General features: G+C 49.8%; 55 protein-coding genes (1 of these 55 only partly in view). 18 read left to right on the top strand and 37 right to left on the bottom strand.

Annotated elements, in window-relative coordinates:
- Positions 1–44 precede the first annotated feature (44 nt).
- Together ACCI51_RS02910 and ACCI51_RS02905 are read right to left on the bottom strand one after the other, a co-directional pair.
- Positions 45–1,205 carry a slipin family protein gene (locus tag ACCI51_RS02910; protein WP_371842532.1) on the bottom strand — a complete coding sequence of 387 codons (1,161 nt, stop codon included), beginning with the start codon at positions 1,203–1,205 and terminating at the stop codon, positions 45–47.
- 557 nt (positions 1,206–1,762) lie between these two features.
- On the bottom strand, positions 1,763–2,995 hold the full coding sequence (locus tag ACCI51_RS02905; protein ID WP_371842531.1) for an RtcB family protein: 1,233 nt from the start codon (positions 2,993–2,995) through the stop codon (positions 1,763–1,765).
- A 218-nt stretch (positions 2,996–3,213) separates the two neighbouring features.
- Here ACCI51_RS02905 and rtcR point away from each other — a divergent pair, with 218 nt between their 5' ends.
- The 3 genes from rtcR (at position 3,214) to ACCI51_RS02890 (ending at position 7,256) form a co-directional block, all read left to right on the top strand.
- The gene (rtcR, locus tag ACCI51_RS02900; RefSeq protein WP_371842530.1) at positions 3,214–4,800 is read left to right on the top strand and encodes an RNA repair transcriptional activator RtcR; all 1,587 of its coding nucleotides are present in this window, start codon (positions 3,214–3,216) and stop codon (positions 4,798–4,800) included.
- A 61-nt stretch (positions 4,801–4,861) separates the two neighbouring features.
- Positions 4,862–6,343, top strand: coding sequence for a C13 family peptidase (locus tag ACCI51_RS02895; protein ID WP_371842529.1), 1,482 nt, complete (start codon positions 4,862–4,864; stop codon positions 6,341–6,343).
- Between the two features lie 133 nt (positions 6,344–6,476).
- Positions 6,477–7,256, top strand: a complete 780-nt coding sequence (locus tag ACCI51_RS02890) for a TSUP family transporter (RefSeq protein ID WP_371842528.1) — start codon at positions 6,477–6,479, stop codon at positions 7,254–7,256.
- A 102-nt stretch (positions 7,257–7,358) separates the two neighbouring features.
- On the opposite strand, the gene ACCI51_RS02885 is transcribed toward ACCI51_RS02890, so the two are convergent.
- The 3 genes from ACCI51_RS02885 to ACCI51_RS02875 form a co-directional block, all read right to left on the bottom strand.
- Complete coding sequence (locus ACCI51_RS02885) at positions 7,359–9,143, bottom strand: DUF885 domain-containing protein (RefSeq protein WP_371842527.1); 1,785 nt, start codon at positions 9,141–9,143, stop codon at positions 7,359–7,361.
- Positions 9,144–9,353: 210 nt separating this feature from the next.
- A complete protein-coding gene (locus ACCI51_RS02880) occupies positions 9,354–9,779 on the bottom strand; it encodes a hypothetical protein (protein ID WP_371842526.1) in 426 nt (141 codons plus the stop codon).
- A gap of 261 nt (positions 9,780–10,040) precedes the next feature.
- Entirely contained in the window at positions 10,041–10,865 is an 825-nt protein-coding gene (locus ACCI51_RS02875) for a hypothetical protein (protein WP_299584852.1), read from the bottom strand.
- A gap of 784 nt (positions 10,866–11,649) precedes the next feature.
- On the opposite strand from ACCI51_RS02875, the gene ACCI51_RS02870 reads away from it, so the two are divergent.
- Positions 11,650–12,507, top strand: a complete 858-nt coding sequence (locus tag ACCI51_RS02870; protein WP_371842525.1) for a carbon-nitrogen hydrolase family protein — start codon at positions 11,650–11,652, stop codon at positions 12,505–12,507.
- Positions 12,508–12,570: 63 nt separating this feature from the next.
- Here ACCI51_RS02870 and ACCI51_RS02865 read toward each other — a convergent pair whose 3' ends face one another.
- The 4 genes from ACCI51_RS02865 to ACCI51_RS02850 all read right to left on the bottom strand — a co-directional run bounded on the left by ACCI51_RS02865 (position 12,571) and on the right by ACCI51_RS02850 (position 15,761).
- Positions 12,571–13,578 (bottom strand): fumarylacetoacetate hydrolase family protein, encoded by a 1,008-nt coding sequence (locus ACCI51_RS02865; RefSeq protein WP_371842524.1) that lies wholly within the window; start codon positions 13,576–13,578, stop codon positions 12,571–12,573.
- Positions 13,575–14,135 (bottom strand): VOC family protein, encoded by a 561-nt coding sequence (locus ACCI51_RS02860; protein ID WP_371842523.1) that lies wholly within the window; start codon positions 14,133–14,135, stop codon positions 13,575–13,577. The genes ACCI51_RS02865 and ACCI51_RS02860 overlap by 4 nt, the downstream gene beginning before the upstream one ends.
- Before the next feature lie 14 nt (positions 14,136–14,149).
- On the bottom strand, positions 14,150–15,229 hold the full coding sequence (gene hppD, locus ACCI51_RS02855; protein WP_371842522.1) for a 4-hydroxyphenylpyruvate dioxygenase: 1,080 nt from the start codon (positions 15,227–15,229) through the stop codon (positions 14,150–14,152).
- 277 nt (positions 15,230–15,506) lie between these two features.
- Positions 15,507–15,761, bottom strand: coding sequence for a hypothetical protein (locus ACCI51_RS02850; RefSeq protein WP_299584857.1), 255 nt, complete (start codon positions 15,759–15,761; stop codon positions 15,507–15,509).
- A gap of 347 nt (positions 15,762–16,108) precedes the next feature.
- Here ACCI51_RS02850 and ACCI51_RS02845 point away from each other — a divergent pair, with 347 nt between their 5' ends.
- Both ACCI51_RS02845 and ACCI51_RS02840 read left to right on the top strand, forming a co-directional pair.
- Positions 16,109–17,089, top strand: coding sequence for a calcium/sodium antiporter (locus ACCI51_RS02845; RefSeq protein ID WP_371842521.1), 981 nt, complete (start codon positions 16,109–16,111; stop codon positions 17,087–17,089).
- Between the two features lie 140 nt (positions 17,090–17,229).
- Positions 17,230–18,216, top strand: a complete 987-nt coding sequence (locus tag ACCI51_RS02840; RefSeq protein ID WP_371842520.1) for a glycerophosphodiester phosphodiesterase family protein — start codon at positions 17,230–17,232, stop codon at positions 18,214–18,216.
- A gap of 6 nt (positions 18,217–18,222) precedes the next feature.
- On the opposite strand, the gene ACCI51_RS02835 is transcribed toward ACCI51_RS02840, so the two are convergent.
- The 8 genes from ACCI51_RS02835 to ACCI51_RS02800 all read right to left on the bottom strand — a co-directional run bounded on the left by ACCI51_RS02835 (position 18,223) and on the right by ACCI51_RS02800 (position 24,378).
- Positions 18,223–18,546, bottom strand: a complete 324-nt coding sequence (locus tag ACCI51_RS02835; RefSeq protein WP_371842519.1) for a chaperone modulator CbpM — start codon at positions 18,544–18,546, stop codon at positions 18,223–18,225.
- Between the two features lie 2 nt (positions 18,547–18,548).
- Positions 18,549–19,502, bottom strand: coding sequence for a DnaJ C-terminal domain-containing protein (locus ACCI51_RS02830; RefSeq protein WP_371842518.1), 954 nt, complete (start codon positions 19,500–19,502; stop codon positions 18,549–18,551).
- 217 nt (positions 19,503–19,719) lie between these two features.
- Positions 19,720–20,088 carry a hypothetical protein gene (locus ACCI51_RS02825; protein ID WP_371842517.1) on the bottom strand — a complete coding sequence of 123 codons (369 nt, stop codon included), beginning with the start codon at positions 20,086–20,088 and terminating at the stop codon, positions 19,720–19,722.
- Between the two features lie 169 nt (positions 20,089–20,257).
- Entirely contained in the window at positions 20,258–20,656 is a 399-nt protein-coding gene (locus ACCI51_RS02820) for a DUF4019 domain-containing protein (protein ID WP_371842516.1), read from the bottom strand.
- A gap of 90 nt (positions 20,657–20,746) precedes the next feature.
- Complete coding sequence (locus ACCI51_RS02815; protein ID WP_371842515.1) at positions 20,747–22,456, bottom strand: flotillin family protein; 1,710 nt, start codon at positions 22,454–22,456, stop codon at positions 20,747–20,749.
- Complete coding sequence (locus ACCI51_RS02810) at positions 22,457–23,110, bottom strand: YqiJ family protein (protein WP_299584865.1); 654 nt, start codon at positions 23,108–23,110, stop codon at positions 22,457–22,459. It abuts the gene before it with no gap.
- Positions 23,110–23,772 carry a PspA/IM30 family protein gene (locus tag ACCI51_RS02805; protein ID WP_371842514.1) on the bottom strand — a complete coding sequence of 221 codons (663 nt, stop codon included), beginning with the start codon at positions 23,770–23,772 and terminating at the stop codon, positions 23,110–23,112. The genes ACCI51_RS02810 and ACCI51_RS02805 overlap by 1 nt, the downstream gene beginning before the upstream one ends.
- Before the next feature lie 147 nt (positions 23,773–23,919).
- Positions 23,920–24,378, bottom strand: coding sequence for a hypothetical protein (locus tag ACCI51_RS02800; RefSeq protein ID WP_299584867.1), 459 nt, complete (start codon positions 24,376–24,378; stop codon positions 23,920–23,922).
- A gap of 1,084 nt (positions 24,379–25,462) precedes the next feature.
- Here ACCI51_RS02800 and ACCI51_RS02795 point away from each other — a divergent pair.
- The 9 genes from ACCI51_RS02795 (at position 25,463) to ACCI51_RS02755 (ending at position 38,092) form a co-directional block, all read left to right on the top strand.
- Positions 25,463–27,094, top strand: coding sequence for a TldD/PmbA family protein (locus ACCI51_RS02795; RefSeq protein ID WP_371842513.1), 1,632 nt, complete (start codon positions 25,463–25,465; stop codon positions 27,092–27,094).
- Positions 27,095–27,132: 38 nt separating this feature from the next.
- Positions 27,133–28,464: a TldD/PmbA family protein gene (locus tag ACCI51_RS02790; RefSeq protein WP_299584869.1), complete on the top strand. Its 1,332-nt coding sequence runs from the start codon at positions 27,133–27,135 to the stop codon at positions 28,462–28,464.
- A 25-nt stretch (positions 28,465–28,489) separates the two neighbouring features.
- Entirely contained in the window at positions 28,490–30,121 is a 1,632-nt protein-coding gene (locus ACCI51_RS02785; protein WP_371842512.1) for a TldD/PmbA family protein, read from the top strand.
- 211 nt (positions 30,122–30,332) lie between these two features.
- On the top strand, positions 30,333–31,058 hold the full coding sequence (locus ACCI51_RS02780; protein WP_371842511.1) for a DUF4159 domain-containing protein: 726 nt from the start codon (positions 30,333–30,335) through the stop codon (positions 31,056–31,058).
- A 2-nt stretch (positions 31,059–31,060) separates the two neighbouring features.
- Positions 31,061–32,071 (top strand): AAA family ATPase, encoded by a 1,011-nt coding sequence (locus ACCI51_RS02775; RefSeq protein ID WP_371842509.1) that lies wholly within the window; start codon positions 31,061–31,063, stop codon positions 32,069–32,071.
- 5 nt (positions 32,072–32,076) lie between these two features.
- Entirely contained in the window at positions 32,077–32,979 is a 903-nt protein-coding gene (locus tag ACCI51_RS02770) for a DUF58 domain-containing protein (RefSeq protein ID WP_299584873.1), read from the top strand.
- A gap of 1 nt (position 32,980) precedes the next feature.
- Positions 32,981–34,171 (top strand): BatA domain-containing protein, encoded by a 1,191-nt coding sequence (locus ACCI51_RS02765; RefSeq protein WP_371842508.1) that lies wholly within the window; start codon positions 32,981–32,983, stop codon positions 34,169–34,171.
- Positions 34,164–36,398 (top strand): hypothetical protein, encoded by a 2,235-nt coding sequence (locus ACCI51_RS02760; RefSeq protein ID WP_371842507.1) that lies wholly within the window; start codon positions 34,164–34,166, stop codon positions 36,396–36,398. The genes ACCI51_RS02765 and ACCI51_RS02760 overlap by 8 nt, the downstream gene beginning before the upstream one ends.
- Positions 36,398–38,092, top strand: coding sequence for a hypothetical protein (locus ACCI51_RS02755; RefSeq protein ID WP_371842506.1), 1,695 nt, complete (start codon positions 36,398–36,400; stop codon positions 38,090–38,092). Before ACCI51_RS02760 ends, ACCI51_RS02755 begins: the two co-directional genes overlap by 1 nt.
- On the opposite strand, the gene ACCI51_RS02750 is transcribed toward ACCI51_RS02755, so the two are convergent.
- Both ACCI51_RS02750 and ACCI51_RS02745 read right to left on the bottom strand, forming a co-directional pair.
- The gene (locus ACCI51_RS02750) at positions 38,084–38,644 is read right to left on the bottom strand and encodes a lipocalin family protein (protein ID WP_299584877.1); all 561 of its coding nucleotides are present in this window, start codon (positions 38,642–38,644) and stop codon (positions 38,084–38,086) included. The genes ACCI51_RS02755 and ACCI51_RS02750 overlap by 9 nt on opposite strands.
- A gap of 183 nt (positions 38,645–38,827) precedes the next feature.
- A complete protein-coding gene (locus ACCI51_RS02745; protein WP_299584878.1) occupies positions 38,828–39,604 on the bottom strand; it encodes a ferredoxin--NADP reductase in 777 nt (258 codons plus the stop codon).
- A gap of 124 nt (positions 39,605–39,728) precedes the next feature.
- Between ACCI51_RS02745 and ACCI51_RS02740 the strand changes: the two genes are divergently transcribed.
- The 3 genes from ACCI51_RS02740 (at position 39,729) to ACCI51_RS02730 (ending at position 41,805) form a co-directional block, all read left to right on the top strand.
- A complete protein-coding gene (locus ACCI51_RS02740; protein WP_299584879.1) occupies positions 39,729–40,610 on the top strand; it encodes a LysR family transcriptional regulator in 882 nt (293 codons plus the stop codon).
- Positions 40,611–40,883: 273 nt separating this feature from the next.
- Complete coding sequence (locus ACCI51_RS02735) at positions 40,884–41,318, top strand: hypothetical protein (protein WP_299584880.1); 435 nt, start codon at positions 40,884–40,886, stop codon at positions 41,316–41,318.
- Positions 41,319–41,406: 88 nt separating this feature from the next.
- Entirely contained in the window at positions 41,407–41,805 is a 399-nt protein-coding gene (locus ACCI51_RS02730; RefSeq protein ID WP_299584881.1) for a hypothetical protein, read from the top strand.
- 62 nt (positions 41,806–41,867) lie between these two features.
- Here the strand turns inward: ACCI51_RS02730 and ACCI51_RS02725 are convergent, their stop codons facing one another.
- The 18 genes in view from ACCI51_RS02725 to ACCI51_RS02640 are tightly spaced (at most 36 nt apart) and all read right to left on the bottom strand, a layout consistent with a single transcriptional unit that may run on beyond the window.
- Positions 41,868–42,401: an acyloxyacyl hydrolase gene (locus ACCI51_RS02725; protein WP_299584883.1), complete on the bottom strand. Its 534-nt coding sequence runs from the start codon at positions 42,399–42,401 to the stop codon at positions 41,868–41,870.
- Positions 42,402–42,437: 36 nt separating this feature from the next.
- Entirely contained in the window at positions 42,438–43,664 is a 1,227-nt protein-coding gene (locus ACCI51_RS02720) for a beta-ketoacyl-ACP synthase (RefSeq protein ID WP_299584884.1), read from the bottom strand.
- Entirely contained in the window at positions 43,664–44,392 is a 729-nt protein-coding gene (gene fabG / locus ACCI51_RS02715; protein WP_299584886.1) for a 3-oxoacyl-ACP reductase FabG, read from the bottom strand. The genes ACCI51_RS02720 and fabG overlap by 1 nt, the downstream gene beginning before the upstream one ends.
- A complete protein-coding gene (locus tag ACCI51_RS02710; RefSeq protein ID WP_371842505.1) occupies positions 44,393–44,839 on the bottom strand; it encodes an ApeP family dehydratase in 447 nt (148 codons plus the stop codon). It lies immediately after the preceding gene.
- A gap of 5 nt (positions 44,840–44,844) precedes the next feature.
- On the bottom strand, positions 44,845–46,005 hold the full coding sequence (locus ACCI51_RS02705) for a beta-ketoacyl-[acyl-carrier-protein] synthase family protein (protein ID WP_299584890.1): 1,161 nt from the start codon (positions 46,003–46,005) through the stop codon (positions 44,845–44,847).
- A gap of 2 nt (positions 46,006–46,007) precedes the next feature.
- The gene (locus ACCI51_RS02700) at positions 46,008–46,508 is read right to left on the bottom strand and encodes a DUF3261 domain-containing protein (protein ID WP_299584892.1); all 501 of its coding nucleotides are present in this window, start codon (positions 46,506–46,508) and stop codon (positions 46,008–46,010) included.
- Positions 46,509–46,543: 35 nt separating this feature from the next.
- On the bottom strand, positions 46,544–47,773 hold the full coding sequence (locus ACCI51_RS02695; RefSeq protein WP_371842504.1) for an NAD(P)/FAD-dependent oxidoreductase: 1,230 nt from the start codon (positions 47,771–47,773) through the stop codon (positions 46,544–46,546).
- A 3-nt stretch (positions 47,774–47,776) separates the two neighbouring features.
- The gene (locus tag ACCI51_RS02690) at positions 47,777–50,041 is read right to left on the bottom strand and encodes an MMPL family transporter (protein ID WP_371842503.1); all 2,265 of its coding nucleotides are present in this window, start codon (positions 50,039–50,041) and stop codon (positions 47,777–47,779) included.
- A gap of 4 nt (positions 50,042–50,045) precedes the next feature.
- Positions 50,046–50,663, bottom strand: coding sequence for a LolA family protein (locus ACCI51_RS02685; protein WP_299584898.1), 618 nt, complete (start codon positions 50,661–50,663; stop codon positions 50,046–50,048).
- Positions 50,663–51,097, bottom strand: coding sequence for an acyl-CoA thioesterase (locus tag ACCI51_RS02680; protein WP_299584900.1), 435 nt, complete (start codon positions 51,095–51,097; stop codon positions 50,663–50,665). The genes ACCI51_RS02685 and ACCI51_RS02680 overlap by 1 nt, the downstream gene beginning before the upstream one ends.
- Positions 51,087–52,646 carry an HAL/PAL/TAL family ammonia-lyase gene (locus ACCI51_RS02675; RefSeq protein ID WP_299584902.1) on the bottom strand — a complete coding sequence of 520 codons (1,560 nt, stop codon included), beginning with the start codon at positions 52,644–52,646 and terminating at the stop codon, positions 51,087–51,089. Before ACCI51_RS02675 ends, ACCI51_RS02680 begins: the two co-directional genes overlap by 11 nt.
- Positions 52,643–53,566: an LpxL/LpxP family acyltransferase gene (locus tag ACCI51_RS02670; RefSeq protein WP_371842502.1), complete on the bottom strand. Its 924-nt coding sequence runs from the start codon at positions 53,564–53,566 to the stop codon at positions 52,643–52,645. The genes ACCI51_RS02675 and ACCI51_RS02670 overlap by 4 nt, the downstream gene beginning before the upstream one ends.
- Entirely contained in the window at positions 53,563–54,303 is a 741-nt protein-coding gene (locus tag ACCI51_RS02665) for a glycosyltransferase family 2 protein (protein ID WP_299584906.1), read from the bottom strand. Before ACCI51_RS02665 ends, ACCI51_RS02670 begins: the two co-directional genes overlap by 4 nt.
- Positions 54,296–56,002: an AMP-binding protein gene (locus ACCI51_RS02660; RefSeq protein ID WP_371842500.1), complete on the bottom strand. Its 1,707-nt coding sequence runs from the start codon at positions 56,000–56,002 to the stop codon at positions 54,296–54,298. The genes ACCI51_RS02665 and ACCI51_RS02660 overlap by 8 nt, the downstream gene beginning before the upstream one ends.
- A gap of 9 nt (positions 56,003–56,011) precedes the next feature.
- Complete coding sequence (locus tag ACCI51_RS02655; protein ID WP_299584910.1) at positions 56,012–56,563, bottom strand: COG4648 family protein; 552 nt, start codon at positions 56,561–56,563, stop codon at positions 56,012–56,014.
- Complete coding sequence (locus ACCI51_RS02650; RefSeq protein ID WP_299584912.1) at positions 56,560–56,814, bottom strand: acyl carrier protein; 255 nt, start codon at positions 56,812–56,814, stop codon at positions 56,560–56,562. Before ACCI51_RS02650 ends, ACCI51_RS02655 begins: the two co-directional genes overlap by 4 nt.
- A gap of 11 nt (positions 56,815–56,825) precedes the next feature.
- On the bottom strand, positions 56,826–57,083 hold the full coding sequence (locus ACCI51_RS02645) for a phosphopantetheine-binding protein (RefSeq protein ID WP_299584914.1): 258 nt from the start codon (positions 57,081–57,083) through the stop codon (positions 56,826–56,828).
- Positions 57,080–57,671: the 3' portion of a lysophospholipid acyltransferase family protein gene (locus ACCI51_RS02640; RefSeq protein ID WP_371842499.1), read on the bottom strand. 194 nt of this gene lie beyond the right edge of the window; only the last 592 of its 786 coding nucleotides appear in the window; its start codon lies off the right edge, out of view; the stop codon is at positions 57,080–57,082. Before ACCI51_RS02640 ends, ACCI51_RS02645 begins: the two co-directional genes overlap by 4 nt.

Genomic DNA, 57,671 nt, shown 5'->3' with positions numbered 1-57,671 from the left:
TTGGCGACGAATGAATACTTTTTTTGAATGCCTCCACTTTGGATTCACGCGGTGGGGCGAAGTTTTACTGAATCAATAAATTCACCATCAAGGCCGTCATGTACGGAAGCTTTATCGATACATGCACTGATTTTTTTCAAAGACTCCAATTCTTTCAAATGCGGTAAGACGGGGCCGCCATCCATCACCTTGGCTGTATTTTGCAAAGAACACACGGCCTTTGTCTCTTCGAGGGGCGTGAGTAAATTCGCCTCAGACTCCTTGTGCGTTTCCGCTACCTGGCTAAGAATCATCTTCATATCGCCGGGCAAAATAATATCTTTCACTCCAACACTAGCTATATCAATACCATTCTCCGCCAATCTTTCGCGGATATCGGTAGCAATAACAATGTTCAAACGATCTTTATCCGCCAACAGGCTGTCCAGCGTCTGAGTACCTACCGCTTCTCGTAGACTGAACTGTAATTCCCGATAAATGAAGTTCTTATAGTCATTGAGCTTCAATGCCACTTTTTGTGGCTGAGTAATTCTAAAGTTGCCACTCAGATTAATGCGCAAGCTTATTCGATCTTTGGTTAAAATTTCCTGAGCGCTGACCTGAATCGTCTGCAAGCGCATATCTAATAATTTCACCGCAATAGAACGGTTATATTTCCAAAAACCGTAACTACCCGGTTGCAGGATTTTTTTCAGCTTGCCATTAACAACCAACAGCCCAACATGCTCGTTGGGAATTTCGTTGTAGCTAATTGCCTGAGCGGCGATACGCATCTGACCTGCGCGAACACCACGACCGAGTAAAGTCAGTACTTTTTCATCGACAGTATACTCCTTCGCAATATCCACAATACCCACCCTTACAACTTTCCCGCCTTTCCAAACTGCGCGAAAAGTACCGGGGGGGAGGATATCGACTAGGTGACCGTCGCGATAAAAAAGACCTACCTGATGATCCGACAGCTCGTAGGATTTTACGTACTCGCCGAGAATTTCACCATAATTATCCAGGAGAAATTTCGCCTTGATCGCATCAAAATTGACTTCTGCAACATCGTAAGTTTCCACCCGAACATCTCCCGAGAGCAGGGATATACGATGTCGCCCAGGGGGCAATACCGCGTCAAAACGGCTGCGGCGAAATAGCAGCGCACGCTCACTGTCTGCTACATTCACAATCTTCCATAATTTAAAGAAAGATTTCATTTATTCGATCTCTTATCTTTTTATCTTTTTCGAGTGACTCATCCAGCCACAAAATGTGTCTAACACCTGCACATGGCGACAGCGAAAGACAGCGATTTTGCGCTATTCCTTTATGCCCATCCTAAACAGGTCAGCCATAATTTCTGGCCTAAGAATTAAGGCAAACTTGTCATTTACTCGTGCGCTGCAAACCGGCGCTGGCACCAGCGTACCTTCTTCCCTGGCAGTCAATGTGACGCCAAGTTACCAGAATTAAGGCGCTCTGTGGGCTCCGAGCAGGTTTCACTAAAGAGCGTCTCTTTGTGTGGGATTCGAATTCGCCACAAACCGATAGATTCCATTGCTCTCTCTTATTGAGCTACAACGCTGGCGTTTTAGGGTTGACCCAGTGGGTACACTTGTCAGCAGCGATGTTAGTGCCTGGCCGGCACTCAAGAGCGGACCCACCGACAAAGCAAAAAACACACAAATCCGCTTCCGAAAATGGGCCTCTTGGGGCCCATCTTGCGGCATGCCCTTCCTATTACCGGCCAAGCTGTCTCCAGATTGTTGCTGCATCATCCTTTAACACAGACTACCTGCTTGAGGGTGTAGACGATTTCCACCAGATCTTTCTGTGCTGCCATAACCTTTTCAATAGGTTTGTAGGCCGATGGGGTTTCATCGATTACACCTTCGTCTTTACGGCACTCCACGTCGGCGGTAGCCGCGCGGTGCTCCTCCAGGGAGACCAGTTTTTTTGCCTTGGTGCGCGACATCACCCGGCCGGCACCATGGCTACAGCTGCAGAAGCTTTCCTCATTACCCAGCCCCCTCACAATAAAAGACTTGGCCCCCATACTTCCGGGAATAATGCCCATTTCATCAACACGAGCGCTTACAGCGCCTTTCCGGGTCACCAGTACATCCTTGCCGTAGTGATGCTCGCGGGAGACATAATTGTGGTGGCAGTTAACCGCCTCCCTACGCGCCTCAAACTCCATACCCAGTGCCTGCTTAACCGCGCCGATGGTACGCGCCATCATTACCTCACGGTTGATACGGGCAAAATCCTGCGCCCATTCCACCGCCTGCACATAGTCCTTAAAATGCTCTGTGCCCTCAGGGAAGTACGCTAAGTCGCTGTCCGGCAGATGGATATGCCAACGCTCCATGTCTCGCTTGGCTTTCTCGATAAAATAGGTGCCTATACGGTTTCCTACACCACGGGACCCACTGTGTAGCATCAGCCATACACTCCCCTGCTCATCCAGGCACATCTCAATAAAGTGATTACCGGTGCCCAGTGTTCCCAAGTGATTGATATTATTGGTATTTTTCAATATCGGGTGCTTCTCCTGCAGTACGTCAAACTGGCTTGCCAGTGGCGTCCACCCAGCCAGCACATCACCCGGCGTATCTGCCCAAGCACCCTTATCGCGCGCCCTCTTGCCACGGAAACCGCCGGTACGGCCGTGGGGTACGGCACGCTCTATCGCGCTGCGTACGCCCGCCAGATTATCCGGCAACTGTGCCGCTGTGAGACTGGTACGCACCGCCATCATGCCGCAGCCGATGTCTACACCCACGGCGGCGGGGATGACCGCACCCAGGGTAGGCACCACACTGCCGATGGTGGCACCTTTACCGAGGTGTACATCGGGCATTGCCGCCACCCACTTATGAATAAATGGCATCTGCGCAATATTCTTGAGCTGTGTCTTGGCCTCCTCTTCAAAGGGCACACCCAGGGTCCAGGATTTGATGGGCACGCCGCCTTCCTGTATCACTTCATACGGCATTGATTTCATCTCGCACTCCTTTTTAAATCTTGTGAAATCGCGCAGTCGCTTCCTACGCGGTGCCAACCACTAACACAGCGAATAGGGTGCCAACTTTTACGCAAGTGCCTAACAATTCCGTAACCTATTGTTTTTAAAAGAAATATTTTTAAGGCTGGGGGTTTTAGAGATTCTCCGCATCTTGATAGACTTTTAATAACTATCTTTTTAGATAGATGAAGACAGTAGTGATCAGTATCCTCGGTACCACCAAGGACCGGCGCGGCAAGGGCGACAAGCGCTGGCGTAAGTGGCGGCCCAATATCTCCATGTGTCAGCACCACGACCTGCGGATCGACCGCCTGGAACTCCTGTTCGATAACCATTCAAAAAGTCTGGCCGATCAGGTGACCGCGGATATAGCGCGAGTCTCCCCGGAGACGAACGTCGCCCACCATCGGGCTAACTTCGGCGATCCCTGGGACTTCGAGAGTGTTTACAGTAACCTGCTGGACTTCGCCCGCGCCTACCCCTGCAGGCCCGATGAAGAGCAGTACCTGGTGCATATCACTACGGGTACCCATGTGGTACAGATCTGCCTCTACCTACTCACCGAGGCGGGATATTTCCCCGGACGCCTACTCCAGACCTCTCCCGCCCACAAAAACAGTGACCTAACTGGCCAATACCAAATTATTGATCTGGACCTATCCAAGTACGACCAGATCGCCTCGCGCTTCCAACGGGAACACCAAGAGGGCACGACTTACCTGAAAGGCGGTATTGAGACCAACAACCGGGCTTTTAACCAGATGATCGAGCAGCTGGAGCAGGTCTCCATCCGTTCCGATGCGCCCATCCTGATTACTGGGCCGACGGGTGCGGGCAAATCGCAGCTGGCACAGCGGGTCTTCGAGCTGCGCAAACAGCGCGGCAAGCTGGAGGGTAGCCTGGTAGTGGTGAATTGCGCCACGCTGCGGGGTGAAAACGCCATGTCCGCCCTGTTCGGCCATCGCAAAGGCGCCTATACCGGCGCCACCACCCACCGACCCGGACTGTTGAAGGAAGCCGATAAAGGTTTGCTCTTTCTGGACGAGATCGGCGAACTGGGGCTGGATGAGCAAGCGATGCTTTTACGCGCTATCGAGCACAAACGCTTTATGCCATTCGGCTCGGATAAAGAGGTAAGTAGTCACTTCCAGCTGATCGCCGGCACCAATCGAGACCTTATACAGCTCAGCCGTGAAGGTAAGTTTCGCGCGGACCTTTTGGCCCGTATCGATCTGTGGACCTACCACCTGCCCTCTCTGCGCGAACGAATTGAAGACCTGGAACCGAATATCGACTTTGAGCTGGAAGCCTTCTCAAGGCAGTCCGGCCACCTGATCCGTTTCAACAAAGCGGCGCGGGAGAATTACTTAAGCTTTGCACGCTCGGCGGAAGCCAGCTGGTCTGCCAACTTCCGCGACCTCAATGCCAGTATCCTACGCATGGGCACCCTTTCCGACGGTGGCCGCATCACTACACCGGTGGTAGAGGATGAAATCGAGCGACTGCGACGCAAATGGCGGGCCCCTCGAGATGAATCCGTACTCCCCCGCGCACGCATTGAGGCACTCCTCGGCCCCGGCAGCACCGAGCAGATGGATTTCTACGAACAGATCAAACTGACGGGACTGATTCAGGTGTGCGAGGCGTCCAGCTCCATGGCGGAGGCCGGGCGCAAACTCTTCCAGGTGAGCCGCGCTGCAAAGAAATCCAATAACGACTCCCACCGGGTGCGCCAACTACTGGAAAAATACGGGCTTAAATTCGAGCAACTGAGCAAGACCTAAGGCACCTTTGCTGGCACCAATTTGTTAATCTCAGCCCAGAACCTCAATGATGGATCACGGAATGAGATACGCCTGTCTAACCCCGCTTTTTCTTCTTCTCAGCGCCTGCGAGCCGACACAGTTCGCAGGCGGCACCGCCCTGCCAGATGGCTCCGTATACAAAGGCGATCTGCAAGACGGCCTATTCCACGGCCAGGGCCTGCTGCAGTGGCCCGATGGCAATCACTACCGCGGGGAGTTTCGCCTCGGCCGTATAAGTGGTCAGGGCCTCTTCACTGAGGCTGATGGCTGTGTTTACGAAGGCGAGTTTCTCAATGGAGTGCGTCATGGCGAAGGTCGATATACCTGTGGTGAAAACACATGGTCAGGTCGATTCAGTGAAGGTGAGCTGCAGAAAGGCAAAGTAAAGTGGGGTGACGGTGAACTTTATCGTGGCGAATTCCTGGGCTTGGAACCCCACGGTGAAGGCGCGCTGACCACCGAAGAGGGCAACCACTATAAAGGCACTTTTGAGCAGGGAATGTTACTGCACGGAAGCTACTCAGATAAGGAAGGCTACAGCTACACCGGTGACTTTGAGTACAATTTTTACTCCGGTACAGGTGAACTGACTCAACCAGACGGCACTATTATCCGGGCCAACTTCCGCTACGGAAAGGCGGACGGGGAAGGCCAGCGTGTGCGCATCGATACCGACGGAAATACTATTGAAGAGCCCGGCTATTTTGCCAAGGGTAACTACTTTCCCAATAAGGCCGCCTGGCGTGCGCAAAAAGAAATTCCCGCAGCCCAAGTGGAAACCCGCTTGTACAGCGAAAGCGAGCGCTTAACAAATGCCATTAATACACTAGCTTCGCAGAGACCCGGTGTGCGTGATGTATACACACTGCTGGTTGGCGGCGATGGTACCTCTCCAGTTTTCGCCAGGGAATTAAACTGGGTCGCAGAACGCCTTGATGAGGCCTTTGACATTGACGAGCGTGTGTTGCGCCTCAGTAACGGGGGTGGCTACCGTTTTCCTCTCGCCACCCGCACCAGTATCCAAGACGGTCTCAACGCCCTGGATCAGTTACTGGATCCACAAGAGGACTTACTTTTCGTTCATATTGTCAGCCACGGTGCCCGCAACGGCGATTTGACCATCGCCGAGGGTAAAATGCCGTTAATTGACCTCTCTGTAGCAGACGCTAAGAGATGGCTGGATAACCTCAATGCACAGTACCAATGGGTAGTAATTTCCGCCTGCTATTCGGGCCAGTGGATAGAGCCCTTGAGCACCCCAAACCGTATAGTATTCACTTCCGCCGCCGACGATAGAACCTCTTTCGGCTGCAGCGATGACTCCCAGCGAACCTGGTTCAGTTCCGCCCTTTATGGCCACGCTCTACTTCAGGGCATCAAAGATCCCGAAAACTGGTTTCGCGCAGCGAATAAAAAAGTCACTGAAATGGAAAAAGAGCAGGGCATTAAAGGAAACGCGCACTCCCTGCCCCAACATTCTGTGGGAGAAAACTTTCTGAGGTGGTGGAAGGGAAATGAATGAAGTTGAAATAGTCGCACTGCGCTTTCAAAGAGAAGCATGCCGTTGAAATTTATTTCAACGGTGGAGCCACTCTATAAAAGCCTTAAGCGCACCCGATCATCAATCTTAGAAACATACCAACGGGAGTACTTTTTTGGAGTTGACGAGCTTCTCATTAGAATTATTGTTCATTCTATTTTTTATTGCCGTAATTGCAGGCCTGCTTGATACATTGGCCGGTGGTGGCGGACTGATCACAGTGCCCGCCCTTATCCTCAGTGGTATACCTCCCTTAGCAGCATTAGGTACCAATAAATTACAAGGCAGTATTGGCACCGCAACAGCCACTTACATGATGATAAAGAGCAATAAAATAAGCTGGGATGGGATTAAAAGCTTAATGCTGTCGGCTTTTATTGGGGCAGCACTTGGAACAGGGGCAGTACAATTTATCAATACTGATATATTGTCATTTGTAATTCCATTAGTGCTTTTATTTATCGCCGTTTACTTTCTCATTTCACCCTCTCTGACTCAACATAATGATGAACCCAAGGTCTCAAGTCGAAAATACAAATATGGTGTTATTCCATTTATTGGGTACTATGACGGTATGTTCGGCCCAGGGACCGGTTCGTTTTTTACCTTGTCAGGGATTATCTGCCGGGGACATGATTTATTGACGTCCACCGCAATAGCAAAACCACTAAATTTTTCCACTAATGTAGCCTCTCTAATTGTATTTTTACTTGCCAGGCATGTGGTTTGGATAGTAGGTGTCCTAATGATGATCGGCCAAGTCATAGGCGCATGGTTAGGGTCACATTGCCTATTTAAAATACATCCTGGCTATCTGAGAGGATTAGTCGTTTTTATGAGTGGCGGAATGTTAGTAAAGTACGTCCATTCTATGGGGTGGATAGGATTTCTTTAAAAGCAGGCTTTCAAATCACTTGCCTGAGCCGTTTTCCGAGACAGTACCTGTTCACCCCTCGCAGCCTCGCCCCTTACAGGGAACGAGGCTATATATAAATTTTTAAGAAGCCTTCTGCGCTTCAATAAACCCCTGCATCTGTTCTTCCAGCATGGAAAGTGGCAAAGCGCCATTTTTTAACAATGCATCGTGGAAGGCGCGCAGATCAAAGTTATCCCCCAATTCCTTTTCCGCCTGAGCACGCAGCTGACGAATCTTAATCTCTCCCATCTTGTAAGAGAGGGCCTGGCCCGGCCAGGAGATATAACGATCCACTTCGGCACGCACATTCGCAGAGGATAGCGAAGTATTACTGGAGAGGAAGTCGAGAGCCTGTTGGCGAGTCCACCCCTGGGAGTGAATGCCGGTATCGATCACCAGGCGCGCGGCGCGCCACATCTCATAGCTGAGGCGGCCAAAGTGTTCGTAAGGGGTGGTATACAAGCCCATTTCTTTGCCGAGCCGTTCGGCGTACAGGGCCCAACCCTCACCAAACGCGCTCAAGTAGAGGTTGCGGCGGAACTGTGGCACATTCTTAAGCTCCTGGGACAGAGCACTCTGCAAATGATGTCCCGGTACGGCTTCGTGCAGTGTCAGTGCCGGCAGCTCATATAAGGGGCGCTGATTCAGATTGTGAGTATTCAACCAGTAGGCGCCGCCACGGGTGCCACCAATCGCCGCGGGATTGTAGGAGGCCGTGGTGTAGTTGGGGGCAATCTCGCTGGGTACCGGTACCACACCATAGGGAGTGCGTGGCAGCAGATTAAAAAATTCCGGCAACCGATAGTCGATACGCTTGGAGATATAGGCCGTTTCCTTCAGTAACTCCTCTGGGGTCCTTGCATAGAACTGCGGGTCGGTGCGCAAGAAATGTGTGAATTCTGCAAAGCTCCCCTCGAAGCCAGATTGCTTAATCAGCGCCTCCATTTCCGTACGGATACGCTTTACTTCCGCAAGGCCTGTACGGTGGATCTGCACCGGGTCCATATCCAGTGTTACGTAGTTGCGAATATTGTGGCGATAGTAGTCTCTACCGCCACGCATCTGCTCGGCACCAATAGTTGCACTAGCGGCTTTGAGGTAATCACCTTCAAGGAAGTCCGCCACGCGGGCAAAAGCTGGAATCGCTACCTGTTGAATGGCCTCTTTACCGGCATCGCGTAAGCGTTGCTGCTCTGCGGGCGGGATCGATGAAGGCATTTCCACGAAGGGTTTGTACAAACTGCTCTTGGTGGAATCTTTATAGACCTGCGCGCGCACCGTAGGCGCAATACCTTGCACAACGATCTTGGGTAGGACAAAGCCTGTACGAATCCCAGCTCGCATATTGGCAATATTCTCATCGAAGAAGCGACCAAACTCGCGGATACGGGCAATATAGTCCTCGTAATCGCCAACACGGGTCATCGCCAAGCCACTATTGGCATCCAGGGCCGCACTATAAAAACTGTAAAAGGTATTGAGAGGCACCCGCTCGAGGAATAGCTCATTAGCCTCGATGGAATTCTCCAATACCCAAGTGAGCAGTTCACGGTTGACCTGACCGGAATCATTCAACCCACTGGGGTCCACGGCCTGGAGACGCTCCAGCAGCTCCTGCTCGGCCTTCAAACGACGCGTTCTGTCCTCGCTAGTCACACCCGGCAACTGGCGATTGTAATCAGGCACACCCATACGACCGGCGGTAATCGGGTCCTCGCGCAAGCTGTATTGCCAGTGGTCTTCAATGACATCCTGAAGCTGCTCAGTTGCTGTTGCCGCCCAAGACATAGGGGCCAGTAACCAGCTGGCCAGAATATAGCCAGATGCCTGTTTAAGATGATTCACATGGGCCTTGCCGGATTTCACACTGCTCTCCACAAATTCTGCTCAATGGTGCTCGAAACGATTGGCCAACCTTAACACGGCTGGCACAGCGTAATACGGGTTTTAGCGACCAGCGGATCAGGCCAAATTGAAAGCCGGGCTGGGTATATAGATGGGGGTCTGGGGATGAGATGAGATGAGATAAAGATTCCGGGAACCACGCGGATATAGGTTCCCGGAATGACGGATCGCTTAGCTTCTATTAGCTCTGGGGACATAGGAGCGAACTGCGTAGCTGCCACTCAAACCCGCAGCGTACCAGAATGACTGGGAGAACCCGTTAAAGAAGGACGCGCGGGACTCAAACCAGAATTCGCCGACATTGGGATCAAAGAAGGCGATATTTTGTGTAACCCAGGCTGAATTTTTTGTCTCAGCATGCCCCGCCGGTTTGGTCCAAAATGAATTCCCGAGCCGGCGCATTCGGAGAGAAAATGCCACTTTGGCCGTTGACTCTGCGTGGGTTATTGATACCACGAATCGTATTGCCACCGCGCCCATTGGGGAAGACGCCACCAAAGACTTTTGCTTCACAGCATAGAAGTTCTGCACACCCAACCAGGCTTCGGAAATCCTATCCTGGTCATCATGCAGCGCCGCCCTCTGGAGATATTTCATCTAGAAAGCCGATAGGGATTTGCACACTCCGCCCGAATTATCTTCGTGTGTGTGATCAAACCTTTTACGGATCGAAGCACTAACTGAATCGCCCGACAAAAATCTCATTATTAATAAGCACAGACTGCTGGACAGCCCCCACGCGTGTTCCTGTCAGGTTAAGCCTATATCCCCACAACAACCGATACATTGGCGATAGCAACGAAGGCAACGTGCCCGAATATAATATTCAGGCAGGCATTGACCGGTTGAATTAAATTTTTAAAGTCCTATTTTTTCTTTCCTTCCCACACCAAGACCACTATATGGTTGGGGAAGCCTAAAGTTAACTGGATACCATTTCAAATTTACAGCTTGAGCTCTTTGGGCAAGATCTAAAAATGGCTTAGATTCAATCGCCTTCTTCTTCTCAATATTCTCAAGCGCTATTTGATACTCCATGGAATCTTTCGATATTCTTCTCAATCTCAATATTTTAAGTGCTGGATCCTCTTTTGGCTGAAGACCTCCCTCATCTATGCCACCAAATTCAATATCTTTTGATTTAATAGGTGTAAAATAGCTATATTCCACTCCATTTTTCACGACCATTGCCAACACTTTCATGTCAGGACTCATGGCAAATTTTACTTGATGCTGTCTAAAGAGATTGAAAGCGTGCTTAGTAGGTGCGTTGGGCATCTCGAGCCTTCTATAAACCTCTTTCAGTGCTTCATCACCATCTTCCCAGCCAAATATAGCCATATCAGGTGAAGTATATCGAGTTTGCTGACCGGCATAACTCTGATTACCCGGCCCAGCCCACGAAAGAAGACCAGCGGTATTAGATGCTGTATGAACGTGAAGTAAACCCGGATCTAAGGCAAAGCCACGCATCAAGGCTACGCCCCTGTAATAGAGCCAATTTTCATCCATATGTGGACATTTGCACCCCATTACACCGTCGACCTTATTATTACACTTGAGAAATCCACTGAACCCGCCCTTATGGACATTCAAGCCTAACTTGGGAACCAATCCTCCAGCTTTCAGAATGTCGGATTTTGAGCGGGTTAGCTCGCCTCTTTTACCTGTTAATATTGGCATGCTTTCTCTCCATAACTTCTATTAGATTTTTGAAAAATTATTAAAATATTTAGCTAAACTCTATTAGCCAATCCCACGTCAAAACCAAGAAAATTTAGCATTCACGAAAACCCACAAAAACCAAACAAAATCAATAAGTTATATCCCACCAACGCAAAACCTAAGAGGAATAGTTTTACCAATCCAAACTGGCACTTCTATCTCCAGGATTTTTTAGAAGGGATAGGCATTCGAAAATCCTTTTAAACAAACATCACAGAATTTTGTGGAAGCCATAGATTGGCTTATGGCTGGCATTGAAGCAGAAAAGTTTCGGAGCAAAAAGGCAAAGCCAGAACTTTTTAAATCGACTCTGACACTATTTTTATAGGCCGCATAAACTTTGAGTTTGGAAGAAAACTCGAAGAACAACTAGTCAAATTTAATCGATTAAACCAATGCTTTTTTGATCAGCATCTTGTAAATTTGGTCAATTTGCAGAAAGACTTGTTACGTCTTAACTATGAAATGAGATTTTAGTCGCGCAATAGAAACAGGGTAATTACTATTTACGCTAACTGTATATACAAAACCATCCAGTTTTATAATTGCTTAAAAGATATCAGCATAAAAGTGTTTTTAGCCTACACGATCAGGCCAACGCACAGTTCTCTTCGGCTTTATTGGCGAATGGATAGCTTTTCCTTGGTAGTGAACATGCGTTTTCCCCTGTCGGATCCTAGCTATCCTTGCAGTCTATAGAAACTGCAGAGGTAGTAACTGCAAAAAAATCGGGAAAGGCACTGTGATAGATTTTTCTGTCGGAGCGGTACAGATGACCAGCGGGGAGAATGTTTCTGACAATCTCGCACAAGCCCACAAGTTACTTAGGGAAGCAGCTAGTCGCGGCGCGCAATTGATACTGCTACCGGAGAATTTCGCCCATGTCTCAGATGGGAGCAGCTATATCGTAGCTGAGCCTCACTCCCCTAAAGATGAAATCAGCGCAGACAAACAGCCTATTCAGCACGCACTACAGCGCTGGGCTGCGGAGCTGGGTGTCTGGCTAGTGGCTGGTTCGGTGCCTTTATTGACGCGGGCCAATGGCACCGCAACCGAGGGCAGACGCAGTCGCTCGGCGTGTCTACTCTATGATGATCGCGGTGCGTTGCGGGCCCGTTACGATAAAATCCACCTATTCGATGCGGAAGTTGGGGACGCTACGGGAAGCTATCGCGAATCCGCCAGTATTGAACCCGGTGATGAACCCTGTGTAATAAGCTTGCCTTGGGGGCAGCTCGGGCTAAGTATCTGTTTTGACCTGCGCTTTCCCGAACTCTACCGGCAATTGGCAATAACTGGCGCGGAAATTTTTGTGGTGCCTGCGGCGTTCACTCACGCGACCGGACAGGCACACTGGATGGCATTATTGCGAGCGCGCGCCATCGAGAATGGCTGTTTTGTGATTGCGGCCAACCAGGGCGGCGTGCACTCAGAGAAAAGACGTACCTGGGGACATTCTATGATTATTGATCCCTGGGGAGATGTGCTCGCTGAAGCCTGCGAGGGGGAGGCTGTGATCACCGCCCGGCTGGATGCTGAAAGACTGGCCACGGTGCGACGTCAAATGCCGCTGCTCTCCATGCGCCGGCTCGGAGTCTAAATAAAAAAAGGACACCCAACGAGTGTCCTTTTCCAAGATCTCAGCCGTGACGAAATGGCGGGGTTAAATCTGCTCCACCGTCTGTTCGATACGCCCAAAAATAGATTGGCCCTCACCATCCAACATCTCAATGGCGATGGTATTGCCAAAATCCATAAATGGAGTGCTGGGCGAACCATTCTGGATAGTCTCGATCATGCGGATCTCGGCGATACAACTATAACCAACACCACCCTCCGTCACTGGTTTACCCGGCCCGTTATCTAACTTATTGGAAACAGTGCCGGAACCAATAATGGTACCCGCGCAGAGTGGACGGGTTCTGGCCGCGTGAGCGATCAACTGACCGAAATGGAAGGTCATATCCACACCCGCATTGGGCTCGCCGAACTTCTCCCCATTTAAGTGCGAAAGCAACGGCAAGTGCAATTTGCCCTCGCGCCAGTTTTCACCTAATTGCTCAGGTGTCACGCACACCGGCGAGAAGGCACTGGAGGGCTTGGACTGGTAAAAACCAAACCCCTTGGCCAACTCCGCTGGGATTAAGCCGCGCAGTGAAACGTCGTTCACCAACATCACCAATTTGATGTGGGAGAGTGCATCCTCGGCGGACACCCCCATGGGCACATCGTCGGTGATCACGGCGATTTCCGCTTCGAAGTCGATACCAAAGCCTTCGCTTTGCGGCATGGTGACCGGCTCGCGTGGGGCCAGGAAGGTATCGGAGCCACCCTGGTACATCAGTGGATCACTGTAAAAGCTCTCAGGCACTTCGGCACCGCGGGCTTTGCGCACCAGTTCCACATGATTGATATAGGCGCTGCCATCGGCCCAGTGGTAGGCGCGCGGCAGGGGGGATGCACACAGACTCTGCTCAAAAGGCTCGCCGGCAATTTCACCGTTGTGCAGCCGTTCGTGCAATTTCTCCAGCTCGCCGCTCACTGCAGCCCAGTTATCCAGCGCGCTCTGCAGAGTAGGTGCCAGATCACCGGCCGGGACCATGCGGGTAAGGTCGTCGCTGACGACCACCAGTTGGCCGTCGCGGCCTGATTTAAGGCTGGCTAACTTCACTGTGCCTCCCCTTCTATTTTTTCTACAAATTCTTCTTCCCCGTGCATCCAGGCGGCGTGCCTCGGGGCTGTTTTCGTACGCGACCACTCTTCCAACATATCCTCGGCCACCCGCTTCAGCTCACTGTGCATACCGGGCTTGGCGGTGTTGGCGGCCAGCTCAATGCGGTGGCCGTTGGGGTCGAAGAAATAAATCGATTGGAAAATCGTATGATCGGTTGGGCCGAGTACATCGACCCCAGCCGCTTCCAGTCGCTCTTTGGTCGCGAGCATTTCTTCCATCGACTCCACTTCGAAGGCGATGTGCTGCACCCACTTGGGAGTATTCTCATCGCGCCCCATCTCCGGAGAGTTGGGAATTTCGAAGAAGGCGAGCACATTCCCCATACCCGCATCCATAAAGACATGCATGTAAGGGTCCGGCTCACCGGTCGAGGGTACTTCGTTTTCGGCAATGGCCAGCTGGAAGTCCATACCGAGAAGATCGCGATAAAATTCTACGGTCTCCTTGGCGTCCCTGCAGCGATACGCCACGTGGTGAATGCGCTTAATGCCCATTGAAGCCTCCGGTTTTATTCCTTTTCTTTAATAACGCCGCGCTTGAGCTGGTCGCGCTCAATGGATTCGAACAGAGCCTTGAAGTTGCCCTCGCCAAACCCTTCATCTTCCTTGCGCTGGATAAACTCGAAGAAGACCGGACCGAGCATATTGGCAGAAAAAATCTGCAGCAACAGGCGCGGTTGGCCACCTTCGGTGGTGCCATCGAGCAGGATACCGCGGCTCTGGAATTCCTCGGTAGGCTCACCGTGGCCTGGCAGACGCTCTTCCAGCATTTCGTAGTAGGTCTCCGGTGGCGGAGTCATAAACTCCATACCCTGCTCTTTCAAACGGTCCCAACAAGCCAGCAAATCATCACAGGCAAAGGCGATATGCTGGATGCCCTCGCCGTTGTACTTCATCAGGAACTCTTCGATCTGACCGCCACCACCGGCCGCCTCTTCGTTCAGGGGGATACGGATCTTGCCGTCCGGCGCAGTCATGGCCTTAGACAGCAGACCGGTGTACTCGCCCTTGATATCGAAGTAGCGAATCTCGCGGAAATTAAACAGGTCTTCGTAGTACTTGGCCCAGTAGTCCATGCGGCCGCGGTACACATTGTGGGTGAGGTGGTCCAGGGTGTGGAAACCACAGCCCTCGGGCCGGCGGTCTACACCCTCTTCCCAGATAAAATCGATATCGTAGATGGATTTCCCATCCTCGTAGCGGTCGATCAAGTACAAGGTGGCACCGCCGATACCTTTGATGGCTGGCAGCTTAAGCTCCATCGGGCCGGTCTGTAGATCCACCGGCTGCGCGCCCTTGGCCAGGGCCGCCTCATAGGCGAGCTTGGCGTCCTTCACGCGGAAGGCCAGGCCGCAAGCGGAGGGACCGTGCTCCTGGGCATAATAGTAAGCGTGACTGTTGGGCTCGTAGTTGGTAACAAAATTGATGTCACCCTGGCGCCATAGCGTCACATCTTTGGAGCGGTGGCGGGCAACTTTCACAAAGCCCATTGCCGTAAATACGGTCTCGAGAATGCCCTTTTCTGGCGCGGTAAATTCTACAAATTCGAAGCCATTCAGACCCATTGGGTTTTCAAATAAGTCGGCCATGCAGTCCTCCGTCTCTTATCATCGCGGCGCCATTTATCGAGGCTGCACGCTGGTTAACTTGAAGCGCAAACGAAGTTAGTTGCAGATGTAACTAATGTCAAGTATCCCAGCACCGCAGTCCAAGAGAGATTATCTGGTCACATTAGGATCTAGGGAGAGGCCGGTTTTTGGCATCTTTGAGGGTGCAGACAGCGAGAGGATTCACAGGGAAGGTGAAAAGAAAGTTGAAACGGCAGGTGCAGCACAGGTCTCTAGCCCCGCGCCACACCCGCTATTACTAGCGCTCTTTACGGGCACATTTACCATTATCCGTTCGACACATATGGTCTTTGTGAAACTTACCGCTCATCTGGTCACACTGGGACTTGGTGACATCGCCGGCACAGGCGCTTTCCGCATGCTGGCAGCATCCGGTTTCGGCAGTGCCCATCCCGCTCTTGTCCATCGACTCATCCTTTTTCCTCTGCTCACAGGCGGACAGGGTCAACACCAGCGCAGCGGCCAGTATTCCAATTGAAGCTTTGAGTTGCATATAGGCCTCCTAACTACCCGGCGAGTGGCCGGTGACATGGATATCGCGGAAACCGCCGCTCATGGTTCGGTGCGACCCGCGTAAACATACCCGACATCTCCACCAACTGAGCGAGCTTGCACCGGGGTACAAAGCCTCTCAGCCATCCCGTAGATTTACCGGGCCATGCATTGACTGTAGCCCACACTGGCAGCAGAACTATCTGACTGACGGGACATTTTCGATTATTTACACATATCGCGCCGATCCCCGCGGCAATCCACTGATTGTGGCGCCGAGAGCCGGTACAATCGCCTCCCGTTTGTCGGGCTATGCCCCAATCCGCCTGTATCTATTGAGGATCGCCTATGCTTCTCGCCGCTCTCGCCATTATCGCCGGCTTTATTGTGCTGGTCTGGAGTGCCGACCGCTTCGTTGAGGGCGCCGCAGCCACAGCCAAGCACGCCGGAATGCCCACACTGCTGATCGGCATGGTGATCGTTGGCTTCGGCACATCCGCCCCAGAGATGGTGGTATCCGCCATCGCCGCCCTGGACGGCAGTCCCGGCCTGGCCCTGGGTAACGCCTACGGTTCCAATATCGCCAACACCGGCCTGATCCTCGGTCTGAGCGCACTCCTCATCCCCCTCACCGTACACTCAAAGATTGTGCGCAAGGAGCTACCTCTTTTACTGGCCATCACTTTGTTGAGCGGCGCTTTCCTGTGGAATGACAAATTGGAGCGCTGGGAGGGCATCATCCTTCTTCTGGGCTTCTTCGCTCTTATCGGTTGGAGCATTTTCTCCGCCCTGCGCGGCAAGGGCGATCAGCTCGAAGGGGAAGTAGCCGGTGAGCTGGAAGAACATTCCATGCCTCTGGGCCGGGCGATCTTCTGGGTAGTGGCCGGCCTGATACTGTTGATTATCAGCTCTCGTATGCTGGTTTGGGGCGCGGTGACCATTGCCGAATCACTCGGCGTCAGCGACCTCATTATTGGTCTCACCATCGTCGCCCTGGGTACCTCCCTACCGGAGCTGGCAGCCACCATCGTGGCCGCACGTAAGGGCGAGCACGATATCGCCATCGGCAATGTGGTCGGCTCCAATATGTTTAATCTGCTTGCCGTAGTGGGCATCGCCGGCACTATTGCCCCCATGTCCAGCGTACCGCCTGAAGTGCTCTCCAGGGACTGGCCCATGGTCATCGGCCTGACCATCGCCCTGTTCATTTTTGCCTACGGCTTCCGCGGCCAGGGGCGTATCAACCGCTGGGAGGGTGCTGCGCTTTTAACGGCCTATCTTGTCTATACAGGCTACCTGATCAGCACGATTACTAAGGCCGCCCTGTAATTTGAGTTGGGGTGGCCCCTGGCCACCCTGCCCTCCCGCCTGAATTCGCCCTAATTTGCCCTCCCCACGCCCATTTTCACCGGCTATAGCCAGCTAATATTGGCGGCAGGTGATAACCGATAAGTGGCGAGGCTCCTCAAATGCAACGAAACACAATCTTTAAAGTCTGTACCCTGGCGGGTCTATTCGGTGCAGGCATAATCTATCTGATGAATGCTTCCTGGCTGGCCCCAATTCCGCAGGGAAAACCCACTTTGATATCCCACCGAGGCGTGTACCAGACCTACAACCGAGAAAATCTGGCGCGGGACGAATGTACCGCTACCCGTATCTACCCTCCGCAACACACCTATCTGGAAAACACCATCGCCTCGATGGAGGCCGCTTTTGCCAACGGGGCAGATATTGTCGAGATCGACATCCACCCCACCACCGATGGCGAGTTTGCGGTATTCCACGATTGGACCCTGGACTGCCGCACAGATGGCACCGGCATCACCCGCGAGCACTCCTTGGCAAACCTGAAGACCTTGGATATCGGCTATGGCTACACCTTTGACGGCGGCATCACTTTCCCATTTCGCGGCCAGGGCATCGGCCTGCTACCCAGTTTGCAAGAAGTCCTGCAGCAATTCCCCGGCAAACCGTTTCTACTCAACATTAAAAGCAATGATCCTACGGAAGCGGAGAAACTGGATGCCTACTTGCGCCGGTATCAGTTACCCATCAATTCCCGCCTGATGGTCTACGGCGGCGCTCGACCAATCCACAGACTCCGGGAGCTGCGACCCGACGCGCTGGCCTTTAGTAGAGACAGCGCAAAGAAATGTGCGCTGAGGTATTGGCTGATTGGATGGAGTGGCTATATTCCCCAGACCTGTCGCAACAGTATTGTCATGGCACCCAACACCTGGCATTGGGCATTCTGGGGCTGGCCAAACCGCTTTATCGACCGGATATCCCGCAGCGGCAGTTTTGTCATAGTGCTGGATTATCGTGGCGACAAGAATGGCCTTACCGCCATCTACCAACCAGAAGATTTAAATTACCTGCCCGAAAATTACAACGGCGTTATCTGGGTTGAGAAAATTGAAGTGATTGGTCCGCTTTTTCAAGCCGGACGATAGATATAGCTATTTTTTTCGTCGCTGCTCCAACCGTGCCAGGTGCGCCTGCAGTCGCTCAATCTCTTCGAGCAGTTCAATAGCCAAGGCCGCGCCTGCCAAATTGACGCCGAGGTCCCTCTCCAGGGTGTAGGCCCGACGAACCCGGCGCACACAAATACCACTAAAATGCCATTGCGGCTCCCGCTGACGGGGCTCAATAACCCCCTCTTCTACTAGGGCAATAATCCGCTCCGCCGGAACCCCGCAAGCGCGGCACAATTCGCTGAGACTCAGTTCGCTCTCTTCATCCAGGAGAACACCAGTGACCCGCTCGAATTTTTTGATCTTCATTTTCAGCCCCCCATCCACTTGCGCGCATTAAATTCGAATGCCTCGCTGAGTTGCCGATAAGCATCGCGCTGAGCGTCGGTATTAGCCGGTGGCGTTACCGTCTGCAGCACCACATACATATCCCCCGGCTGCTTGGCGGGAATCCCCCGTCCTTTCAGACGTAGCCTCTTACCATTGTCACTGTTGGCCGGAATCGTCAACTTAACCGGGCCGTCCGGTGTGGGCACCTGTACCTTGGCACCCAAGGCAATTTCCCAGGGCGCCAAAGGCAACTCCAAGTAGACCGTCTTAGCTTCTGTGCGGTACAAAGAATGGGGGTTAAAGCTAATTTCTAAATAAAGATCACCGGGCTTGCCACCACCGATGCCCGGTTCACCCTGCCCGGCAAGGCGAATTTGCTGACCTTCGGTAATTCCCTTGGGAATTTTTACGTTGAGGGTACGCTCTTGCATTTGCGGGCGCCCATCAGGGCCCAATACCGAATGCTTAAGAGTGATCTGGCGGGCACCACCGCGATAACTGTCTTCCAAGTCTATGGCGATACGCGCATAAGTATTTTCACCTTGCGCGCTATACTGGCGCCGCTGCCTGCGGCCATAATTTTGACTGAAGCCACCACGACCAAAAAGACTTTCAAAGAAGTCGCTGAATGCCTCACTATCGGCCTCGGTATAACCGCCGCCGTGGAATTCAAAACCCTGATCCCAATTCGGCGGTGGCTGGAAGTCCTGACCGGACTGGAAACCACCACCCAACTGATCATAAGCCGCGCGCTTCTCAGGATCTTTGAGCACCTCGTAAGCTTCGTTAACTTCTTTGAAGCGCTCCTCCGCATCCTTCTCACTGCTGACATCTGGATGATATTTACGCGCCAACTTACGATAGGCACGCTTTATCTCCGCCTGATCAGCATTGCGCTCCAGACTGAGAATCTTGTAGTAATCCTTGTATTCCATGGCTTTAATAAAAGCCGATGATGGGACTATTTGCCATCATACTTGACGATTGGGTCTGTAATTCAATAAAGAATCTGGATACTGGTGGGGGCTGGTAATAAAAAGCTTATAACTAGCAGCTGTAGTGCTCGTATAAATACGAATCATTTATACGTATTTTCTTAAACAGAAATCGATTCATTTGGCGCCGATGGATCACCGACGCCAAACACTAAACTTAATGTCCAGTTTCATACCGCATTTCTGCCTGCACATATTCGATACTGCCATCCACATAATGAATATATGCTTGAGCTTCATTTAATGCATAAGCTCTAACCGTCACACCGCATGATAATCCCGAGTTACAGCCTTTCACCCAATTAATTCGATCAATGGACTTGGTGATATTTGTGATGCTCCATTGACCCGAGGTGGAATTTCCGAAACTAAAATCTATTCCAGTACAAATGGAAGTGCCATTCCCCCTTACATGCCCCCCAGATTTGACATTGAGCTGACAAACAAGATCAGCAGAAAATGCCGGCACGGCTAAGGATGAGACAGTTATCAGAGAGCCTGCTAATAAAAAATTTTTGATATTCATATTCCTAACCTAGTTATTTTTATTTACTTTTTTAGGCGGCTGTTAAAAAACAACCTCAGTGAGCATATCACCAGAATTTATTCTTTCATACGCATAAAAAACCCGGAATCACTAGAATGAAACCGGGTTAACAGTGACCATATTGGAATATTTTTAATAAATTTTTCTGTTAACGGATGTAATATCCTATGGCCATCCAGTTGCCTCCAACCTTCTGCAGAGTCAGTGTTTCACTCGCTTTTTTCATATGTTCAAACTGACTATCAAAGACCACAACACTATAATTTCCATCGGGGGCCCCAGGCAGGCTATTTGTCTCGGTAACACTCTGCATTTCCCGCAGCAATAAACTCCCTAATGGTTTTCGCACACTGGCCAGTTTCTCCGACCAACTATCACGAGTTAGGTACTGCTGGAAAAGCGGTCCACTGTTATCCCAACTTTCAAGATACTTTTCTCTATCGATTACCTGTAGCCAGTTTTTGGCATCATTTATCACGCCGGTATTGTCTGCCCAAACTGATATGGAAATTAAAGTCAAAAAGATAAGGGCCAAGAGATTTTTCATAGGAATTCCTTTTCCTGAAATTTACCCAGTAATACATACCTCATTAGAATAGGCAGCAACTCAGTTGCCGCCAGAAAAATTAAAAAATGATTAAGAATCCACTTTCGCTGGATGACTCAGATTGCCAACACCCGCCTCTTTCAGCAAGGAATCTACCAGAGGTGCCATAGCGCGATGCTTGAGGGCACTGCCCACCAGGGCTTCAGGTAAACTTTGCCCTTTGCCTTCGGCATCACCATCTAGGATGCCGGTACTGGCTCTGCCATCGACACCGTTTAATCCCTCGACAGAGATAATCTTCATGCCCTCGATACTCTCCATGGGCTTGACGCTCTCACGGATAATATTAGGCAGATTCTCATGCAAGCTGAGTACTTTCTTCAATGCAATCTGTGCTTCGTTGAGGCTGTTGTAAGCCTCATTCATCAGGCGTTGGCCCTCGGCATCTACCGCGTACTTCTCGCGGTCCGCTTCAACTTTGATGCGAATCGCTTCGGCCTCGGCGGTAGCTTGCAGACGTAAAGCTTCCGCTTTGTCTTCCGCAGCCATTTTTTCCGCTTCCGCCATCACCTTGATACCCGTGGCCTGACGTTCGGCAACCTTCTGTGCTTCGATAATTTCAATGAGTTTATCCCGCTCAGCCACTTCCACATCTTTGGCAGTGCGCACCTGTTCCTCGGCTTTTACTGATCCAGCCAGTGCCACATTGGCCTGCTGATCCGCCAGGGACTGCTCCTTGGACTTTTCTGCAACCGCAATGGCCCGCTCCTGCTCGGCGATCTCCACAGATTTTTGTTTGGAGATACGCTGCTCTTCCAAAATACGCGCGCGTTCGATTTCCTGTTCTTGCAGGCGACGTTCCTTTTCAATCTCTAACAGCTTGGTGGCCTGTTCAGCGGCAATCTGCGATTGGCTGACTTCACGCTGGGCTTCAATTTCGGCTTTGCGCGCTGCACGATCCTGTTCAGCCAGTTCACGGGCAATATCCGCTTTTTGAGCAGCCTCACGATTTTCCAGTTCGCGTTGTTGCTCCAGGTATGCGTACCGTTTTTCCTTATCGATTTCTAATTTCTGGCGCTCTGCTTCGAGATTTTTCTTCTCGATCTGCACCATGGTTTCCTGTTCGACATCGTTCACTTCCTTACGACGCGCTTCAATAGAGCGGGTCATACTGGCGAGGCCTTCAGCATCGAATACGTTATCTTGGTTAAAAAACTCTTTATGCGTCTGATCCAGACCTGTAAGAGATACCGCTTCCAGCTCCAATCCATTTTTTAATAGATCTTCGGAGACCACCTGTTGCACTTTCTGCACAAATTGACTGCGCTGCTCATGCAGTTCGGCCAGTTCCATTTCTGCCGCCACCGAGCGTAGGGCATCGACAAATTTACCCTCGATCATTTCCTTTAGGGCTTCTGGGTCCAGGGTGCGCAGGCCCAGGGTCTGCGCCGCATTGGCAATGGCATCGGTATCCGGTTTGACCCGGAGATAAAATTCGGCAAGCACATCGACACGCATACGGTCCTTGGTGATCAGCGCCTGGTGCTCTTTGCGTGATACCGCAAGGCGCAGGGTATTCATATTCACCGGAATAATTTCGTGTAATACGGGCAACACCAGAGCGCCGCCATTCATAATCACTTTTTGCCCCCCCATACCGGTGCGCACAAAAGAGCGCTCTTTGGAGGCGCGGGTATACAGACGCGCGAAGATACTACCGATCACAATCAGGCCAACCAGCACGGCACCGGCAATAAATACTACGACGGGAAGGTTTCCTATCACTGTTAAGTTCTCCATTTAATTGTTCTCTATGAGGTGTTGGCTGCTCGGCCGCGTTACTCGAAAATGAACGCCAAGCTCTTCGACCAATAACACCTTTTCCCCCTGGTTAAAAATTTCAGTTTCATCCGGCTCTACCATCACATAGTGGGTAGTGCCATATTCATCGCGAAAACGAGCCTCTGCAGGGGAACCCGACTCGGCCCTGCCAATAGTAATAACCGCCACGCGACCTATAAATGAATCACGTCCAACGGCTTGGCTTTCATCGCCAACGGCAAAACGCCGCAGCACATTACCGACAAAGCGCACCTGTGGTAACGCCAGAAAAAACACCCCCAGCGCTAATAGCCCACCCGGTAACAGCAGATTAAAAGTGGACTCGACCAGCATTTGTATTAGCAGGCCACTGACCCCAAAGCTGACGAGGAAGGCCACCAGCAGGATCAAAGCTGGTACCTCACCAAAACGGAGCCAACCCAACAGTTTGGTCAGCCCCCCAGACAATCCGCTGTCGGGCACATCCATATCAAAATCCGGCAGCAAATTGTCGAGCAGATCTGAAATACCGATGCCTATCAATGTCATCACCCCCTCAAGAAGGGCAATCATCAGCATCAATACCAGAGCACCGGTAAAAATCAGATTTTGATCTTGTAACAGGAATACCATCAGGACCCCGATTTAATCTTGGCTAAACGTTCTTTAATACGATTGCCGCGCGCCAGCTCTTCAAGCTCGGCCAATTTTCTGGCGTCTATACCAGATTTTGATGTGTATACCCCGGCGCGATCCAGTATCCGATTGAAAGCATCGGTCGCCTGCTCCACCTGGTTTTCTGTTTTGCGGCTGGTTCCGCGCCCTGCCTCACTTACGCCATTGGCCACATGTTCGTTGGCCTTGATAAACTCCTTGAGCTGCTCGCGCATCTCGCGTTTCTTACCCTGTAGCGCGCTGATATAGGTATTTAATTCCTGCATCTCTGTATCGTTATCGGCAATGGCTTTTTCCAACACCGGCAACTGCACCTCAATATCCATCTGCTTGGCAATGGCGACCTCAGCCAAATCATCACGACTCTCTTTAATGGCTATATCAATCTGCTCGGCGAGAGCACTGTGGCGCTTGTTCTCATCATTAAGTGCTTTGCTGTTGAGATATTTAGCGGCTTCCACCTTACCCAGCTGCTCGCGCACATCGGCTATAGCCTTATCAATCTCGCAAATAGCCTGCTCCATGACCGGATGCGGTGTGCTGCTTTCAACCGTATCTACCAGGGCACTTGCCGATGCGGAAATCAATCGCGATATACGTTTAATTAATCCTTCTCCCATAATTTTCCCCTGCTTCTGTATTTTCTATTTACTGAGACCCATTCAAAAACTGCCTTTCAATGGCTGCTCCAAACGCCATTTATCCCTGGAAAAAGCTGCGTTTTTATCGACACCTATTATGGAAATGGATCAAATCAGTGAGCTGTTTCACTCGGAGACCCTGCTTTTGTTAAGACGCTCTCGGATTTTTAGTACTGACTCCTCATGAATGCTTCTGGGGTTTTCTTGCTGCACTAGTAGTGATATTTTTTCAAGGAAAGCCTCTACCGCGGGCAAGAATGCCTTTTCCAATACTGGAGCCAGTGGCTCGCTATCCGTATTGCTATGTAGAACGGCAGCACTCTCGGCCAGGATCTCCATCACCGCTTCCACCAATATGCTGCGCTGGTTTTCTTCCACATAGCGCGCCTTTATTGGCAACATTGCCTCCGCCGCAAATAGGTAGCTGCTCGCCAGATTTTTTCCACTCAATGATTCCCGAGCCAGGGCAATCACTTCGCGCACTTTTTCACTTTGGGTGATCGCGCCATTGCGGTCGATTGACATCAAATAGGTGTAATCATCAGCTGATAATCGCGCCGATATAGATTGTGACTTATTGAGCATATTGATCCCTTGCTTGCCATGTATACAAAAGTACACACCGCCATACATCGGGTCAATAAAAATCCCTACGACTGATTAGTACGCAAGAACCAGCTGATATTGAAAGTTATACACTCGGCAGCTTTTCTCTCTATAAATAAGGATTTTTTTGTAATCTCCACCCTATAAAACAGAAATTATTTTTACATTACATGCCCTTACAGCAATTAATTTTTCTGGTGATTTCACCGTACCGAAATACTCGGATACGCCGTACCCACAGCTGAGTACAACACCATCATCGCCTGGGGCTGCACCAGGCAAGTACCATCTTAAAAAATAGACTGGATAAATTTTTAGAAGAAGACCCGATATTTCCCCTGCTGAGCGATAGCGATGGTCTGAGGATTGCCTTGTGAAATATCTGCGGCGGTGAATTAAGAAGGATGACCATTTTTCGTTTTCCACCCATCAAAAGGAATAGTGTGTACTACCGAAATCCGCATAATTCAAGGCGATGGCATCTTCAGATTTACCACGCCCAAAATCCTTACAACAAAAGAATATTACCTTCGGTATGGAAGAAAACGCTTCCAATAGTAAATCGCGATCTAATTCGATTTGCCCAAAAGGCCTGTGCCATGAAAATCCCTGATAGCCGGATAGACAGCGCACCAATATCCAAGTACCGGCTCTAAAAATCCAGGCCCGGCGGTCAAGCTCTGGTGCGCACAGGAGATGGCCCCTTACAGACCATTTGCCTGAGAGATCTCCGTACCCGTCCTAACTCACCCAGCCCCATGTACCGCAGTGGTAAGTTACGCATAGAGCCCCCTTTCCCACAGGTACGCGAGCGCGCAGCTCCCTGAATAGGGCCCCTCCTACCGTTGAGCCCCGTTGCTCTGCCTGCGCCAGCTTATCCATTTGCCCTCACTAGACCTCACTTTACCGAGCGCGGACTTTACAAGTGCACAAGGCTCCTGTTACTTGTGTTGCCTGATTCTGTGAACCCATGCGCCGGACAAGTACTCGACAATAGCCGGCACGATAACAATAAACAGACCCCCCAGCGCATTCTTACGCACTGGCGGAACAAAGGTAGCCAATGGAAAGAAGAAAATTCCTCAAGATCGCCGGCGTCGGCTCCAGTGGTCTTTTACTGCCACTACAAGGCGTGCAAGTCAGTGCAGAACAGTTGCTCAACGAGGGCATGCACAGTTCTCACAAGCGGCACTTGGCGGACGTGGTTCTAAATACGGCGCGCAAGGCCGGTGCCAGCTATACCGATGTGCGTATCGGCCGCTATCTCAACCAATACGTGATGACTCGCGAAACCAACGTTGAGAATATCGTCAATACCGAATCCCTCGGCGCCGGTATCCGCGTCATTGCCAATGGCACCTGGGGATTCGCCGCGACAAATGACCTGACTGCTGATGGCGTTGCCCGCGCCGCGCGCCAGGCCGTCGCCGTAGCCAAGGCCAACGCCAAATACCAGACCGAGCCCGTGCACCTGGCGCCGGTGAAAGGTATTGGCGAGGTCTCCTGGCAGACTCCGATTCAGAAAAATGCCCTGCAAGTGCCGATCAGCGAAAAAGTCGATTTTCTGATGGATGTGAACAACGGTGCGCTCAAGGCCGGTGCCAGCTATATCCAATCATCCCTGTACCTGGTGAATGAGCAGAAGTACTTTGCTTCCAGCGATGGTTCCTATATCGATCAAGATATCCACCGCCTGTGGGCACCGATGCAGGTAACGGCCGTAGACAAGAAAAGCGGCGTCTTTAAAACCCGCAATGGCCTGAGTGATCCGGTGGGTAGAGGTTATGAATACCTGGCCGGGCACAAGAAAGACAAAATCCGCGGTCAGACCACGCTCTACAAAGCCTCCTACGATATGGCCGAGGATGCGATGTTGGCCGCCGAGCAGGCCAAGGCCAAGTTATCCGCCAAGTCGATCGATCCGGGCAAGTACGACCTGGTACTGGAGCCCTCGCATCTGTGCCTGACCATCCATGAGTCTGTTGGCCACCCACTGGAGCTGGATCGCGTCCTCGGGTATGAAGCCAACTACGCCGGCACTTCTTTCGCCACCTTGGATAAATGGCGCAGTGGCAAATTCCAATACGGTAGTGACAAGGTCACTCTATTCGCCGACAAAGTACAGCCGGGCTCCCTCGGCGCTGTCGCCTACGATGATGAGGGGGTAAAAACCAAGCGCTGGGATCTTGTAAAAGACGGCGTGCTGGTGAACTACCAAGCCACCCGCGACCAGGTACATATGATCGACCAAAAAGAATCCCACGGCTGCAGCTATGGGGATAGCTGGTCCAGTGTGCAATTCCAGCGCATGCCCAATGTCTCCCTGGCACCGGGCGAGGAAAAATACTCGGCCAAAGATATGATCCGCGATGTGGAGAAGGGGATTTATATCGTCGGGCGCGGCTCCTACTCCATCGACCAACAGCGCTACAACTTCCAGTTCGGTGGGCAGTTGTTTTTCGAGATCAAAAATGGCGAAATTGTCGGCCAGGTTGAGGACGTCGCCTACCAGTCCAACACCCAGGAATTCTGGAACGCCTGCTCCGCCATTTGCGACAGCAGTGACTACCGCTTGGGGGGTACCTTTTTTGACGGCAAGGGTCAGCCCAGCCAGGTGAGTGCGGTATCCCACGGTTGTTCCACCACCCGTTTCGACAAAATCAACGTAATCAATACCAAGCGTAAAATTTCCTGAGCGGCTGCGCACAAGAATAAGTAATTGGAGAAAAAATTATGGCAATTCTAAGTAGAAGTGAAGCGAAGCGTATTCTCGACAAGGTATTAAAATTCAGCCGCGCCAATGAAGCCAGCGCGCAGCTAGCCGGCAGCGAAACCGGCAATATTCGCTACGCGCGCAACAGCGTTTCCACCAGCGGTATCGTCAACGATATCGAGTTGGCCGTCGAAGCCCGTTATGGCAAGAAATCCGGCGTGGCCACCATCAACGAATTCAGCGATGCGTCCCTGGAAAAAGTGATGCGCCGTGCAGAGGAACTGGCCAAGCTCTCCCCCGAAAATCCGGAAGCCATGCCTACGCTGGGTGCTCAGAAGTATGTGAGTGTGGATGGCTATGCCAAGTCTACGGCCGATATCACTCCGGACCAGCGCGCCAAGGCCGCAGCCGATTCCATCATTGCAGCAAAAGAAAAGAAAGTGGTGGCCGCCGGCTACCTCGAAGATGAGCGCGCCTTTGCCGCCGTCGCCACCAGCAAAGGGCTGTTCGGCTACCACGCCTCCACGTCCGCCAACTTCACCGTCACCATGCGTACAGAAGATGGCCTGGGTTCCGGCTGGGCCGAAAGCGATGTCACCGACTTCGGCACGATGAATACCGGCAGTACTTCCTCCGTAGCGATCGACAAGGCCGTACTGTCCCAGGAAGCCCGCGCCCTGGAGCCAGGCAAGTACACCGTCATCCTGGAACCCAATGCGGTCTCTGGCCTGGTGGGTTATATGATGAGTGGTTTCGACGCGCGCAACGCCGATGAAGGCCGCAGCTTTATGAGTAAAAAAGGCGGTGGCAACCGCATTGGCGAGAAGATGTTCGACAAGCGCGTACACTTCTACTCCGACCCCGCCGATCTCAATGTGCCCGCACAGCCCTGGGCCGACAATGACTTTATGCGGCTGGAACGCACCGACTGGATCAAAGACGGTGTCGTGAAAAACCTGGCGCGCAACCGCTATTGGGCGGAACAAAGTAAAGGTGAGGTAGTGCCAGAACCCAACAACCTGATTATGGTTGGCGGCGACAAATCTACCGAGGAACTGATTAAGAACACCCGCCGCGGCATCCTGGTAAGTCGCACCTGGTATATCCGTATGGTCGACCCACAGTCCATGCTGCTCACTGGTCTCACCCGCGATGGCACCTTCTATATCGAAAACGGCAAAATCAAATACCCCGTGAAGAACTTCCGCTTCAACGAAAGCCCGGTGATCATGCTCAACAATATCGAGGATATGGGCATCCCCCAGCGTGTCGGTATGTGGGGCATGTCCGCCATGATCCCCGCACTGAAAGTCCGCGACTTTACCTTCAGCAGCCTTTCCGACGCCGTGTAACAGCCGCCCTATTGAGGATGATGAAATGGACAGAAGAAAATTTCTCCAGCTCAGCGGTGCCGGCCTGGGTGTGTCCATGTTGCCGCTATCCGGCAACCTGGTGGCCGAGAGCAAACTCACCCAAAGTGGTATCGATCTCGCCGTTAAAAAAGAATTTGCCGATGTGGCCCTGAATACGGCCACTAAACTCGGCGCCACTTATGCCGATGTGCGCATTGGCCGCTACCTGAATCAATACGTGGTCACCCGTGAGATGAAGGTTCAGGATGTGGTGAATACCGAATCCATCGGTATGGGGATTCGTGTAATCGCCAATGGCACCTGGGGTTTTGCCGCCACCAACGACCTGACGCCCGATGGCGTCGCCCGCGCCACCCGCCAGGCAGTCGCCACCGCCAAGGCCAACTCCAAGTACCAACAGGAACCGGTGCAATTGGCCCCGGTAAAAGGCCACGGCGAGGTCAGCTGGCAGACGCCGATCCAAAAAAACGCTATGCAGATCCCCCTGGCAGACAAAGTGGATCTGTTGATGGATGTGAACAAGTCCGCCCTGGATGCCGGCGCCAGCTATATCAACTCCATGTTGTACCTGGTGAACGAGCAAAAGTATTTTGCCTCTACCGACGGCTCCTATATCGACCAGGATGTTCACCGTTTGTGGGCGCCCTTCACAGTAACCGCAGTGGACAAGAAAACCGGCGGCTTCCGCACCCGGCAGGGCCTCAGCCAACCGGTCGGACGTGGCTTTGAATACCTGGATGGCCGCGCCGAAGACAAAATTCAAGCGCAGACAGTGCTCTACCGCGATTCCTACGATATGGCCGAAGATGCGCGCCTGGCGGCGCAGCAGGCCCAGGAAAAGCTCACGGCCAAATCGGTCAAACCGGGCAAGTACGACCTGGTGCTGGACCCAAGCCACCTTTGGCTCACCATCCATGAATCCGTCGGCCACCCGCTGGAACTGGACCGGGTGCTCGGCTACGAGGCCAATTTTGCCGGTACCTCTTTCGCCACTATCGATAAATGGCGCAGTGGTAAATTCCAATACGGCAGCGACAAGGTCAACCTGTTTGCCGATAAGGTACAGCCCGGTTCACTCGGTGCCGTCGGCTACGACGATGAAGGCGTGAAGACCGGCAACTGGGATCTGGTAAAAGACGGTGTGCTGGTGAACTACCAGGCCACTCGCGATCAGGTACATATGCTGGGGCAAAAGAAATCCCACGGCTGCTGCTACGCCGACAGTTGGTCCAGTGTGCAATTCCAGCGCATGTCCAACGTTTCGCTGTTACCCGGCAAGGAAGAGCTGAGCGTCGACGATATGATCAAGGATGTGGAAAAAGGCATTTATATTGTGGGTGCCGGTTCCTTCTCCATCGATCAGCAGCGCTACAACTTCCAGTTTGGTGGACAGCTGTTCTACGAGATTGAAGACGGCAAGATTACCGGCATGGTGGAGGATGTCGCCTACCAGTCCAACACCCAGGAATTCTGGAATGCCTGTTCGCAAGTCTGCGACAAAGATGATTACCGCCTGGGTGGTTCCTTCTTTGACGGTAAGGGACAGCCGATGCAAACCAGTGCGGTATCCCACGGTAGTTCCACTGCACGCTTCGACGGTATCAATGTGATTAACACCAAGCGTAAGCTGGGCTAGCCATTGATCCAGGCGGGAGCTGGCCAGCAAACCAATCAGCTCCCAGCATTGAAATAAATGGGTAGAAGGAAAGAAGGTGCTCCGTTCGAGACCGTATGAGGCATGGATGCCGATTACGAGCGTACAGGGATGTATTTACAGCGTGTCTCGAACGGAGCACCTTCTTTCCTTTGCACTCAACAATAAACCAACGCAGTAACCGAGTTATCCCGTGTCCCTCACCCGTAAGGCTTTTCTCCAGCGCCTGATCCTGGGTGGCTGCGCCGCAGCGCTGCCGCTGGGTACACGCGCACAAAATACCGCACCGGCTAGTCCGCAGGAGCACTACGATTTTTATTTCACCCGCTTAATGTACGAATCCGGTGATTGGGATGTAGATCAGCGCATGCCCTCCAACCTGCTCAATTCACTGGTGGAGTACACCAATCTGAGGGTTGATCCTAAAGAGCACATAGTGCCGCTGGCCGATAAAAAAATGCTGCTGGCGCCTTTCTGCTACCTGGCCGGGCACAAGCTGGTGCAGTTCACCACGGAAGAGGCAAAGAATTTTCGCGACTACGTCAATCGCGGCGGCTTTGTATTTGTCGACGACTGCAACCACGATATCGACGGCCTCTTTGCCAAATCCTTCGAAGCACAAATGGCCAAGTTGTTTGGCGAAGACTGCCTGCAAAAACTCACGGACGATCACGATCTCTACCGCTGTTTTTTCCAATTTGATGAATTGCCGGTAACCAGTTTTGAATTAAATGGCTGGGGGGACGATCTGGTACACGACTACCTGAAAGCCATTGTTGTTAACGGCCGCATCGCCGTGCTCTACAGCAACAAGGATTTCGGTTGCGAGTGGGACTACGACTACCGCAACAAGCGCTGGCTCGCCATCGACAATACAAAATTTGCGGTGAACATTGTTATTTACGCACTGACGAGCTGATTATGCTGACTACCTTGGAAAATAGTATCGAACAACAATTGCACAACCTCGACAATCTGCAACAGGAAATTGCGCGGGTGATTGTCGGCCAGAAACCCGTGGTGGAGCAGATGCTCATCTGCCTGTTGGCCGGGGGACACGCCCTACTCGAAGGGGTGCCGGGGCTCGGTAAAACCCTGCTGGTAAAAACCCTCGCCGATGCCAGTGCACTGGATTTCAAGCGGGTGCAGTTCACCCCGGATTTAATGCCGGGCGATATTCTCGGCAGTGAGATCCTCGAAGAGGACCACAGCTCCGGCAAGCGCTTTTTTAAATTCCAGCGCGGCCCGATATTTACCAATATCCTGCTCGCCGATGAAATTAACCGCACCCCCCCAAAAACCCAGGCCGCTCTGCTGGAATCCATGCAGGAGGGCTCGGTCACCGTGAGTGGCAAAACCCTGGCCTTGCCCGATCCCTATTTCGTACTGGCCACACAGAACCCCATCGAGCAGGCCGGGACCTACCCACTGCCGGAGGCACAGCTGGACCGCTTCCTGCTGAATATTCATATCGACTATCCCGATGAACAGGATGAAGTGGAAATCCTGCGCACGACCACCGGCGTCGCCAGGATCAAACCCAGCCCCAGCCTGGATGCCGAGCAACTGTGCGAGATGCAAAAGCTGGTGCGAGAAATTCATGTGAGCGACGACCTCTACCGTTACGCAGCAGCACTGGTGCGCGCGACCCGTATTGAAACCAATGGCAGCGATGCCCTTCAGCAAACCCTGCACCAATGGATCAAGTGGGGCGCCGGCCCCCGCGCGGGCCAGGCACTGATCCTCGCCGCCAAGGCCCGCGCGCTGTTACAGCGGCGCCTCGCAATAACCCGTGAGGATATCCGCAGCCTGTTACTACCGGTACTGCGCCACCGGGTTCTGCTGAGCTTTCAGGCCCAGGCCGATGGTGTGCAGATGCCACAGCTGATCGATGAATTATTGGCGACAGTGCCGGAACCGGGCCGGGACTGATCAACGTGGAATACCTGTCCCCCAAAATCCTCGCCAGCTGCCGCGATCTCGTGTGGCTGTCGCGGCATGTTGCCGAGGGCGTGATGCTCGGCGTACAACACAGCCAGCGCCGCGGTACCGGATTGGAATTTCACCAGTACCGGGGCTACCAGGCCGGTGACTCTATTCGCCATATCGACTGGAAATTGTTTGCCCGCAGCGATCGCTACTATGTGCGCGAGACAGAGCAGGAGAGCCGCATGCACGTCTGCTTTGTACTCGATACCAGCGCCTCGCTGAGGCAGGCGAGCTTTATAGAACCCAGCCTGAATAAACTGCATTACGCCAAATGCTGGATTGCCAGTCTGTGCTGGCTGCTCAACGCCCAAGGGGACAGCTTTTCCCTGTTGGCCCTAAACAATCGACAGACGGTTTATGTACCCGAAGGCCAGGGCGAGAGTCACCAGCGCCAGATCGCCCTGCAATTGCAGCAGCTGACTGCCTCTAACCACTGGCCGGATCAATCCCAACTGGCTCCGCTATGGCAGTACTTCGAGCGCCCCTGCCAGGTGGTTTTGCTGAGTGATTTTTTTGAACAGGACAATGAGATCAGCCATTTCGCCGCACGACTGCACGCCGCCGGCCGCCCCTGCCTGCCGCTGCAATTGTTGATCGAAGCGGAACAGACTTTCCCCTTTGAGGGTGAGCTGAAGTTACTCAACCCGGAAACCAACTCCAGTACCCCAGCAGCTTTGGAGGTGGACGCCGAGCGACAGCGCCAATCGTACCTGGATGCTTTTGCCCGAGCGCAGGCCGAGCTCAAAGCGCGCTTCGCCGTACAGGAATGTTTACTGCAGAGCGATCTTATCGAGCAGCCTGTGGAAAAGTCATTGAGCCAATTTATTCAGCTGCACGGCAGGTTGTGCTGAGATGTTGTGGATAAATAGTGTTTTTCAATCTCCACAGTGGTTGTGGCTTTTTGCCGCCCTGGCGCTTCCCATTGCCATTCATTTGCTGCGCCGAAGTAATCCACAGAAAATTTCCTTTGCTGCGCTGCAGTGGGTACAAAGATATTCACAGAGTCGCGCGCGCCGGCCGATTGTGGATAACAAATGGTTGCTGTTATTGCGCCTGCTCATTGTCGCGTTACTGGCATTTTTACTGGCTCAGCCACTGATAGAGCGGGATATTTATCCCCAGAAGGCAGTGATACTGGTAGACCCCCGGATTGAGGCAAAAGCGGCGAATGCATTTATCCACAACGCCCTGCCACAACTTGCTAGTGCCGATGCCAACATCCTGTGGTTATCCCCAGAAACACATTTTGTAACCTCACCGCCACCACAAAATGTCGACCTGTGGAAAACTCTGTCATTATTGTCTGGTCGCGCTGATTTACGTCGGGCCCATATCCTGTTGATAAATAATACATTCCCCACATCCCACAGCGCACTCCGCACCAGTCCCCACTGGCAGTGGCACAGCCTCAAAAAGCCCGTCACTGCACAGAACCCGGTATTACCGAGTATCGCAGTCATGGGCAGTGCGCCCAGTTGGTGGACACCGGTATTGGAAGACTGGCGCAACACCATGCCGGGGTTATCCGTACACATTGTTGAGCAGGAAGAAGCGCTAAATACTCAGCAAGCAGACTGGCTGATTTACGCAGGCCCCGCGCCCCTGCCCCAGGCAGTGGTGGATTTTGTTGCCGACGGTGGCTTGTTGATCACCGACCATAGTATTCAGCCCCCTGATCACCTGAGCTTCGCTAGGGTAGATAAAAGCCCCTCTGTGCAGGCGGCTCCCCTAGAGAGGGGAAGCTGGCTTCGCTACGAAAGCGATTGGCACAGCGCAGCATTTTATCGCGGTGCAAATCTGCCTAAAGACTTATGGCAACAGTGGTCGACGCAGGACTGGCCACTGCAACACCGCAACCGCGGGCTGTGGTCCGGCACAAGTGCTATGGGTTTCCCTGTGGCAGACAGTGCTGTGGAAAACCGCCGACGCCAACCGTTGCAACCCTGGCTGATCACCGCTCTGCTGGTACTGCTGACCCTTGAGCGCCTGATTGCCCTGTCGCGATCTCCACGCAGCAGAACTGGGGAGGTGCACCATGGATAGGGGCCAGCAAACCATCAACGCCATGCGCAGGCGCTGGCAACTGACTGCCCTGCGGCCTTACCTCTGGCTGGGCACAGGTCTCAGCCTGCTGGCCGGATTGGGCATTTTCGTACTCGATTGGCCACAGTGGCTGTTACCTGCCTGGCTTGGGATTATTGTGCTGGCGCTGCTGCTGGATCGCCGCTGGCGCCCCTGCGGGGACAGCCTGTGTCGGCAGCTGGATCGGCAATATCCACGGCTGCAAGACAGCAGCCAGCTGCTCAGGCAACGAGAATCCGAGCTCAGCCCTGTACAAAAACTACAGCGGGCGCGTATCGATAAAGAGCTGCGACAATTACTGCAACACCGAGATAAAACGCGCTTCGGTCCACCCCGTCTGCGCAGTTCCCTGGCACACGCCTTTGGTGCCTGCCTGGGTCTTTTACTGTTGGTCCTCAGCGATACTTTTTTCACTGAGGGCAACATTAACAGCTCTCGACAAAACCCCGTTATTGCCGCAACGGAGAAGCTCGCCATAACGCGAGCAGAAAGCCATATTCAACCCCCCGCCTACACCGGCCTTGCCGGCTACCAACAGACCCTACAAGTCGATGCCCCAGAGCAAGCCCAGGTTCACTGGTCTATTGAATTTAATAGGCCGGTAGACGGCCTGACAATGCTGGCCGAAACGCACAACTTTGCCTTTAGCCCGGAGGGGAATATCCCCAGCAAAAAATGGCAGTTACAGCGCACTCTCGATAAGGCAGATTTTTACCAGCTCTCCGTACAAGTCGCGGATACCCTCGAGCTCTTGCCGGAAATTCACAATATCCGTGTGCAAAAAGACAGGGCTCCGGAGTTTGCCTTTACCGCACCGAGCCTGCGTATAGATACGATTTCTGAGAGTAGCAAAAGTATTCCAGTGAAAGTGACGATTAATGATGATTACCAGGTAAGCTCGGCAGACTTACTGGTAACTCTCGCCAGCGGCACCGGGGAGAATTTGCGCTTTCGCGAGGAGCGCATTGCGCTCGCCAGCTTGCCCTCATCCACCTTAACAACAGACCCCTCAACCACTCCGCCCACAACAGACGGCAAAGAAGTTCACTACGATTTCATCCTGCCCATCGACCGTTTTTCCATGGAGGCCGGTGATGAACTCTACTGGTACCTGGAGGCCAGGGATAACCGTGAGCCCAACGCCAATACAGCCAAGAGCCAACACTTTATTCTGCGCTGGCCGCAGGAAGAAATTTTCGGCCTGAGTGACAGCGAGGGTATGGCCATCAAAGTATTGCCGGAGTATTTCCGCAGCCAGCGCCAGCTGATTATTGATACCCAAGCCCTGCTGGTCGAACGCGAGCAATTGGAGCCAGGGGAATTTCGCAAGCGCTCCGAAGGCCTCGCCTATGAGCAGAACCTGCTGCGCATGCGCTACGGACGCTTCCTCGGTGAGGAGGACTCCGAAGCAGAACACCTTGAGGGTGAGGACGAGCAACACTCTGCAGCTGAACACAGCGATACTCGCCACCATTCAGAGCAGAATAAGCACGAGGCACACAGCGAGGAAATTGCCACCCCCTTTGCTCAGCGCGATTCCCACTTCGAGCAGGCAGCACGCATAGCCGCTTCCGCTGGGCACCTGCACGACAGCTCGGAGCATGCCACCCTGTTCGACCCGCAAACCAAGGAGCTGCTGCGCAATGCGCTGAATGCCATGTGGCGTTCCTGGCGCGACCTGTCGGTGATCGAACCCCAGGCCTCCCTACCCCACCAACACCGGGCCCTACGCTTTATCAAGGAAGTGCAGCAGGCCTCGCGTATTTACTTGCAGAGAGTTGGCTTCGAGGCACCGCCTTTAGACGAGGGCCGCCGCCTCAGTGGTGAACGGGAAGCCGTGGCCCCGGAAACCGTGAGTATTGAATTTGAGCAGGCGCAAAGAGCACAGGTGCTCGCGCTGATGGAGCAGGTACACACTGGTGCCAAGCTCGACACCAATCAGGTGAGACAGATAAACAAGCTCGCCACAACACAGGCAGCAGATCTCGGATTAGAGCTTTCAAAACAACTGCGTCTCTACCAGCAAGAGCAAGCCCAACATCCTGAGTGTAGCGACTGTGAACAATCCCTCAATCGGCTGCTCTATCAGCTGCTGCCCACACCCGTAGCCACGCCTTCACTGCCTTTGCAAATTGAAGAAAATAATCATTTCAGCCGTTGGCTGCGCGGGCAAGGAGAGAGCCTGTAGTGATGGAATTAGTGATACCCGGCCTGTGCTTATTGGCCTGTGCCGCTTCCATTTTTCTAATGTGGCGACGCCGCCACGCCAAAGCGCTCGACTACGGTCTGCAGCTGACCATCTGGCTCAGTGCCTGGATACTCTGGCAATCGCCGGCAATCGTTCCAGCCGAGCGCCATATCTCTCTCGATAGCAAAGAGTTGGCGAGCGCACTACCTGTAACTCTTACCGGGGTGGAAAATATCTCCCTCGATGGAATCCCACTCAGCCGCGATGCCTTGCGAGACCTGTCTCCGATGCGCCTGGAACTGTCGGATAACCAGGTTCCCAATGCGGGCTGGGAATTCGACTGGCCGCAAGCAATTACCCTGGGTGATCCTCTGCGATTACAGATTCACAGCGATCAACCATTAGCGGAAAACTTCCGGCTCAGCCTGTTAAATCCCTTCGGCGATATCGAGGAAAGCCTTGAGCTGAAAGCGGGGGAGAGAGTGCAGGCACAACTCAGTGTCACCCCGAAACGTGCTGGCCCCCAGCTCTACCGCGTGCGGATTGAAAGCACTCTCAGTGGCAATCGTTCCGAACCACTGCCAACCCTGGTGCAGGAACCGCGCCAACCCAAGGTGTTAGTGTGGCTTGCACGCCCCTCTTTCGAAACAGCTGCCCTATCCCGCTGGTTGCGCCAGTCCGGCGTAGCGGCACAGGTGATGACCCAGTTGGCACCTGAAATTATAAGAAAGGAGACGCTCAACGGACTGCCAGTTACCGAGCCCGAAGATCTACTTGCCGAGGTGAGCCCCTTCGATTTAGTGATTCTCGATAGCGATTTGTGGCCACAACTTTCTCCCCAGCAGAAGCGTCAACTCCATTCTTTGGCCTCAAAAAAATCTCTCTTGTGGCTGGTGAGCAGCGATCTCTCTGAAGACTATATCCAATACACTGCCACCCAATCCATGCCACTGCAAAGAGTGGGAAATACCGAACCGGATGTAAAAAGCTCGGCCAGCTTTAGCTATCAAAAAACCGGCAACCCAGCCATTCCCTCCTTGCGAACTCCCAGCTTAAAAGTAGCATCGCTGAGCCGCGACGATTTCTTACTGGGCGACCGAGAAGCCCCTCTTTTCTGGGGGCGCTCGAGCGAAGAGCAGCACCTTGGATTTATCCTGTTTAACGACAGCCACCGCTGGCTAACCGGTGGTTTCGCCACAGAATTCGCAAGCCTCTGGAAATCTATTATCGATTACCAACTCAAGCACCTGGGAACACAGCAGGCCATTACCCTTTCCAGTAAATTACCGCGCACGCAGGAGCGTATCACCTTATGCAGCCCACTGTTTTCCGACAGCAGCCCAAATCTGTTGGATACTCGGAATAGGACTCAGCCCATAACCGGCGTCTCTGCAGGTACCAACGCCCAAGGCCCGTGCTACAGTTTCTGGCCGCGCCGTACTGGCTGGCACCAGCTAAAAACGAAAAATGCGAGAGAGCCCGCATTGGATTTTTATATCTTCGCCAAAGAAGACTGGGCCCTCTGGCAACAGTCTCTAAGCGCTGCTGAAACCCTACAGATGACCACCGCACGTCTGGGGCCTATCGATAATGCCCAATCAAGCAAGTTACCAATCGGGCGCCAATGGCCCGCCCTAATTCTGCTGTTACTGGTGTGCTTAAGCTGGTGGCGGGAGCGCACCTTATTACGTTGAGGGTTGCACTGAAGGTTTATTCCCCGGCTGGGCTTCCTGTGCGGGGAAGATCAGCTGGTCTACAGGGAATCCCATCGCCTTGGCTTTTTGTAGAAATTCATCCAAAACTGGCTTGGGCATCGTAGGCGTGCGGGACAATATCCACAGGTAGGATTTATCGTAGCCAGATACCATCGAATATTTATAGTCATCCGACAATGCGATGACGATATAGGATGAATAAAAAGGCCCGAGGAAAGAGACTTTTAAGTGCGCCACATCCTCAGCCCCGACAAATTTTGCCCTCCCCTCCGCCATTTGCCAGGCATCGCGCCCTTTCGAATAACCGGTATTGACGACCGCCACAGAGCCATCGGGGTTGAGGCTATAATCCGCCGTCACCAGGGTGAGGCCCCGTTCAAAGGAGTGGTCCAAACGGGCGATCTCATACCAATGACCTAAGTAGCGCTGCAGCTGAAAATTCTGCACCGGCTCAACCCCTTCCGGTACTCGGGTGCAGGCGCTTAGCAACATAAGTGGAAATAACAGCAAACACATGGAAAGCAGCTTCACTGGCGTCGTCTCCCTTGGGGTAATTCCAATTGGAAAGCTACCCATTGTACAGCCCGAAATTAACCGGGATACAGCGACCTCTCCCCCAAGATCAGGATAGTTTCCGGCCAGTACTTTTCCCCCATAAAAAAACCACCGAAAAGGTGGTTTTTTACAGATCGCAGTTTAGCTATCGGTTCACACTTACTTTTCTACGAAAGCGCGCTCGATCACATACTCGTGAGGCACACCCGCGCGGGTTTCCTTGAACCCCCAGTCATCGAGGATATTCGTGAGGTCTTTCAGCATGGCCGGGCTGCCGCACAGCATAAAGCGGTCTTCCTCGACATTGGGCTTGGGCACACCCAAATCGGCAAAGAGTTTCCCCGACAGCATCAGGTCGGTCAGACGGCCCGTATTGCGGTAGGCCTCACGGGTCACTGTCGGGTAGTAGAGCAACTGTTCACTGACCATTTCGCCGAAGTACTCGTGCTCGGGCAGTTCGTGCTCGATATGCGCCTGATAAGCGAGCTCGGACACATAGCGGACACCATGAGTCAGAATCACTTGGTCAAAGCGCTCGTAGACGGTAGGGTCTTTGATAATGCTCATGAAAGGCGCCAGCCCGGTGCCAGTAGAGAGCAGCCACAGGCGCTTACCCGGCAACAGATGATCCGCAACCAGAGTGCCGGTGGGCTTGCGGCTAACATAGATCTCATCACCCGGCTTGATCTTCTGTAACTGCGAGGTCAAAGGGCCATCGGGTACCTTGATGCTGAAGAATTCCAGCTCATCCTCGTAGTTGGCACTGGCAATGGAATAGGCGCGCAGCAGCGGACGGCCATTGTCCTGCTGCAGACCGATCATCGTAAAATGTCCATTCTCAAAGCGAAAGCCCGAATCCCGGGTGGTCTTGAAGCTGAACAGCGTGTCATTCCAGTGATGGACATCCAACACCTTCTCTATATTCAATTTGGACATAAACTTAGAACCGGTTATTCCGCAAGTCTCTTGATAGTTGAATTTTAGCCCTGGAAGATCTATTGGCAAAGTGGGATATTTCGATATTCCTTATCTATTTTAACGATCAACTGGAGATATCCCCTTGCGCTATACCCTGCGCCAGCTGGAAGTGTTCCTCGCCTGTGCCCATCACGAGAATGTGAGCCGCGCTGCGGAGAGCCTGAGTATGTCGCAGTCCGCCGCCTCCGCCGCCCTCAAGGAGTTCGAGCAACAGTTTGAGCTGCGCCTGTTCGAGCGCACCGGCAAGCGCCTGCGCCTCAACGAATTGGGCCGGCAACTTTGGCCCAGGGCCGAACAGCTGCTGGAGCGCGCAGAGGAGCTAGAGCAGACACTCGCCAGCCACCTCGATCTGGGACGCCTGAAGATTGGCGCCACCCTGACCATTGGCAACTACCTGGCGGCCAGTGTGATGGCCCGCTATATGGAAGAGCAGCCCGGCACGCGCGTAGAGCTGGAGGTTGCCAACACCTCCGCGATCACCGAACGGGTGCTCAACTTTGAATTGGATCTGGGACTGATCGAAGGGGAATTCAATCACCCCGACCTGGAAATGATCCCCTGGCGCAGCGACGAACTCGTCGTATTCTGCGCGCCCGCACACCCCTTGGCCAAGCGCAAACGCCTAACTGATCACGACCTGCTCAAAGCCACCTGGATCACCCGGGAATCCGGCTCCGGCACCCGACAAACGTTTGAACGGGCAATGACTGGCTTACTGCCCAATCTGCATATTCTTTTAGAACTACAGCACACAGAAGCCATAAAACGGGCGGTTGAGACCGGCCTTGGAATCAGCTGTCTATCTAGAGTCTCACTAGCCGATGCTTTGAAAAGGGGCTCACTGATTGAATTGCCTGTCCCCCAAAGAGATTTCCATAGGGAGTTTTACTTTGCATTACACCGACAAAAATATCGCAGCACGGGAATTGAGCGGTGGATGGAGCTCTGTAATACAATTGGATAAATAGATATCATATGTATTAGAAAATCCCAACCTCTAGAATTGTATTGTAGGAAGTACGATGTATCTGAAATAAGTAAATCAGAGGCACCGAAAATTATAATTTATGAATCCCACTTCCGTGAAATTTATCATTGGCCACATTGAAATTAGCGATTAAATTCAATAATGTCGCTATTCCCGACCAAATTAATCTGGTAAATTACGCTAGAAATTTAAACCTGCCAGTCACGGATTTTTTATCAAATTTCCATCCTTTCTTTACTAAGAGGTTATATGAAGAATAGAGGAGTTACAGCTTTATTAATCGGTACTACCCTTAGTATCCCATTAACAGCCCTGGGAAACGAAGCGATTACCATAAATAATAAATCTGAGTATCATGATAAAAAAGTGATTGCACCCAACATAATTAATGAATACTCAAACCTAGGATATCAGTTTTCCAACTCCACCCGTAAGTTTCTTCATAAACATGGATTTTCTGTATTATCAAATCCAGAATTTACCCCTCTTTCTGAAGGTTATAATCTTAAATTGAGCATCCTAAATGCGCACAGCTCTGGAAATACATGGCTTGGTGGACACCGGAAATCCATTTCAATTGAAGCCGAGCTTTATCAAAATGGAAAACTAATCGATAGTTTTCAAAATGCCAGGAATTCTAGGGGGGAGTATTTTCAAAATTTCAAAGTTCTTGCAGCATCCTAGAGCGTTGCGTCCACACACTTGGTAATGACGTTGCCAAGTGGATGAATAAAAAACATGCAATTTAATCTCCGATTAATAAGGAATCATAATGAACACCTTTATCAAAGCCATCTCTTTAGCGACTTTTTCCATAATAATGACAGGTTGCACAAGTAACCCTGTTATGAATATTCAAGATAGGAATATTCCTGATCGACTAGATGGTTCAACCCAAACCCAGGGTTCAGTTAAAAAATCAATTATTGCTGGATGTATACAAAGAAATTGGACTTGTCGAGAAGTGGCCCCAGGAAAAATACACGCGTCAATAAATGTTCGCAAACATCACGCTGAAGCAGAAATTAATTACAATATAAGTAATTACAGTATCACCTACAAAGATAGTGACATGCTTGATTACAATGAAAAATATTACACTATTCACAGAAACTATAATCGCTGGGTTCGAAACTTAAATGATGCGATTATTAAACAGCTTTCAATTTAAAGAGCTGTATTTCCCCAGCAGTCTCAGCTACTGGGGAAATAGCTTATTGAATTTTAAAAACGTTAGATCCTTAAGCCAACATTAATAACGAATGGAATATCTATACCATCATTATCACTAAACAAATTCGCATTAGAAAAGTGCTTCCAAGAAACCATTAACACTAAGTCTTCCTTTCCTCTCCAGTTGATACGCGCAGCATATCCAACCTGTGCCTGAAAAGAAAAGTTATTATCCTGATAGCGATCCCCCAATTGATTACTGGATATATAACTGGGACCAAGTGCCCGCACAAAGAAATAAGGTTGCCCCCAGCTTTTTTTTCGAGGATATAGGCTCAATTGTGGGTAGATGGAAAATGCTTTAATACGTTTATTCTCATTTGCATCAGTAATTACTTCCGTGTAACTGACACCAAAATCAATATGCTGCCGATAACTCTTCTCATAGGTTTTAAAAGAATAGTCTATTCCATAGGTTTTATTATTTTGTTTCGAACCAGGTTGTGGTCCACCACCAACACTCAATAACAATTCATCAGCACCAACCGGCTGAGTAAGGAAAATTATCGAAACTAAAGCCAGTAACCACTTCATTTACTATCCCTAAATTAAAAATCTCTCATCGTATAATTAAACACGTCTTTTAAATATCAGAGAGGTATTGATTCCACCAAAAGCAAAGTTGTTACTCATCACATATTCAGTATCAATATTTTTTACGCTATCCTGAATATAATCCAAATCAGCGCAATCAGTATCCACTTCCGTCAAATTAATGGTGGGATGGAACCAACCACTGCGCATCATCTGGATACTCGCCCAGGCTTCTAAAGCGCCGCAAGCTCCCAGCGTATGGCCTGTATAACTCTTAAGTGAACTGATAGGCACGGCACGTCTAAACGCATTGCGGGTTGCATGGCTTTCCGCAATATCCCCCCGGTCCGTAGCAGTACCGTGCGCACTCACATAGCCAATTTCACCGGTATCAATTCCAGCTTGCGCTATGGCTTGCTCCAAGGCTATTTGCATAGTCGCCGACTGTGGTTGGGTAACATGACTACCATCGGAATTTGTTCCAAAGCCAACGACTTCAGCATAAACTCTGGCTCCACGTGCAATGGCATGCTCATATTCTTCCAAAATAAGCGTGCCCGCTCCTTCACCAATAACCAATCCATCCCGGTTTCGATCAAAGGGTCGCGGAGTAGCTTCGGGGAAATCGTTTTTTGTTGAGGTGGCATAAAGCGTGTCGAAAACTGCCGCCTCCGTTGCACACAATTCCTCTGCACCGCCGGCAACCATGATGGTTTGGCTACCATTACGAATCGCCTCGTAGGCATATCCAATTCCCTGACTTCCAGAAGTACAAGCGGAACTGGTGGTATAAACTCGGCCACACAGGCCAAAAAATACCCCGATATTAACCGCAGCAGTATGGGACATCATTTTTATATAGCTGGTCGCATTTAGGCCATCGGTGCGATGATTTATCAGCATATTGCCAAAATCGGCGATAGCAGAAGGAGTACCCGCAGATGATCCATAGGCCACCCCGACGGCACCACTCTTGAGAATCGGGTCATCTAACAGGCCTGCATCCTCAAGAGCTATTTCACTAGCCCGAACCGCCATCAGTGAAACTCGGCCCATGCTGCGAACACGCTTCCGATTGTAATGGCCCGGTTTTTCAAAATACTTTACCGGAGCGCCAAGACGGGTTTCAAGCCCCTCATACTTATCCCAGTCGTTCATATAAGAAATTCCGGAGAGACCGCCCACTAAAGCTTGACTAACCGATTCCCAACCCTGGCCGATAGGAGATATGCCGGCCATTCCTGTAACAACTACACGCTTCATTAGCAGAGACCACCATTTACAGAAATAACTTGACGGGTAATATAAGCAGCTCGCTCATGCATCAGAAATGCTACTGTTGATGCCACTTCTTCCGGTTTGCCCATTCGGCGAGCAGGTACCATTTTTAAAATTTCTTCAACCGGCAAGTCATCATCGAGCATATCCGTATCAATAAGCCCCGGGGCTACACAATTCACTGTGATTTTTCGCTTCGCCAGCTCCAATGCAAGTGCCTTGCTCGCTCCTATCAGTCCAGCTTTGGAGGCCGAGTAATTTACCTGGCCGCGATTTCCTGCGATTCCGGATACCGAGGTCATCACAACAATACGACCAGGTGCACGGCGTCGAACCATCGGCATCGTCAGGGGATGTAATACATTGTAAAAACCATCCAGATTGGTGTGTACAACAGAATCCCAATCTTCGGCAGGCATAGCAGGGAAAGCATTATCAGCCGTTACACCTGCATTGCACACAATCCCATAATAACAGCCGTGAGATTCAACATCTTCCAGCAAGATATTTTTGGCCCGCTTCCGGTCGGAAATATCAAACTGGAGAATTCTGCTGTTGCGCCCTAACTTAGCGATTTCATCTGCAGTCTCTTCCGCTTGATCGCGTCGACTGCGGCAATGTAAAACAATATCGTACCCATCTTCAGCCAGCTGAAGTGCAATTGCCCGGCCAATACCACGGCTTGATCCGGTAACTAAAATCCACTCTGACATTTAGTTTTTTACCCTCAAATATTGTTCTACGTTGTCCGGTTGATAAACATTCAACCGCGCACTTTGCTCTATAGAGGAACCTATTATGGAGCATTCAAATGTTGCCATACCATTTTCAGCTTGTAACAGGCGTGAGACTTCAATCGTCAGCTCTTCGCCACAGCGATAACTCTCTACATTAGATAAAAATTTACGGGTACCCAATAAAAAACCCAGGCGAACTTCTTCACCTCGCTCTTTGGCGTGGTAGCCGGAAAATGCGGCTATTGACTGGGCCATATACTCGATGCCCACATAGGCGGGAACACGGCCATTGCGGGAGAAAATTCCATCGTCGCGAACCCGCAATTTAGCCTTTAGCTGTTCCTCACCGACAGAAATTACTTCATCGAGAAGCGACATCCTTCCACTGTGTGGGACCAGCTCTTCAGCGGTATACTTATGCATCTATCTCACCTCTGGCTGCCCAGAATTACCGAGCAGTTACTCCCACCAAAAGCAAAAGAATTACTCATTACATAGCGTAATTTATTAGGGCTTTTAGTATTCTGAATTAAATTTAACCGCATAATTTCCGGATCATAGTGCCCATCATATTTATGCGGGGGAAGCTGATCATATTGTAGTGCGAGCCAACAAAACACAGCCTCCAGAGCACCAGCAGCACCCAACGTATGCCCAGTTAAGGGTTTCGTAGAAGAACAGGGCAGCTCTTTACCAAACACCCTATCAACTGCCAGAGCCTCCATCGAATCGTTGTGCCGTGTACCCGTTCCATGAAGATTCAGGTAATCGATATCAGCGGTATCTAAACCAGCATTCTCTAGTGCCCCACGCATACAGGCTTCAGCACCGCTCCCTTGTGGGTCCGGTGCCGACATATGATGTGCATCGGAGGTGGCGGCAACACCGGATAAAACTACAGGGCCAGGCTCTTTGCTCATCACAAAAACCACGCCAGCTTCCCCAAGATTAATACCATCTCGATTAACACTAAAGGGATTGGATTGGCCGGCGCTGAGTGCTCCCAGACTGTGGAAACCCCGGATTGTCATACCACAGAGTGAATCCACACCACCAACTACGACGGCATCACAGATATCAGTAGAAAGAAGCCGTCGGGCACTAGCCAGTGCATTGGCACTGGATGAACACGCGGTGGAGACCGTGAGTTGTACCCCTTGAATTCCTAGGTACTTCGCAACAAAACCACTTAAGCCTGCCATTTGTTGCTGAAGCCGGTAATTGTACCCCCTGTCTTTATGACCTCTAAGGTAAGACTCACCAGAATCGATCCCGGAAGTTGATGTTCCCATCACCACCCCGATCCGACTTGCACCATATCTTTTTTTCAAATCACTGATGTCTGCTTCAATTTGAGCGAGTGCGACCATGGCCAGCTGGTTATTTCGGCAGTGATAAAATTGCAGTGAATCCGGTAGATCTGGCAGATCAGCCTGTACAATACCCAAGTTACCCCGGTATTTTGGTAGCTGGATCTCGTTCGGCTGCATACCTGAACTATCACCGGTAAATAAAGATTTTGCTACCGACTCAACAGTATCTCCTAGAGTACATAGGATACCCATATGATTAAGATAGAAATTTGTCATACTTAGAAATTCCTAATACTTAACCTGTAACCAAATTGCTTATGTTCCAGCTCAATTTGGGCCTCCCAAATATCTTTACTACTGTAGCGCACCTCTGAACTCACTTCGCCATTTTGAGAAAGCCGACGAGTATAAACTTCCCCTACCATGGATTCCTCCAACTCCCAGTCAATAGGCAACTGTTCACGCAGCTGGGTAATCGGCCAGTAGACAAACTGAATGTCTGCGAGCAATTTTTCTGGCGGCAGATTGGCGGCTTTATCAATGTAATAGCGGGTACTGACCTCATTACCATCATAGGCAACATCCAATAAGCTAATGCCTTCTGGACTTAGCAGAGAGATCTTTAGACTCTCGGCAGAAAGCAGGGAAGCTGCTATCACCTCATATTCAGTATTTTGATAGTTAATGCGCAGGTGCTGATTCAGCTGGCGCGGACTTTCAGCTAACAAAGAGGCCAAAGGCCTACTTTTTGGCTCAACTTTTTCCAATTGGGGGGACATACACCCCACTTGGGCAAGAAAGCTAAAAAAAAGTATTATCCAGCGGTACATATTTCTACCAGTGTATTTAGCCTTCGCTCAGCAGCTGCAACAAACGGATTTTTTTTGTCCCATGCATAGCCAGCTAAGATTGAGCAAATCATGCTCTTTATTTCTTTCTGATCAGTCTGGTAAAAAATCACATCCTGAAAACGGCCGTCATACCAGGCCTTTACGTAAGTTTTAAAAACTTCCACACCGAGTTTCAAAGGCTCAACAAACTCTTTATCCCAATCAACCGTCTCACCAGAGAGCTGTCGATGCAGACATTCAGTAGCCAGCTCTGAGGATTTCATTGCAATGGTAACGCCCGATGAAAATACCGGATCCAGGAACTCTCCAGCATTTCCTAAAAGAGCAAAGCCTGGACCGGCCAGCTTAGTAACATCGCTTGAATATCCACGAATACGTTGAATGTTGGTATCAAATTTTGCATTACATAAAGTTTTTTCTAATGCCGGCGCAGAAGCAATGGCGCCTTTCAAGACCTGTTCCGGCTCCTCTCCCCAAACCGCGATCTTTTCTTTCTCACCTACAACACCTATAGAAGCTCGGCCATCGGTAAAAGGAATCAACCAGTACCAAATATCTCGCTCGCTAGGATGCACCGTGATAAGGATTTTATCCCGATCAAAATTACTATCGACGATATTGTCTTCAACATGTGTAAACACTGACTCCCGTAAAGGGAATTCAGAAGGGCGATTAAGGTCAAGTAATCTGGGAAGGACTCTTCCAAAACCACTCGCATCCAATACAAAACGAGCATGGAAGGCTAGGTTTTCACCCTTGTGTTCTACAATCAATTTTACATCATTTTCACTAAGATCAGCTGACACAATAGAATGGCGATAGTAAACCTTTACGCCTTGTCGCTCGGCTTCATCGGCCAGAATTTTGTCAAACTTTGCCCGCGGTACCTGGAAAGCAGTACCACACCCTGGAGTAAATTTCTCACGAAAATCAAATGCAGTGCGAGCACCATCCCATTCAAACGCAGCGCCATTTTTAAATTGGAAACCTGCAGATTTTACGGCTTCCAGCATATCTGCTTTCTCTAGAGATTCCATACATTGTGCCAGTAGGCTCTCGCCGATAGAGAAGCGGGGAAATTCCTCTCGCTCAACAATTGAAACTCTCCAACCTTTTTTAGCCAACAATGCACCAGCGACTGCTCCGGCAGGTCCAGCACCAATAATGACAACATCTGATTTGACTTCCTTCATTGGCTAATACCCTTTACCCCGTGTACAAAAAAATAAAAATGCCAACAATAAAGTTAATATTGTACCTACAGCCAAAACTAACCCAAAATTTGCAATGGCCGGTGTGGCCGATAACGCTAGTAGCCCAAAACCTAGAAGGGTTGTTAGCCCTGCCATAGCAATGGCTATCAAAGTATAATGTTGCTCTTCTTTCTGGCTTGTATGGCTGAATATCGCATAATCAATGCCTATACCAAATACAAGTAAAAGGGCAGCAACATGAAATAAATTGATAGCTGCCCCCTGTAAAATAATTATTGCTAGAGTGCCCAACACTGCACCGGAAGGAAGTGCAACAATACTAACTGCCCGTTTTATTCCTACTTTTATCAAAGTCACAAAAAAAACAACAATAAATATCAATGGCAACAACTGTAATAACTGGTCACGCTGTTGCGCCATAATTTTAGAAAAACGTTTGCTCGTATCAACATAGATAACGCCAGGCATTAATTCCAGTTTCGATATATCTTTCTTTATACCGTAAACACGAACTACAGAGTAACAGTTGTTATTTTCACAACCTAACCATAGTCCCCGGTACTGTCGCCCGGCGACAGATAACCAGTCGGAGAATTTCAGAGTATAAAATGGTTGATTTTTTGAAGCCAGCAACTGATCTATTTCCTTTGCTGAATAGCCTAGTTGCTGATAAAAAGATCGGGCGAGCTCTCCCGCATAAAAATTTGATAATAGATTCCAGTCAGACATCTGAACTTCTTTTGGAGGTACTCTGTTGGTTACGCCTTGGAAGCCACTTATAGACTGGCGCTCTACCAAATTAATCAGTTTACTTCGCAAGTGCCATTCACGAGTAAGCACCTGTTGTTCGTCTTCTCCAAAAACTAGGAAGTAGCGTGAGTCGGGTCGTGATTTTATCAACGCATTGAGCTGTTTTTCATCTTGCTCAAGAAATTCAGGTGGTTGGTAAAAAAGTTTCAGATCATCGTTAAATTGTATCTTCAGGAGGGCTGTAGCTCCCAAAAGAAACAATCCCACCAATAAAATAAAATAATACCTGATATCAATATTTGGTAGTCGAGTAAAATAAGATAAAGCTCTAGGAGTTACTCTTATCCATTGAGGAAAGAGTAGGATTACGGTCAACCAAGCACCGATCAATCCACAACCAACAAAAACACCTATCTGTTGTAGTAGTGGAAAAGGGGTTAACGCAAGTGAGAAAAAAGCCAAACAACTTGATATTAGACCTAATAAAAGGCCTGGCATTATATCCTTATCTTTTGGTTTCCCTGCCCTTAACCTATTACAGATAAAGTGAAAGGCATAGTCGATTGCCAGCCCAGAAACCGTTGTGCCAAATACAAAAGCCAGTATATGAATCTGTCCAAGAATTATAATAGCGCCAGAGACTCCACTGACTACACCACAGAAAATTGCAAATGATGATGCAATAAGGGGTTTTAGTGATCGGAATACCAAAATACACAAAAGGCAGATGGCAACAACTGAAAGTGAACCAATCAGGCGTATTTCCTTCTGTGCTAAAGCTGCGGCATATTCCGTGTGTAAGGGAGCTCCGGCTACAAACAATGAATATCCATTTTGTTTTGCCCAAAGTTTTAATTCTTGCTGTAAAGAATGAAGTGAAGTCTCGCTATTCCCTGCCAAATTCACCGGAGCAGCAACAGCATACAGCAAGGTAAAAGCTCGTTTTTCCTCTGTATGAACTGGAATACCATCAAAAACTTGCGGAGTAACCTCTAAATCAGACGTAAAATAATTGCTAAAGGTTGAAAAAGGATCATTCGTCAGATTTATACCCGCACCATCAGGGCCGTATAACCGACTCAACTGGCGCTGTAGGATTTCTTCTGGCCAATGGTATAAAAGCTTCCTATCACCGGGACTGAGCAGCTGCTGACGCAGAGGAAAAAGCAGTTCCCACTCTTCTTTATACTTGTCAGAATTCGCCCAGCGGTATTCAACTGAAACCAAGGCTTTACTGGCACTTAGTTTATTTGCCAGTTCTTGGGTGTATCTGGCAAGACTTTGTTCTTTACTCTTATCGGAAACCAAAATCCAAATTATGCTGCTTTGTAATTGCTGGCTGACTTTCTTTTGAATATTCGCACTACTCACCGAATCGCTGCCACTTTCAGCTAACAGTAAAATATCTGTTTGAAGCCAGCCTGGCTGATAGCGCAATACGGTAAGAACCATAAGTGCACTAACAAAGAAAAACCAAATAGTTACTCTAAGTGACATATAACTATTTCTGCTTATCTTCAGCGAATTCATTCAATAATTGTCTGTTATCTGGGTTAACCGGCTGCAAATCGACAATATCAATTTCAGTTAAAGACATATTGGCTTCAGACAGTATTATTTTTCGAATTTTTTGATCGCCCGCAATTTCTATTGATTCAATTATACGCCTAAAAGAATTTTGTTTAGGTGTAAGCTTAATTCGCCATTGCTCTTGTTCGAAATATGGACTCAAAATATAAGTCCGTCCCAATTTAGAAAAATCACCATTTATAATCTGTAGAAGTGAATCAGCAATCAAGTTCTCGATAATACCATTTGACGAGCGATGTTCCGACTCACTATTATCAATTTTGAATATTCGGTGTGATTCTATAGGGCTCTCAATTCTCCAACTCAATCCTAGGCTTTCGGAAATAGCTAAAACACCTGAAGAAACCAGTGGCCTGGGCAATTGTGACAGTGTTTTCTTTTGAGAGAAGGTACCGAGCATTTGCGGCGATGAAATCACGTCTTTTTCTATCTCTTCAATAACTTTCTGTTGCTCCGAAGTCAAAGGAAAGGCTACTGTGGAAGATAGAAAAGCGATGATGGATATAATTAAACGATAGACTGCTTGCACTATTTCACTCCCAGCTTTTCCAAAAGAATTGGAGGGGACGCAAATAGCATCTCGGTATTTATTATTTCAACAGCCACCTGCACGGTGTAGCCTTTTGTCAAGCGCACACCGGTATCTCTATCCGTTATTGTATAATTGATCTTGAATCGATTTTCGTATTCAGAAACTTCCGCACGAACAATAATCCACTGCTGAAACTGCAGAGGCTTCGCATAACGCACGCGCAAATCAATCACTGGCCAAGCATAACCTGAATCTTTCATCTGCGAATAGTTGTAGTCCAGCTGGTCTAGCAAAGCACATCTGGCTATTTCAAAGTACTTTGTATAATGGCCATGCCAAGCCACCTCCATCATATCCACATCATGAAATGGAATTTGTAATTGAACTTGCGCCGACCAATTTTCGGGACGTACAGATTTATTAGGTTTCATACAAGCGCCAGTGTCTTTGTTGAATCAGGGAAACGAATTTTCTTAGAGACTGTTCAAGCTCTCTATCTTCTTTTAGGAAAGAAAATTCATCGGCTATCTGCGTAATCGTGGTATTAAGGCCCGTGGACAGTTTTTCCAAATCCAGGGCGCTGACACGGACCCGTAGTTGTATGCCCTGCCACGCCACCAGCAGAGCTGCCGCGGTTGTCTGTTCCGTTAACTGCAATACCCTTATACAGTCTCTAGCAGCGATAGTGCCCATGCTAACCTTGTCCTGATTGTGGCACTCAGTAGATCTGGAAAAGACACTCGCAGGCATGGTTTGCTTCAATGCTTCAGCAGTCCAAGCACTCGCACCAATTTGAACGGCCTTAAAGCCATGGTTGATCGGCCGGCGAGAGTCCACAGCACCTGATAAATTAGCCGGTAGTCCATTATTAAATTTTATGTCGACTAGTTGGGCTATTTGTCGGTCAAGCAGATCAGAAAGGTTTGCTACAGCATTCTTCAAGCTATCCATGGCGAAAGCAATATGTCCACCATAGAAATGCCCACCGTGAAGTACTCGCTCATTTTCACCATCAATAATCGGGTTATCATTGGCACTGTTTAATTCATTGTGAATAAACTGCCGTAACCATGGTAATGAATCCTGTAACACACCGACCACATGGGGGGCACATCGTAACGAATACCGGTCCTGTAAGCGGCTATTTTGTCTTGGAGCCGCCCCTACATTCAGGTCATCATGGATCCACTTTGCAACTTGGTTTTGACCTGGATGAGGCTTCACAGCAAAAAGAGTGCTATCAAAATGGTAGGCATTACCATCTAAGGCAACACTCATCATGGCGGTAATACGGGCACTTAACTTGGCCAGATATTCAGCTCGCTTATAGGCTAAGCACGCCAATCCAGTCATTGCGGCGGTGCCATTCATTATCGCTAAGCCTTCTTTAGGGCGTAGCTTTAACGGCTCAATCTGTAATTGATCAAATACTTCAGCAACATCTCTCTGGTCGCCACGATACCAGACTTTACGTTCACCACATAAAACCGCTGCAACATAGGATAGTGGGGTCAAATCACCACTGGCACCAACTGAGCCCTCCTGTGGAATCACAGGAATAACATCTTTTTGAAGTAACAGAACCAGTTGCTGTAATAATCGATAACGAACGCCTGAATTGCCTCTCGCAAGACTGGCAATCCTGGCTGCGACAATCGCCCTACTCTGCTCAAGAGTAAAGACCTCTCCCATTCCACATCCATGGAAAGTGAATAAATGGTGAGGTAGCTCTTCCACCAGATCCACAGGAATACTTTCGGTACAGGAGTCGCCATATCCGGTCGTTACTCCATAGATCACACCTTCCTGTTGCCAAAGGCTATCTAGAAACTCAGCACCCCGATTTATCCTCGCAACAAAACTCTCTTCATCTGATAAAGAGATATCGCCACGACCAGCTGCAATGGTGTTTACCTGATCAATGGATAAATCTGTCCCATCAAAGACTATTTGGGTGCGTTGTAGTACTGCTGAATTCATTTTTGCTGATCCCAGAACGGGTAAAAGTTATACCATTGCAGAGGTGCTATATGACAATAGCGTTCCAACCTTCTCGAAAACTCTTCTATGAGAGAACGGATATGCCCTTCTCTATCGCCACGTTTCATAACAACGCGATCACAAAGTTTTTCCATATAGATATCGTAACCGGAGAAGCTGCGCAGACAGAAAAGTGTATAAACCGGACACTTGAGTAGAGCGGCAAGAATATAGGGCCCCTGCGGAAAAGGTGCCTTGCGTCCCAAAAATTCTGCTTCACAGGTACGTCCTAGCGAATTAATCGGCGTTCTATCCCCGACAATAACGATAAGTTCCCCCGCCTCAACCGCTTTGGAAAGTTGCATGGCCAATGCCGGAGATACTTCAGTCACCTGTATTAGCCTTATCTGGCTCAGTGGATTGAGCATCTTCATCATGCGGTTAAATTTCACGGCGTGTTTTGTATGCACCAATACATTCACTCGCACTTTTGTCATGCTGCCTAGTGCCCGACAAACCTCCAAATTTCCAAGGTGCGATCCAATAATTACTCCCCCCTGGCCACTCGCAGCCAACTGGTGGAGACCCGACCTTTTTGGAAAATTAACCTGGCTATCGGGAATGCCCACAAACCAGGCTTCCAGTTTTTCCCTGGCACTATTTGCAAAATTAAGAAAAATTCTGAATCCAGTCTTCCAGTTCGGTTCTATACCACTATTCGGATAACGCCTAGAGAACAACTGCAGATACTCTTTAATTGAGTTCCTTCCACTGTGATTCTTTAGGTAGTAACACAGCACAACCGGATATACTGCGAGTTTAAAGGCAATTGGTCCCAGCCTATGATGTAACCAAAATAAAAACCGTATGCCCAGGAAGAATCCCTGTTCCCGATATTTGGACCAATGTAAGTTACTCACGCTTTAGGTCCCATTCTCGAGATGCGTAAGGCACGAGCTACCATGCCAAAAAATAAACGTGTGTGCATCGCGGATATCAGCAAGTTGTCCTCGAACCCCCGAAAATGGGAAATACCATCTTTCGGATAACTCACTTTAACCGGCACTTGATGAAATTCCCCTTTATTCCAATACCAACGCACAATGACCTCTGGATCAAAATCCATTCGATCACCGGTATACTCTTTATCTAGTAGGTCAACGGTTCGGGATAACGGATAGCAACGCAATCCGCACATGGAATCTTTAATATCCAAAGAAAGAGTATTAATCCATATCCAAACATGGGTTAGGTAACGCCCCCACAGACGTATTCTGGGCACAGATTTGTCATATAGAGGATATCCACTAATCAGAGCCTTAGGAAATTGTCTACTCCGATCGAGAAATTGCGGTATATCAGCCGGACTATGCTGACCATCGGCATCGACTTGTATTGCATGGCTATATCCAAGTTTTCTCGCAACTCGTAAACCGTGCTTCACAGCTGCGCCTTTTCCTCCGTTATCATTGCGTATCTCCAGGTGAACTTGGGGTCTGTAGCTTTGCTCAAGGCGTTGTAATTCCTTGCGGCAGGGCTCATCACAGCCATCATCAATCAATATGTATGGCAGATTAAATTCATCCAGAGATGCAAGAGTTTCTGCAATCGCGCCTTCGTGATTGTAAACAGGTATTACAAAACAAAATTTAGACATGGCCGAAACACAACCTACCACTGCTATATTCTATTCCGCTATCATTAACGCTTCGGAAAGAATAAGTTAATCTATTTTTTTCTTGATTGAATTCCAGGGCTAGGATGACACTGTCACCCGGCATCATTAATTGCTTAAACTTAATCACTTCCATATGGGAAAAAGCACTGCCGGCCTTTAGTAGAGGACGGCCAAAATGCATAGCCCAATCTAACTGAACTACACCCGGAACCACTGGAGAAGCATCAAAATGTCCAGTTAAGCAGGGAAGATCGCTATTAACGGTGAATTCAACCTTTCCATTACTATCTATAAACTCACTGCTAATAATCTGTGGAGCCATTGCTGCTGGCATTACATCAAAAAGTTGCATTAGCAGATCTCTTGTTATTTTCCCCTGGGTATTGGTTGGGATTTCATTCACAAAACGCCAGAAACGGGGCAAGGCAACACCATCCAGATCTCTGGAAAGACTCTCTCTCAACTGGCGGACCAGAAAAGATTTTCCTTTATTTTCCAGGATTTTATTCCCAGATTCTGTTAGTGTGGCGACTATCGCAATTGCCTTACGCTTTCGTTCTACTGTAAGGGCATGGGCTGTAACTATATAAGAATCCTTCATTAAAAGGGATTCGATTTGTGTTAGAGATATTCTTTTCTCTTCAAGTTTAACGATACGATCAGCCCGACCTTGTAGATCAAAAGAGCCATCTTCATAAATTTTTACCCTATCCTGACAAATAAATCCCCGGGGCAACCAAGGAGAAAAAACTTGGAGTAGTCCACCTCTGGCCTCAGTAACCTTTACACCTTCCAATGGATTCCATTGCTTTCCCCTTAGCTGATTTCGCCAGGCAATTCCTCCAGTTTCGGTACTACCATAAACCTCTATAGGCTCTACCCCACATAAATCATAAATAGCTTTTGCATCTGATTCCTGTAAGGGACCACCAGAAGAAAAAATTCTCGTTAAGGACTTACCGAGCTCCCAAGGCCAAGAAGAAATACGGCGACTTAATTGCGCAGGACTGGCGATCCATACGGATGGACTCCATTTGGAGGCATCTTTAAGTAACCCCACAATATCAACATAGGTCTTACTAACAAAAGGCCAGCCACTTACCACAGGCCACAGTAATTTAAACAATAGGCCATAAATATGCTGGTGACTCACCGTTGCTAATATAGTTATATTAGCTATTCGAGATGGCCATTTTTTGTCATGCGTTATTATCTCATTCAACAATTGCTGTAGAGTCTTAACAATGATTTGCGGCTCGCCACTTGTGCCAGATGTGAAGAGTTGGATTTCGGCAGTAAAGTAGTCGGGAGGTAAAATATCTTCTTCATATTCACCTGGTATATCAACACTAAATGCCGACTTATTCGCCCAATCACCTAGAAGCAGAGTTTCTTTGCCAAAACTTTGTTGCGTAAATCGTTTATTGTTCGCGGGTATAACAACACTTTGCGTACAGGATAGTGCAGCGAAAAATAACAGGCTAAATTCGTAACTGTCTTCACAGAATAGAGCAACTTTCGTAACCCCTGTTTTGACTATGGTTTTCTTTAACTCATTTGCAACAAACGCCAATTCGTATTTGAATTGTACAAAGGAAATCTTTCCACGGTCTGTATGGCTGACTATGGCCTGGTCACTTTGATAACCAAACAGCTGCTCGAACTGTACTTCGTTCACGGCTTTAACTCACACCTTACTCTGAACATGACGGCGCAGCAGCCATTCGCCGCCCATCATAATTCCTATTAATACATACGAAATCAGGCCATTAAAAATAGTCCAGATTTTTAAATTGCCGTTTAAAACAGTCGCCAGTGCGACACTTCCATTAAAAAGTAAGAACAAGCACCACGCTTTAGTTACCTTTCGAGTATAAAGCACGCCTTCGGGAGGTAAATTTGGCTCCCTCAGACGAGCTAGCCGCTCTACTATCGTTTGCGGCTGCTTTAAACTATAAAAAAATACTGAAAATAGTATTAGATTACAAAGCACTGGATACCAAAGAAGTCCGTTTGAGTCTTCTTTTAACCAGGTGATAGCGATGACTACCGCCAAGGCCAATGTCGTGAGCTTAGTGCCGATTGCTTTTTTCGCGCCGCCGAGCAATACCCTCAAAACTGCAACGACTAACAGTAATATTAAAATACTGCCTAAAGACAGATATTCGATACCAAAGTAAATCGCCAAAGGGTATAGGGTCAGAATAATGATCAATATCAACTGCGCGAATCGACTCACTGTTCTTCCATTACCTTTTGAATTGCGCTTACGACATCACCTACTGTCCTTACACTTTTAAACTCTTCGGGTGAAATTTTCTTCCCTGTAAGTTCTTTTAGACGGACAATTAGGTCGACAGCATCGATGCTATCTATATCAAGATCATCAGAGAGATGGGCATCTTCCGTTATATCTTCCTCATCAACCTCAAACATCTCAATCAGAATTTCAGTCAATTTCGGTAGAATTTCTTCTTTCTTATTTAGCATGTATACCTCTCTTACGCGCAACTACCGCTGACAAACTTGGCCAGACTATTCACATTTGCAAAATGGGACTTGGTGTTTTCATTTTCTGCATCTATGGAAATTTTATATTTCTTTTGCAATGCCAAACCCAATTCAAGTGCATCTATGGAATCAAGGCCGAGCCCCTCTCCAAAAAGTGGTTCATCTGCTACGATTTCTTCAGGAGTAATATCTTCCAAATTTAATACATCAATAATCAGGATCTTAAGTTCTTCAACTAGCTCTTTCACGCAGCACACTCCTCGGTATAAAATTCTTTTAATTTTTGGGTAACATGTCTTGCCGACAATGGACTTTCATTTTTTTCCACTGTCTTGAGTAAACCCCTAGATTCAGTAATATCAAATTCAAAGTGTGGTCTCGACAGAGGAATGCTGTACCACGGTATATTCTTCATTAGCATCGGTGGATTACAACGAATAGTAACGAGTGTCGGGTTTGTATCAGAACGAAGTGCCATATATGCGGCTCCACGCTGAAATCTGAAAGGTTTTCCTGGTATAGAACGCGTTCCTTCAGGGAAGAGCACTACAGACTCTCCTCTACCCAAAGACTTAGAGGCGAGCTTAATTATTCTCTCTGGGTCATCATTAGGAATATAACCGGCTGTCATTACTGCCCCGCGCATAAACGGATTTTGAAACAAGCTGGCTTTAACGATGCAGTTTGCATTTGGTATACGAGATATCAGAAATACAACATCAATCAACGAGGGATGGTTTGCCAATATCAACCGGCCGGGTTCCCGCAGCTTATTTTCATCACAAAAGTGATAAGTGTAGATCCCTGTTTTATGCATAAAGCCAATAAATAATCGA

This window comes from Microbulbifer echini (assembly GCF_041447225.1).
In the GTDB taxonomy this organism is placed as follows: Bacteria; Pseudomonadota; Gammaproteobacteria; order Pseudomonadales; family Cellvibrionaceae; genus Microbulbifer; species Microbulbifer echini.
Note: the sequence above shows the minus strand (reverse complement) of the source record. Positions and strands in the feature narration are given on the sequence as shown.

Coding starts and splice junctions, on each gene's coding strand:
- ACCI51_RS02910 (WP_371842532.1), bottom strand. CDS start 1,205: ATGAAATCTTTCTTTAAATTATGGAAGATTGTGAATGTAGCAGACAGT.
- ACCI51_RS02905 (WP_371842531.1), bottom strand. CDS start 2,995: ATGAAATCAATGCCGTATGAAGTGATACAGGAAGGCGGCGTGCCCATC.
- ACCI51_RS02895 (WP_371842529.1), top strand. CDS start 4,862: ATGAGATACGCCTGTCTAACCCCGCTTTTTCTTCTTCTCAGCGCCTGC.
- ACCI51_RS02880 (WP_371842526.1), bottom strand. CDS start 9,779: ATGAAATATCTCCAGAGGGCGGCGCTGCATGATGACCAGGATAGGATT.
- ACCI51_RS02875 (WP_299584852.1), bottom strand. CDS start 10,865: ATGCCAATATTAACAGGTAAAAGAGGCGAGCTAACCCGCTCAAAATCC.
- ACCI51_RS02860 (WP_371842523.1), bottom strand. CDS start 14,135: ATGGGCATTAAGCGCATTCACCACGTGGCGTATCGCTGCAGGGACGCC.
- hppD (WP_371842522.1), bottom strand. CDS start 15,229: ATGGCCGACTTATTTGAAAACCCAATGGGTCTGAATGGCTTCGAATTT.
- ACCI51_RS02850 (WP_299584857.1), bottom strand. CDS start 15,761: ATGCAACTCAAAGCTTCAATTGGAATACTGGCCGCTGCGCTGGTGTTG.
- ACCI51_RS02845 (WP_371842521.1), top strand. CDS start 16,109: ATGCTTCTCGCCGCTCTCGCCATTATCGCCGGCTTTATTGTGCTGGTC.
- ACCI51_RS02840 (WP_371842520.1), top strand. CDS start 17,230: ATGCAACGAAACACAATCTTTAAAGTCTGTACCCTGGCGGGTCTATTC.
- ACCI51_RS02835 (WP_371842519.1), bottom strand. CDS start 18,546: ATGAAGATCAAAAAATTCGAGCGGGTCACTGGTGTTCTCCTGGATGAA.
- ACCI51_RS02830 (WP_371842518.1), bottom strand. CDS start 19,502: ATGGAATACAAGGATTACTACAAGATTCTCAGTCTGGAGCGCAATGCT.
- ACCI51_RS02825 (WP_371842517.1), bottom strand. CDS start 20,088: ATGAATATCAAAAATTTTTTATTAGCAGGCTCTCTGATAACTGTCTCA.
- ACCI51_RS02820 (WP_371842516.1), bottom strand. CDS start 20,656: ATGAAAAATCTCTTGGCCCTTATCTTTTTGACTTTAATTTCCATATCA.
- ACCI51_RS02815 (WP_371842515.1), bottom strand. CDS start 22,456: ATGGAGAACTTAACAGTGATAGGAAACCTTCCCGTCGTAGTATTTATT.
- ACCI51_RS02810 (WP_299584865.1), bottom strand. CDS start 23,110: ATGGTATTCCTGTTACAAGATCAAAATCTGATTTTTACCGGTGCTCTG.
- ACCI51_RS02805 (WP_371842514.1), bottom strand. CDS start 23,772: ATGGGAGAAGGATTAATTAAACGTATATCGCGATTGATTTCCGCATCG.
- ACCI51_RS02800 (WP_299584867.1), bottom strand. CDS start 24,378: ATGCTCAATAAGTCACAATCTATATCGGCGCGATTATCAGCTGATGAT.
- ACCI51_RS02795 (WP_371842513.1), top strand. CDS start 25,463: ATGGAAAGAAGAAAATTCCTCAAGATCGCCGGCGTCGGCTCCAGTGGT.
- ACCI51_RS02790 (WP_299584869.1), top strand. CDS start 27,133: ATGGCAATTCTAAGTAGAAGTGAAGCGAAGCGTATTCTCGACAAGGTA.
- ACCI51_RS02785 (WP_371842512.1), top strand. CDS start 28,490: ATGGACAGAAGAAAATTTCTCCAGCTCAGCGGTGCCGGCCTGGGTGTG.
- ACCI51_RS02775 (WP_371842509.1), top strand. CDS start 31,061: ATGCTGACTACCTTGGAAAATAGTATCGAACAACAATTGCACAACCTC.
- ACCI51_RS02765 (WP_371842508.1), top strand. CDS start 32,981: ATGTTGTGGATAAATAGTGTTTTTCAATCTCCACAGTGGTTGTGGCTT.
- ACCI51_RS02760 (WP_371842507.1), top strand. CDS start 34,164: ATGGATAGGGGCCAGCAAACCATCAACGCCATGCGCAGGCGCTGGCAA.
- ACCI51_RS02745 (WP_299584878.1), bottom strand. CDS start 39,604: ATGTCCAAATTGAATATAGAGAAGGTGTTGGATGTCCATCACTGGAAT.
- ACCI51_RS02735 (WP_299584880.1), top strand. CDS start 40,884: ATGAAGAATAGAGGAGTTACAGCTTTATTAATCGGTACTACCCTTAGT.
- ACCI51_RS02730 (WP_299584881.1), top strand. CDS start 41,407: ATGAACACCTTTATCAAAGCCATCTCTTTAGCGACTTTTTCCATAATA.
- ACCI51_RS02725 (WP_299584883.1), bottom strand. CDS start 42,401: ATGAAGTGGTTACTGGCTTTAGTTTCGATAATTTTCCTTACTCAGCCG.
- ACCI51_RS02720 (WP_299584884.1), bottom strand. CDS start 43,664: ATGAAGCGTGTAGTTGTTACAGGAATGGCCGGCATATCTCCTATCGGC.
- fabG (WP_299584886.1), bottom strand. CDS start 44,392: ATGTCAGAGTGGATTTTAGTTACCGGATCAAGCCGTGGTATTGGCCGG.
- ACCI51_RS02710 (WP_371842505.1), bottom strand. CDS start 44,839: ATGCATAAGTATACCGCTGAAGAGCTGGTCCCACACAGTGGAAGGATG.
- ACCI51_RS02705 (WP_299584890.1), bottom strand. CDS start 46,005: ATGACAAATTTCTATCTTAATCATATGGGTATCCTATGTACTCTAGGA.
- ACCI51_RS02700 (WP_299584892.1), bottom strand. CDS start 46,508: ATGTCCCCCCAATTGGAAAAAGTTGAGCCAAAAAGTAGGCCTTTGGCC.
- ACCI51_RS02695 (WP_371842504.1), bottom strand. CDS start 47,773: ATGAAGGAAGTCAAATCAGATGTTGTCATTATTGGTGCTGGACCTGCC.
- ACCI51_RS02690 (WP_371842503.1), bottom strand. CDS start 50,041: ATGTCACTTAGAGTAACTATTTGGTTTTTCTTTGTTAGTGCACTTATG.
- ACCI51_RS02680 (WP_299584900.1), bottom strand. CDS start 51,097: ATGAAACCTAATAAATCTGTACGTCCCGAAAATTGGTCGGCGCAAGTT.
- ACCI51_RS02675 (WP_299584902.1), bottom strand. CDS start 52,646: ATGAATTCAGCAGTACTACAACGCACCCAAATAGTCTTTGATGGGACA.
- ACCI51_RS02665 (WP_299584906.1), bottom strand. CDS start 54,303: ATGTCTAAATTTTGTTTTGTAATACCTGTTTACAATCACGAAGGCGCG.
- ACCI51_RS02650 (WP_299584912.1), bottom strand. CDS start 56,814: ATGCTAAATAAGAAAGAAGAAATTCTACCGAAATTGACTGAAATTCTG.